47 protein-coding genes and 2 pseudogenes (1 of these 49 running past the window's edge) are annotated in these 57,671 nt (G+C 71.0%); 25 read left to right on the forward strand and 24 right to left on the reverse strand.

All coding sequences use genetic code 11. The annotated features are described in order from the left end of the window. Positions 1-691 (reverse strand): DedA family protein (locus DY245_RS25775; RefSeq protein ID WP_244943261.1); only part of this gene is annotated, 691 nt, incomplete at its 3' end. Between the two features lie 220 nt (positions 692-911). Between DY245_RS25775 and DY245_RS25780 the strand changes: the two are divergent. Continuing rightward, positions 912-1,318: pseudogene (locus tag DY245_RS25780) on the forward strand (YbjQ family protein). Between the two features lie 55 nt (positions 1,319-1,373). Here the strand turns inward: DY245_RS25780 and DY245_RS25785 are convergent. Continuing rightward, positions 1,374-2,132 (reverse strand): MerR family transcriptional regulator, encoded by a 759-nt coding sequence (locus DY245_RS25785; protein ID WP_128509611.1) that lies wholly within the window; start codon positions 2,130-2,132, stop codon positions 1,374-1,376. A gap of 114 nt (positions 2,133-2,246) precedes the next feature. Between DY245_RS25785 and leuE the strand changes: the two genes are divergently transcribed. From leuE to gad, 3 genes are all read left to right on the forward strand, one after another. Beyond that, positions 2,247-2,912: a leucine efflux protein LeuE gene (leuE, locus tag DY245_RS25790; RefSeq protein WP_128509612.1), complete on the forward strand. Its 666-nt coding sequence runs from the start codon at positions 2,247-2,249 to the stop codon at positions 2,910-2,912. Between the two features lie 174 nt (positions 2,913-3,086). After that, positions 3,087-3,710, forward strand: coding sequence for an NAD(P)H:quinone oxidoreductase (gene wrbA / locus DY245_RS25795; RefSeq protein WP_128509613.1), 624 nt, complete (start codon positions 3,087-3,089; stop codon positions 3,708-3,710). Positions 3,711-3,726: 16 nt separating this feature from the next. After that, positions 3,727-5,142: a glutamate decarboxylase gene (gad, locus tag DY245_RS25800; protein ID WP_128509614.1), complete on the forward strand. Its 1,416-nt coding sequence runs from the start codon at positions 3,727-3,729 to the stop codon at positions 5,140-5,142. Between the two features lie 121 nt (positions 5,143-5,263). On the opposite strand, the gene DY245_RS25805 is transcribed toward gad, so the two are convergent. The 4 genes from DY245_RS25805 to DY245_RS25820 all read right to left on the reverse strand — a co-directional run bounded on the left by DY245_RS25805 (position 5,264) and on the right by DY245_RS25820 (position 9,038). Continuing rightward, positions 5,264-5,908: a PadR family transcriptional regulator gene (locus DY245_RS25805; protein ID WP_128509705.1), complete on the reverse strand. Its 645-nt coding sequence runs from the start codon at positions 5,906-5,908 to the stop codon at positions 5,264-5,266. Between the two features lie 63 nt (positions 5,909-5,971). Beyond that, positions 5,972-6,520, reverse strand: a complete 549-nt coding sequence (locus DY245_RS25810; RefSeq protein ID WP_128509615.1) for a DinB family protein — start codon at positions 6,518-6,520, stop codon at positions 5,972-5,974. A 112-nt stretch (positions 6,521-6,632) separates the two neighbouring features. Further along, positions 6,633-8,090, reverse strand: coding sequence for an aldehyde dehydrogenase family protein (locus DY245_RS25815; RefSeq protein ID WP_128509616.1), 1,458 nt, complete (start codon positions 8,088-8,090; stop codon positions 6,633-6,635). A gap of 84 nt (positions 8,091-8,174) precedes the next feature. After that, entirely contained in the window at positions 8,175-9,038 is an 864-nt protein-coding gene (locus DY245_RS25820; RefSeq protein ID WP_128509617.1) for a helix-turn-helix domain-containing protein, read from the reverse strand. 313 nt (positions 9,039-9,351) lie between these two features. Between DY245_RS25820 and DY245_RS25825 the strand changes: the two genes are divergently transcribed. Continuing rightward, positions 9,352-9,834: an ATP-binding protein gene (locus DY245_RS25825; RefSeq protein ID WP_128509618.1), complete on the forward strand. Its 483-nt coding sequence runs from the start codon at positions 9,352-9,354 to the stop codon at positions 9,832-9,834. Positions 9,835-9,967: 133 nt separating this feature from the next. On the opposite strand, the gene DY245_RS25830 is transcribed toward DY245_RS25825, so the two are convergent. The 6 genes from DY245_RS25830 to rpmG form a co-directional block, all read right to left on the reverse strand. Next, complete coding sequence (locus tag DY245_RS25830; protein WP_128509619.1) at positions 9,968-10,207, reverse strand: DUF397 domain-containing protein; 240 nt, start codon at positions 10,205-10,207, stop codon at positions 9,968-9,970. 288 nt (positions 10,208-10,495) lie between these two features. Then, positions 10,496-11,683, reverse strand: a complete 1,188-nt coding sequence (locus DY245_RS25840) for a serine hydrolase domain-containing protein (protein WP_128509620.1) — start codon at positions 11,681-11,683, stop codon at positions 10,496-10,498. A 193-nt stretch (positions 11,684-11,876) separates the two neighbouring features. Further along, positions 11,877-12,113, reverse strand: a complete 237-nt coding sequence (gene rpsR, locus DY245_RS25845) for a 30S ribosomal protein S18 (RefSeq protein ID WP_128509621.1) — start codon at positions 12,111-12,113, stop codon at positions 11,877-11,879. A gap of 54 nt (positions 12,114-12,167) precedes the next feature. After that, positions 12,168-13,316 carry a CobW family GTP-binding protein gene (locus tag DY245_RS25850; RefSeq protein WP_128509622.1) on the reverse strand — a complete coding sequence of 383 codons (1,149 nt, stop codon included), beginning with the start codon at positions 13,314-13,316 and terminating at the stop codon, positions 12,168-12,170. Further along, on the reverse strand, positions 13,316-13,570 hold the full coding sequence (locus tag DY245_RS25855) for a type B 50S ribosomal protein L31 (protein WP_128509623.1): 255 nt from the start codon (positions 13,568-13,570) through the stop codon (positions 13,316-13,318). Before DY245_RS25855 ends, DY245_RS25850 begins: the two co-directional genes overlap by 1 nt. A gap of 8 nt (positions 13,571-13,578) precedes the next feature. Then, a complete protein-coding gene (rpmG, locus tag DY245_RS25860; protein WP_052861459.1) occupies positions 13,579-13,743 on the reverse strand; it encodes a 50S ribosomal protein L33 in 165 nt (54 codons plus the stop codon). A gap of 73 nt (positions 13,744-13,816) precedes the next feature. On the opposite strand from rpmG, the gene rpmB reads away from it, so the two are divergent. The 3 genes from rpmB (at position 13,817) to tatA (ending at position 14,664) form a co-directional block, all read left to right on the forward strand. Further along, on the forward strand, positions 13,817-14,053 hold the full coding sequence (gene rpmB, locus DY245_RS25865; RefSeq protein WP_128509624.1) for a 50S ribosomal protein L28: 237 nt from the start codon (positions 13,817-13,819) through the stop codon (positions 14,051-14,053). Then, positions 14,053-14,358, forward strand: coding sequence for a 30S ribosomal protein S14 (rpsN, locus tag DY245_RS25870; RefSeq protein ID WP_128509625.1), 306 nt, complete (start codon positions 14,053-14,055; stop codon positions 14,356-14,358). Before rpmB ends, rpsN begins: the two co-directional genes overlap by 1 nt. A 108-nt stretch (positions 14,359-14,466) precedes the next feature. Beyond that, positions 14,467-14,664: a Sec-independent protein translocase subunit TatA gene (tatA, locus tag DY245_RS25875; protein WP_128509626.1), complete on the forward strand. Its 198-nt coding sequence runs from the start codon at positions 14,467-14,469 to the stop codon at positions 14,662-14,664. A 21-nt stretch (positions 14,665-14,685) separates the two neighbouring features. Here tatA and DY245_RS25880 read toward each other — a convergent pair whose 3' ends face one another. From DY245_RS25880 to DY245_RS46765, 8 genes and pseudogenes are all read right to left on the reverse strand, one after another. Beyond that, a complete protein-coding gene (locus DY245_RS25880; protein WP_128509627.1) occupies positions 14,686-15,531 on the reverse strand; it encodes a nitrilase-related carbon-nitrogen hydrolase in 846 nt (281 codons plus the stop codon). A gap of 398 nt (positions 15,532-15,929) precedes the next feature. Further along, positions 15,930-16,574, reverse strand: coding sequence for a chaplin (locus DY245_RS44670; protein ID WP_181923866.1), 645 nt, complete (start codon positions 16,572-16,574; stop codon positions 15,930-15,932). A gap of 144 nt (positions 16,575-16,718) precedes the next feature. Then, the gene (locus tag DY245_RS25895; protein WP_128509628.1) at positions 16,719-17,102 is read right to left on the reverse strand and encodes a rodlin; all 384 of its coding nucleotides are present in this window, start codon (positions 17,100-17,102) and stop codon (positions 16,719-16,721) included. A 528-nt stretch (positions 17,103-17,630) separates the two neighbouring features. Further along, positions 17,631-18,017: a rodlin gene (locus tag DY245_RS25900; RefSeq protein ID WP_128509629.1), complete on the reverse strand. Its 387-nt coding sequence runs from the start codon at positions 18,015-18,017 to the stop codon at positions 17,631-17,633. Positions 18,018-18,304: 287 nt separating this feature from the next. After that, on the reverse strand, positions 18,305-18,595 hold the full coding sequence (locus DY245_RS25905; protein WP_244943262.1) for a hypothetical protein: 291 nt from the start codon (positions 18,593-18,595) through the stop codon (positions 18,305-18,307). A 274-nt stretch (positions 18,596-18,869) separates the two neighbouring features. Further along, on the reverse strand, positions 18,870-19,103 hold the full coding sequence (locus DY245_RS25910; protein WP_128509707.1) for a chaplin: 234 nt from the start codon (positions 19,101-19,103) through the stop codon (positions 18,870-18,872). A 361-nt stretch (positions 19,104-19,464) separates the two neighbouring features. After that, positions 19,465-19,851 (reverse strand): rodlin, encoded by a 387-nt coding sequence (locus DY245_RS25915; RefSeq protein WP_128509630.1) that lies wholly within the window; start codon positions 19,849-19,851, stop codon positions 19,465-19,467. A gap of 243 nt (positions 19,852-20,094) precedes the next feature. Continuing rightward, a pseudogene (locus DY245_RS46765) lies at positions 20,095-20,270 on the reverse strand (chaplin). Positions 20,271-20,361: 91 nt separating this feature from the next. On the opposite strand from DY245_RS46765, the gene DY245_RS45360 reads away from it, so the two are divergent. From DY245_RS45360 to DY245_RS25935, 4 genes are all read left to right on the forward strand, one after another. Then, the gene (locus DY245_RS45360; RefSeq protein ID WP_220377945.1) at positions 20,362-20,736 is read left to right on the forward strand and encodes a DNA glycosylase AlkZ-like family protein; all 375 of its coding nucleotides are present in this window, start codon (positions 20,362-20,364) and stop codon (positions 20,734-20,736) included. Positions 20,737-21,134: 398 nt separating this feature from the next. Beyond that, positions 21,135-21,338, forward strand: a complete 204-nt coding sequence (locus DY245_RS45365; protein WP_220377946.1) for a hypothetical protein — start codon at positions 21,135-21,137, stop codon at positions 21,336-21,338. A 74-nt stretch (positions 21,339-21,412) separates the two neighbouring features. Then, complete coding sequence (locus DY245_RS25930) at positions 21,413-23,095, forward strand: bifunctional 3'-5' exonuclease/DNA polymerase (protein ID WP_128509632.1); 1,683 nt, start codon at positions 21,413-21,415, stop codon at positions 23,093-23,095. 126 nt (positions 23,096-23,221) lie between these two features. Further along, on the forward strand, positions 23,222-24,244 hold the full coding sequence (locus DY245_RS25935) for an alpha/beta hydrolase (protein WP_128509633.1): 1,023 nt from the start codon (positions 23,222-23,224) through the stop codon (positions 24,242-24,244). Positions 24,245-24,320: 76 nt separating this feature from the next. Here the strand turns inward: DY245_RS25935 and DY245_RS25940 are convergent, their stop codons facing one another. Next, on the reverse strand, positions 24,321-24,992 hold the full coding sequence (locus tag DY245_RS25940; protein ID WP_244943263.1) for a TetR/AcrR family transcriptional regulator: 672 nt from the start codon (positions 24,990-24,992) through the stop codon (positions 24,321-24,323). Between the two features lie 103 nt (positions 24,993-25,095). Here DY245_RS25940 and DY245_RS25945 point away from each other — a divergent pair, with 103 nt between their 5' ends. The 3 genes from DY245_RS25945 (at position 25,096) to DY245_RS25955 (ending at position 26,865) form a co-directional block, all read left to right on the forward strand. Beyond that, positions 25,096-25,794, forward strand: coding sequence for a spheroidene monooxygenase (locus DY245_RS25945; protein WP_128509635.1), 699 nt, complete (start codon positions 25,096-25,098; stop codon positions 25,792-25,794). A 106-nt stretch (positions 25,795-25,900) separates the two neighbouring features. Continuing rightward, positions 25,901-26,395, forward strand: coding sequence for a DeoR/GlpR family DNA-binding transcription regulator (locus DY245_RS25950; protein WP_128509636.1), 495 nt, complete (start codon positions 25,901-25,903; stop codon positions 26,393-26,395). Continuing rightward, entirely contained in the window at positions 26,392-26,865 is a 474-nt protein-coding gene (locus tag DY245_RS25955; protein WP_244943264.1) for a RidA family protein, read from the forward strand. Before DY245_RS25950 ends, DY245_RS25955 begins: the two co-directional genes overlap by 4 nt. A 188-nt stretch (positions 26,866-27,053) precedes the next feature. Here DY245_RS25955 and DY245_RS25960 read toward each other — a convergent pair whose 3' ends face one another. The 3 genes from DY245_RS25960 to DY245_RS25970 all read right to left on the reverse strand — a co-directional run bounded on the left by DY245_RS25960 (position 27,054) and on the right by DY245_RS25970 (position 30,641). Further along, positions 27,054-27,884, reverse strand: coding sequence for an arylamine N-acetyltransferase family protein (locus DY245_RS25960; protein ID WP_128509637.1), 831 nt, complete (start codon positions 27,882-27,884; stop codon positions 27,054-27,056). A 234-nt stretch (positions 27,885-28,118) separates the two neighbouring features. Next, positions 28,119-29,393: an acyltransferase family protein gene (locus tag DY245_RS25965; RefSeq protein ID WP_128509638.1), complete on the reverse strand. Its 1,275-nt coding sequence runs from the start codon at positions 29,391-29,393 to the stop codon at positions 28,119-28,121. Between the two features lie 363 nt (positions 29,394-29,756). Further along, a complete protein-coding gene (locus tag DY245_RS25970) occupies positions 29,757-30,641 on the reverse strand; it encodes a glycerophosphodiester phosphodiesterase (protein ID WP_128509639.1) in 885 nt (294 codons plus the stop codon). A gap of 342 nt (positions 30,642-30,983) precedes the next feature. Here DY245_RS25970 and DY245_RS25975 point away from each other — a divergent pair, with 342 nt between their 5' ends. From DY245_RS25975 to DY245_RS26020, 10 genes are all read left to right on the forward strand, one after another. Further along, complete coding sequence (locus DY245_RS25975; protein ID WP_128509640.1) at positions 30,984-31,955, forward strand: GNAT family N-acetyltransferase; 972 nt, start codon at positions 30,984-30,986, stop codon at positions 31,953-31,955. Then, entirely contained in the window at positions 31,952-33,346 is a 1,395-nt protein-coding gene (locus DY245_RS25980; protein WP_128509641.1) for an extracellular solute-binding protein, read from the forward strand. The genes DY245_RS25975 and DY245_RS25980 overlap by 4 nt, the downstream gene beginning before the upstream one ends. A 34-nt stretch (positions 33,347-33,380) precedes the next feature. Next, positions 33,381-34,292 (forward strand): carbohydrate ABC transporter permease, encoded by a 912-nt coding sequence (locus tag DY245_RS25985; protein ID WP_128509642.1) that lies wholly within the window; start codon positions 33,381-33,383, stop codon positions 34,290-34,292. After that, positions 34,289-35,179 carry a carbohydrate ABC transporter permease gene (locus DY245_RS25990; protein WP_181923868.1) on the forward strand — a complete coding sequence of 297 codons (891 nt, stop codon included), beginning with the start codon at positions 34,289-34,291 and terminating at the stop codon, positions 35,177-35,179. Before DY245_RS25985 ends, DY245_RS25990 begins: the two co-directional genes overlap by 4 nt. 135 nt (positions 35,180-35,314) lie before the next feature. Then, a complete protein-coding gene (locus tag DY245_RS25995) occupies positions 35,315-36,514 on the forward strand; it encodes a glycosyltransferase (protein WP_128509643.1) in 1,200 nt (399 codons plus the stop codon). A gap of 98 nt (positions 36,515-36,612) precedes the next feature. Then, entirely contained in the window at positions 36,613-38,112 is a 1,500-nt protein-coding gene (locus DY245_RS26000; protein ID WP_128509644.1) for a glycosyltransferase family 39 protein, read from the forward strand. A 58-nt stretch (positions 38,113-38,170) separates the two neighbouring features. After that, positions 38,171-39,700 (forward strand): glycosyltransferase family 39 protein, encoded by a 1,530-nt coding sequence (locus tag DY245_RS26005; protein ID WP_244943265.1) that lies wholly within the window; start codon positions 38,171-38,173, stop codon positions 39,698-39,700. A 189-nt stretch (positions 39,701-39,889) separates the two neighbouring features. Further along, on the forward strand, positions 39,890-40,903 hold the full coding sequence (gene mppJ, locus DY245_RS26010; protein WP_128509646.1) for a phenylpyruvate C(3)-methyltransferase: 1,014 nt from the start codon (positions 39,890-39,892) through the stop codon (positions 40,901-40,903). 41 nt (positions 40,904-40,944) lie between these two features. Continuing rightward, entirely contained in the window at positions 40,945-49,197 is an 8,253-nt protein-coding gene (locus DY245_RS26015; RefSeq protein ID WP_181923869.1) for a non-ribosomal peptide synthetase, read from the forward strand. Beyond that, positions 49,194-57,671: the 5' portion of a non-ribosomal peptide synthetase gene (locus DY245_RS26020; protein ID WP_128509648.1), read on the forward strand. Its footprint extends 2,514 nt past the window's final position; the window shows 8,478 of its 10,992 coding nt (coding positions 1-8,478); it begins with the start codon at positions 49,194-49,196; its stop codon lies off the right edge, out of view. The genes DY245_RS26015 and DY245_RS26020 overlap by 4 nt, the downstream gene beginning before the upstream one ends.

Consider the following 57,671-nt stretch of genomic DNA (forward strand, 5'->3'; position numbering starts at 1 on the left):
CGCGGCGGCCGGGCTCCGCCGTCGCGCCGTGCGGTCCCGGCTGCGCGGGCGGGCCGGCCGGGGCCGCGTTCTTCGACTTGCTGCGGGCGCGGAGGAACTCGATGGCGATCGGGACCACGGAGATCAGCACGATCGCGATCAGGATCAGCTCGATGTGCTTGTGGACGAACTCGACATTGCCCAGCGAGGCGCCGAGGAGCGTGACTCCGGCGCCCCACAGGGCGCCGCCGATGACGTTGAAGGTGAGGAAGGAGCGGTAGTTCATCCGGCTCACGCCCGCGATGATCGGCGTGAACGTACGGACGATCGGCACGAAGCGGGCCAGGACCAGCGACTTGGGGCCGTACTTCTCGAAGAACACATGCGCCTTCTCCACGTTCTCCTGCTTGAAGAGCCGGGAGTCGGGGCGCTTGAAGAGCGAGGGGCCGACCTTGCGGCCGAAGAGATAGCCGGCCTGGTCGCCCAGGACGGCGGCCAGCACGACCAGCGCGCATACCGCCCACAGCGGCTTGTCCAGCTTGTTGGTCGTCACCAGCAGACCGGTGGTGAACAGGAGCGAGTCGCCCGGCAGGAAGAAGCCGATCAGCAGGCCGGACTCCGCGAAGACGATGACCAGGACACCGATCAGGCCGAATGTCGCGATCAGATAGTCCGGGTCCAGCCACTGCGGGCCGAGCGCGAGAGTATTCACGGGGTGAAGGCTCCTGGGTCGAGGGCGCCGGATCGTGCGGTGCGACGAGCGAAGCGACGGGGTGAAGGCGCGTGTGCGGCCCAAAACTATCAACGCCAGGCGACCCCCCTTGGTTCCAGGCGGGCGCAGCCGGCCCCCGCCGGTCCCCACCCGACCGCTCCCCGACCGCTGGCCGCGCCCGCCGGACCGGGTGATGCTGGCCCGTAAGGAGGTGCGCACCATGGGCATCGAGGATTACGGCGGCGGACAGCACACGCAGTCCGACGTCCTGGTGGTCACGACCAATGACGTCCCGGGGTTTCATGTGGACCGGGTGATCGGCGAGGTCTTCGGCCTGACGGTGCTTCCCCAAGCTCTCGGCTGCGCTCAAGCAGGGGAGACCCCATTCGCCACCTCGGCAGCCAGATCGGCGCGGGCCTGAAGTCGCTGGTCGGCGGCGAGCTGCGGGGCCTGACCAAGACCCTTGTCGAGACCCGTAACCAGGCGATGGAACGGCTGGTGGAGCAGGCCCGCTCGCGCGGTGCGAACGCGGTGCTGATGTTCCGCTTCGATGTCACGGAGGCCGCCGACGTGGGCACCGAGGTGTGTGCCTACGGGACGGCCGTGGTGCTCGCCCCGCTGAGCTGAGCCCCCAAGAGGACGGACCGTACGGGCCGAGTGCGCGCTCCCCGGCCCGTACGGATCACTGGTGACGGGCCGTGTTGGCCAGGATCGCGTCACGCATATAGACGGCGAGGCCGGTCCTGATCGCCTCGTAGGTGGCGGTGAACCGCTCATCGGCGACATACATCTCGCCGAGGCAGGTGTGGAACTCGTGGCTGCACTCGTAGTACGCACCGCAGATGAACTGCCGGTGCTCCTCGGCGACATCCATCGCCGCCTCCGAGTCCGCCGGCACGCCCTGCGCGAGCTGATCCGCCATCTTGCGGTGGATGGCGTCGAACTCGGCCGTCACCCGCTTCCAGTCGTCCTTGGTGTACGCGGCCGTCCTGCGCTGCGACTCCTTGTAGGCCTCGGTGTGGCCCCAGCGCTCCTCGACCTCCGCGGCGTGCTCGTCGGGGTCGAAGTCCCCGAAGACCTCGAACTTCTCCTCCGGTGTGAGCCGTACATTCATCCTGCGTGCCTCCATCGCGTGTTCGACGGCGGCGGCCATCTCCTGGAGTTTGCCGATCCGTGCGGTCAGCAGGTCGTGCTGGCGCCGCAGATGTTCCTGCGGGTCCACGTGCGGATCGTCCAGGAGGGCCGCGACCTCGTCGAGCGGAAAGCCGAGCTCCCGGTAGAACAGGATCTGCTGCAGCCGGTCCAGGTCGTCATCGCCGTAGCGCCGGTGACCTGCGTGGTTGCGCTCGCCGGGCTGCAACAGGCCGATCTCGTCGTAGTGGTGCAAGGTGCGCACCGTCACGCCGGCGAAGGCCGCGACCTGCCCTACCGAATAACTCACTTCCGCTCCCTTCTCGGTACGCACTCCACGATGTGTCCTCACGCCACGTGAGGTGCAAGTCCGCATCCTGAAAAACCGGTGAGGGGGCGGCTCGGGGGTGCGATCCTGCCGCACATGCTGGGGATAACGGATCTGTCCACATATCTGGTGGGGCTGGCGCTGATCATTCTGCTGCCGGGCCCGAATTCGCTCTACGTCGTCTCGGTGGCGGCGCGGCGCGGCCCGCGGGTGGCGTACCGGGCGGCGGCCGGTGTGCTGTGCGGTGACACGGTACTGATGACGCTGTCGGCGGGCGGGGTGGCCTCGCTGCTGCAGACCAGCCCGGTGCTCTTCGCGATCGTCAAGTTCGCCGGCGCGGGCTATCTGACGTGGCTCGCGGTCGGGATGCTGCGCGGCGCCTGGGCGCTGTGGCGCGGCCGGGAGACGCGCAAGGCGGCGCGGAGCGACGGGGCGTCCGAGGCGCCGAAGGAGGCCGTCGAGCGGCCGTTCCGCAGGGCGCTGGTGGTCAGCCTGCTCAACCCGAAGGCGATCTTGTTCTTCATCTCCTTCTTCGTGCAGTTCGTGGATCCGGCCTATGCCCATCCGGTGCTGTCGTTCCTGACGCTGGGCGCCTGGGCGCAGCTGTTCAGCTTCACCTATCTGTCGGTCCTGATCTTCAGCGGGACGTTTCTGGCGGCGACCTTCCGCCGCCGCAAGCGGCTGACGGCCGGGCTGTCCGCGGGCGCCGGCGCGGCGTTCCTGGGCTTCGCCGCGAAGCTGTCGCTGGCCAGCGCGAGCTGAGCAGGCGTTGAACGGGCCGCTGAGCGTGCACTGAGCGCTGCTCCACGGCCGTACGGGAACGGGCGGGCGGGCACCCACGACGGGTGGCCGCCCGCCCCTTGCGCTTCCACTGGCCGAACCCTGGAGGCCACCCACCCCTTATGCCCTTATTGTCGGGTTCCAGGAGGTGCGCCCATGCCCGTGCACGACGTGAAGGTCGCCGTCATCTACTACTCCTCGACCGGCACCATCGCCGAGCTCGCACAGCTGATCGCGGACGCCGCCGAGCACGCCGGGGCCGACGTACGACTGCGCCGGACGGCCGAACTCGCCCCGCAGACCGCGATCGACGCCAACCCGGCCTGGGCCGCCAACGCCAAAGCCACGGCGGACATCCTGGAGGCCACCCACGAGGACATGCTCTGGGCGGACGCGGTGATCTTCGGGACCCCCACCCGCTTCGGCAATGTGACCTCCCAGCTCAAGCAGTACCTCGACACGCTGGGCGGCCTCTGGCAGCAGGGCAGGCTGGCCGACAAGGTCTACAGCGGCTTCACCGCGAGCGCCACCCCGCACGGCGGCCAGGAATCCACCCTGCTCGCGCTCTACAACACCGTCCACCACTTCGGCGGCATCCTCATCGCACCGGGCTACACCGACCCGGCGAAGTTCACCGACGGCAATCCCTACGGCACCTCCCATGTCGGCGGCCCGGAAACTCCGCTCGACGACCCCGCCCGCACCGCCGCCCGCATCCAGGCGGTGCGCGTGGTGAAGTTCACCAAGGCCATCAAGCACGGCCTTTCACAGGCCAGTTGACGGGTAGTGGCGACAGATGACACTGCACAAAGGCGCATCAGCATCCGACCGCAAGCGCACCGGACACCCGGTCAACCCCTTCTACGGCGAGGCCGACCCCGTCGCCGGCATGGCCACCTCACCACCGCGGCACACGCTGCCCGACGGACCGGTCTCCCCGCACACCGCCTACCAGTTCGTGCACGACGAGCTGATGCTGGACGGCAACTCCCGGCTGAATCTGGCGACGTTCGTGACGACCTGGATGGAGCCGCAGGCCGGTGTCCTGATGGCGGAGTGCCGGGACAAGAACATGATCGACAAGGACGAGTATCCGCGCACCGCCGAACTGGAGAGGCGGTGCGTGGCGATGATCGCCGACCTGTGGCACGCCCCCGTGCCGTCGGCCGCCGTCGGCTGCTCCACCACCGGGTCGAGCGAGGCCTGCATGCTCGCCGGGATGGCCTTCAAGCGGCGCTGGATGCAGCGCAACCAGGACCGCTATCCGGGCCGGGCCCGGCCCAACCTCATCATGGGCGCCAACGTCCAGGTCTGCTGGGAGAAGTTCTGCAACTTCTGGGAGGTCGAGGCGCGCCAGGTCCCGATGGAGGGCGACCGCTTCCACCTCGACGCGGCCTCCGCGGCCGAGCTGTGCGACGAGAACACCATCGGCGTGGTGGCGATCCTCGGCTCGACCTTCGACGGGTCCTACGAGCCGGTGGCCGAGATCTGCGCGGCGCTCGACGAGGTCCAGGAACGAACGGGCTGGGACATCCCGGTCCATGTGGACGGCGCGTCCGGCGCCATGATCGCGCCGTTCCTCGACCCGGAGCTGGTGTGGGACTTCCGGCTGCCGCGGGTCGCCTCCATCAACACCTCCGGCCACAAATACGGCCTGGTCTACCCGGGCGTCGGCTGGGCGCTGTGGCGCGATCAGCAGGCACTGCCCGAGGAGCTGGTCTTCCGCGTCAACTACCTGGGCGGCGATATGCCGACCTTCGCGCTCAACTTCTCCCGGCCCGGCGCCCAGGTCGTCGCGCAGTACTACACCTTTCTGCGGCTCGGCCGGGACGGCTACCGCGCCGTACAGCAGGCGACCCGGGACGTGGCCCGCTCGATGGCCGAACGGATCAGCGCACTGGGCGACTTCACGCTGCTCACCCACGGCGATCAGCTGCCGGTCTTCGCCTTCACCACCGCCGACGACGTCACCGCCTTCGACGTCTTCGATGTGTCCCGGCGGATGAAGGAGCGCGGCTGGCTGATCCCCGCCTACACCTTCCCGCCGAACCGCGAGGAGCTGTCCGTCCTGCGCGTGGTCTGCCGCAACGGCTTCTCCCAGGACCTCGCCGACCTGTTCCTCTCGGACCTGGAACAGCTGCTGACCGAACTCAGGGAACAGCCGGGCCCGATGGGGCGGCCGGAGAATGTCGCCACGGCCTTCCACCACTGAGCCCGTCCGGCGGATCCCGGCGAACGGCGGGCGGAGGCGACTCTGGCCCCTTGCCCTACGGTTTTGGAACATAAATAACAGACTCTTGCGATCATGCCTGTTGACCTGCAGATACGCCCCATCAGCTACGCCCGGAGGCTCCCCGGACATCCTTCGTCGCGTACGGGTTCTCCGCCCCGTCCCCGAGCACCCCGACGAACGGCTCCCCCTCGCCGGCGAAGACGTACGCCCCGCCCTCGATCCGCTCGATCAGCCCGCGCGTCCACTCGGCACCGCTGTCCGCGGAGTGCACCCACATGTTCATGATCTCGCCGATATGGCCGAGCTGGCCGGGCCCTTCCTCGGGTGTGTAGTACTCGGTGACCGTGCTCCGCCACTCCTGCAACGCCCGCACCCGCTCCTTGAGCAGCGCCACCGCCTCGTCCCGCGGCAGATCGACGACGAAGCCGATGGCCGCGCTGAGCATGTCGACCTTCTGGTCGGGCTGGGCCAGCGCCGCGCGCAGCAGCGCGAAGAACTCCGCCTCGCCCGCCGCGGTCAGCTCGTACTCGGTACGCGGCGGACCGCCGGCGGTGCTCGGCGCGAGGTCATGGGCGCGCAGCAGCCCCTGCTTGGCCATCTGCTTGAGCGCGTGGTAGATCGAGCCGGGCTTGGCGTTGGACCACTCGTGGGCGCCCCAGTACTCCAGGTCGTTGCGCACCTGATAGCCGTGCGCCCGGCCGTGCTGCCGCACGGCGCCCAGTACCAACAGCCGGATCGCCGACATCGTCTCCTCCATCCCTCGCGCGCCCTTGCCGTCAGCCTAGAGCGCGCCGGGACGGGACCCGCGCTACGCCTCCCGCGCCCCGCGCTCCTCGTCCACCAGCTCAAAGGCGGTCTTGCCGTCCAGGGATTCCCGGATGATGTCGGCATGGCCCGCGTGCCGGGCCGTCTCCTCGATCAGATGCAGCACCAGCCAGCGCATCGACTGACGGGCCTCCGGCGGGAACCACGGGGCCTTCGGCAGCGGGAAGGTGTCGTCCAGGCTCGGCACGGTGCGGATGAACTCCTCCGTGCGCCGTGCGACGCCGTCCCAGAACGTCAGCACATCCGCCAGCGTCCGGCCGTCCTCCAGCTGGAAGCTCAGATGCCAGGTGTCCTGGTTCCGCTCGATGGAGTGCGGCCGCTCCTGCGCGGTCTCCACCCAGCCCTGCTCGGTCTCCGCGACATGCTTGACCAGTCCGGCCAGCGTCAGCTCACTGGCGCTCGGCCGCTCCGTCGCCCGGTCGTCGGTCAGCCCCAGGACCGCCCGCCGCAGCCCGCCGCGCTGGGCCTCCAGGAAGGCCAGCAGCGCGCCGCGCTCATCACCATGGGCCTCGGCAAGAACGTGAGTGGGCATGAGAATCGCCTTTCGTGACATCCCTGGGCGGCCGGCGCTTCGCCGTCCGCCCTCCGACATCACTCAAGCTACGAGCCCTTGCGGTCAGCTTCTGTCCTCAACTCGCATCCGCTCAGAACGGGAACTGCGACCGCCCGTGCTGAATGGAGATCCACTTGGTGGTGGTGAAGGCCTCCACCATCGCGTCACCGTTCAGCCGCCCGACCCCGGAGCTCTTCGCGCCGCCGAAGGGCACGATCGGCTCGTCGTGCACCGTGGCGTCGTTGACGTGGAACATGCCGGTGTCGATGCGCTTGGCGAACTGCACACCGCGCTCGATGTCGCCGGTGTGCACCGCGCCGCTGAGCCCGTACGGCGTCGCGTTGGTGAGCCGTACCGCCTCCTCGTCGCCGTCGAACGGGATCAGCAGCACGACCGGCCCGAAGATCTCCTGCGTGAGGAGCGGGGAGTCCTCCGGCAGCCCGCTCAGCACGCTCGGCCCCACGAGCGTGCCCCGGGTCTCGCCATGGAGGAGCGCCGAGGCGCCCTCGGCGACGGCGCGGTCCACCAGCGAGGTCATGGCCTCGGCCTGGCCCTCGTTGATCAGCGGGCCGATATGGGTCTGCGGGTCGGTGGGGTCGCCCACCTTGAGGGATGCGACCTTGGCGACGAACTTCTCGGTGAACTCCCGCTCGACGGCACGGTCCACCAGCACGCGGTTGGCGGCCATACAGACCTGGCCCTGATGGACGAAGCGGCTGAAGACGGCGGCGTCCACGGCGTAGTCGACATCGGCGTCGTCGAGGACGACCAGCGCGCTGTTGCCGCCCAGTTCCAGCACCGTGTGCTTGAAGTTGGCGGCGGCGACCGTCGCGACATGCCGGCCGACCTTCTCCGAGCCGGTGAAGGAGATGGTCTTGGGCACCGGGTGGTCGATCAGCGCATCACCGATCTCGGCGATATCGGTGACCACGACATTGAGCACGCCCGCCGGCAGCCCGGCCTCCTCGAAGATCTTGGCGACCAGACCGCCGCCGCAGATCGGGGTGTTCTGGTGCGGCTTGAGGACGACGGCGTTGCCGAGCGCGATGGCCGGCGCGACGGACTTGATCGACAGCAGGAAGGGGAAGTTGAAGGGGCTGATGACGCCGACCACACCGACCGGCAGCCGGTAGAGCCGGTTCTCCTTGCCGTCGATGGGCGAGGGCAGGATGCGGCCCTCGGCGCGCAGCGCCAGCTGAATCGCCTCGCGCAGGAACTCCCTGGCCAGATGGAGCTCGAAGCCCACCTTGGTGAGGGTGCCGCCGACCTCGGCGGCGATCGCCTCGGACAGCTCCGCCTCACGGTCGTCGATGATCCGCAGCACGCGCTCGAAGACCAGCCGCCGGCTGTACGGATTGGTGGCGCCCCACCCCCGCTGCGCGCGCTCGGCCGCGCGGTAGGCCTGGTCGATCTCCTCGACCGTGGCGACGGGTATGGAGGTCAGCTTCTCGCCGTTGTAAGGATTGAAGTCGACGATGTCCCATGAGCCGCTTCCTGAGCGCCACTCACCGTCGATGAACTGATAGGCCAAGTCGTCGAAGTAGGACATGCCATCCCGATCTGGAGAACAAGGCGCTCAGGGCGCCGCATTGGGGGGTGCTGACTCCTGATGGTTCGCCATCCTACCGACGCGTCACATGAGTTGGAGCAGACCGCGCAAGAGGTCTCTGGTTTCGGAGGGACTCGGCCCCTCCGCCTGGAGTCGGTCCATCACCCGCGCGTACTGCGCCACTTCCTCGGGCTTGTCCACATACAGCGCACTCGTCAGCTGCTCCGTATAGACGACGTCCGGCAGTCCCGACTCCTGGAAACCGAGCATGGTGAAGGCGCCGCTCTCGCCCGCGTGCCCGCCCAGACTGAAGGGCATCACCTGTAGGCGCACATTGGGCCGCTCGGACACCTCGATCAGATGTCTCAATTGCTCGCGCATGACCTCGCGTTCGCCGTACGGGCGACGCAGCGCGGCCTCGTCCAGCACACAGTGGAACTGCGCCGAACGCTCGGCCACCAACAGCTTCTGGCGCTCCATGCGCAGCGCGACACGGCGCTCTATGTCGGCAGGGCCCGCATCCGGCATACCGCGTTTGACGACGGCCTGCGCATAGCTCTCCGTCTGCAACAGCCCGTGCACGAACTGGACTTCGTAGACCCGGATGAGAGAGGTGGCTCCTTCCAGACCCACATACGTCTGGAACCAGCCGGGCAGCACATCGGTGTAACTGTGCCACCAGCCGGCGACGTTCGCCTCGCGCGCAAGGGAGAGCAGTGCCTCGCGCTCCTGCGCGTCACCGACCCCGTACAGCGTGAGCAGGTCCTCCACATCCCGTGCCTTGAAGCTCACCCGGCCCAACTCCATGCGGCTGATCTTCGATTCGGACGCACGGATCGAGTAGCCGGCCGCCTCGCGCGTTATCCCGCGCGATTCCCGCAGCCGGCGGAGCTGCGACCCGAGCAGGATTCGCCGCACCACCGACCCGCTCGACTCACTTCCGGACACCTCTCAGACCCTCCTGTGACCCCACCCCGTCCAACAGTGGGCCGCAGTCTGCCACGTTCAGGCTTCGTTGAGTGCTCATCCGGTTACTGATATGTGCGGCTCCCGCACGCCCTCCACAAGAAGCCGCAGGAAGAATTCCGAGCAAATCTGCCTGTGTCTACGCAATCACGTCACGTGCACGTGCATCTGCCCTTGCATCTGTCTCGCACATTGGGAACCATAGGCGTCGCACGCATGCACGCTCGTGAAAGATCCGCCAGATCCGGCTGACCGGCCAGGGTCATGACGTCCGCGAACGCCAGGAGTGCCTCGCATGGGGACCAAGGTTTTGACCATGCTCGAGCCGTTATGGCAGGGCTTTCCTCCCGCCGACCCCTTGGCCGTCTCCGGATCCGCGTCCTGCACACTGCCGCCGCGCTACGAATCGGTGCGCTGCGCACGGTCGTTCACCCGCGAGACCCTCCAGGGCTGGGAGCTGGACGAGCTGTTCGACTCGGTCGCTCTGGTGGTCTCCGAACTCGTCACCAATGCCCTGCGGCACGCGATCCTCGCCGCCCCGGAGCACGCCGACGCCACCCCGCCCGCCCGGCTCCATCTGATGCGCTGGTCGCACCGGCTGATCTGTGCGGTACGGGACCCGAGCGATGACTCACCGGTCGCCGGCGAGGCCGATTCCGCCGCGGAATCGGGGCGCGGGCTGTATCTCGTGGACTCCTTCAGCGACAGCTGGGGCTGGCACCCGCTGTCCGGCGTCACCCACGGCAAGATCGTGTGGGCGCAATTCCGGCTGCCGTAGCCGGACCGCACACCGGGCGCACCGTCACGTACGGGCGCCCGGTCGTCATGTGCGGACCCATCGCGTCATGTGCGGACCCGTCGCCGCACACCGGCGGGCGCTCGCGTACGGCGGTCCGGCCGCCCGGCCCGGCTCAGTCGCGTACGAGGTGGTCGAACTCCCCGTCCTTGACACCCAGCAGCATGGCCTGGACCTCGGCCGGCGTATAGACGAGCGCGGGGCCGTCCGGGAAGCGGGAGTTGCGTACCGCGATCTCGCCCCCGGGCAGTTTGGCGAACTCCACGCACGAGCCCTGGGAGTTGCTGTGCCTGCTCTTCTGCCATGCCACATCACGGAGATCCGTTGCGGCCATGCCGTTGTATGCGTGGGGCACAAGGCTCTCCCGGTGATAAATGGTGTCAACTGCCCGGGATCATAGCTGCGTTCACATGCGGATGCATGCGCAGATGCACGTGCACGACAGGCGGTGCCGATGCGGTCACAGCTCGTCGAGCACCTTCCCCACACCCTCCCTCACCATCGACCGCCGGCCGCCGCCCCTGATGGGGTGCGGCTACACCTGGTACGGATCGTCGGGGCCGAAACCCTCATGGACGAGGAAGGGACGAGTGCCGCGCCTTTCGGGTTCCGAGGTCCGGCGGTACGCACGGAGCTCCGGCCCTCACTTCTTGCACAGGGCGGTGTCGAGGAGAGCCTTGACATCGGCGGGGCCCTGCTTGGTGGGCGCTTGGTTGGCGGTGACGGCGATCGTGACGGCGCGGCCGTCATCGGTGACACCGGGGCGGGTCTTGTAGCCCGGGATGTCACCGCCGTGGCCCCACATCAGGCCGCCACAGCTCAGCGGGGTGCTGGTCACACCGAGTCCGTACCGGGCGCCGGGCCCCAGCCCCTCGGCGGGGACGGTGGTGCGCATCTGGACGAGCTGTGCGGGCTTGAGGAGCTTGCCGCCGAACAGGGCGGCGAAGAAGCGGTTCAGTTCGCTCGGGGTGGAGATCACCTGCCCGGCGGCCCATCCCCAGGAGGGGTCCATCTCCGTGATGTTCTCCAGCGGTGCCCCGGGCTTCGCCGCGAAGTAGCTCTGGGGGTGAGCTTCCCGGATGCGCTCGTCGCCCGCGCCGGGGAAGTAGGTGTGGCGCAGCCCGATGCGCTGGATGATGCGGTGGGTGATCTGCTCGGCCAGCGGGCGGCCGGTGACCTTCTCGACGAGCAGGCCGGCCAGGAGGTAGTTGGTGTTGCTGTACGACCAGCTGGTCCCGGGAGCGAACAGCGCCTTGTGGGCCAGCGCCGCGTGGAGCAGGGTGCGGGGCTGGAGGTAGGTGTGGCGGGCCTTGCCGGTGAGGTCGCCGATGGCGTCGCTGTACTCGGGCAGTCCGCTGGTGTGCTGGAGCAGCTGGCGTACCGTGATGCGGCGGCCGTCGATGCCCTCGCCGCGCACCAGATTCGGCAGGTATTTCTCGATGAGGGCGTCGAGAGCGACCTCGCCCTCGCCGACCAGTTGCAGGACGACCGCGGCGGTGAACGTCTTGGTGTTGCTCCCCGCCCGCACCTGCCCGTCGACCGGCACCTTCGCCCCGGTCTTCAAGTCCGCGACGCCGGAAGTGTAGTTACGGGCGCGCCCGTCACGGCCGACGGTGGCGGCCAGAGCGGCGGGGTACTTGTCCTTGTGCACCAGGCGGTCCATACCCTGCTGTACGGCATCATCGGAGCCACGGGCCGGCACCCCGGACGCGGGCAGCGAGCAGCCCACGGCCAACGCGGCGGCCATCACCGCCACCATCGCCGCCCCCCGCCGCCGCTTGGACAGCGACGTTGCGCGAACACGACGGGGCCGGCGAGAACGATCGGCCATGGAGAGGCTCCCTGTGCACCCTGCCGGGTGCCTCGGACATCCGGACCCGTTCAGCCTGCGCGTTCACGCTTCACTGATCCATCCGGGCAGCGGGCCCAAGCACAGTAGGGGTAACCCCCGGCCCTCGGGCGGGCCTGGACCCGTCACGCCTCGGCAGTGGCCACCTGGTCGTAGCCATACGAGACCAGGGTCGTCACCGTGACGCGTACGGAAGCAGCGCCATCTCCCGGGCGTTCTTGATCGCACGGGCCAGCCGGCGCTGCTGCTGCGCGGTGACCCGGGTGACCCGGCGGCTGCGGATCTTGCCGCGGTCCGAGATGAACTTCCGCAGCAGATCGGTGTCCTTGTAGTCGATATGGGTGATGCCCGCCGCGTCCAGCGGATTGGGGCGGGGCGTGGAATTCCGGCGCGGGTCGGACCGACGGGGCATGAGAGCTTCCTTGTGCGTGCTGGGGGCCGTGCGGACAAAGCGGCACGGCCTGCGTTACGAAACGGGGTCGAGGAGTTCGTCGAAGGCGGGCGGCAGGCTCTTCCAGGCCGGCGGGCCGCCCGCGTACTCGGCGTCGGTGAGCAGACACGACTCCAGGAGCGAGGTGAGGCCCTCGCGGTCCAGGCCCGGCGAGGTGAAGACCAGATGCTGGGCGCGGTCACCGTGCTCGGGATGCCAGTCCAGGGCGGCGGCGGCCCGGCGCATCGGCGGCACCATCTCCCAGGCGGCGTCCGGGAGCGAGGCCAGCCACGGCCCGGCGTTCTCCACACACAGCGCACCGCCGGCCGCGTCCCAGGACAGCAGCGTGTCCGGGCGGTCGGCCAGCCAGAACCGGCCCCGGCTGCGCGCGGCCGCACAGGTCAGGTCCTCCAGCGCGGTGTAGAGCCGCTCGGGGTGGAAGGGCCGGGTGTGCTGCCATACGAGCGTGCCGACGCCCTCCGCGTCGGCCTCCTGCGGCAGCAGCGCACAGGCCGGGTGCTGGCGGGCCGCGGCCGCCTCCACATCGAAGCCGGCCATCGCGGCGGCCGCCAACTCCCCGGATTCGACCGGGACCTGGTGTGCCATCGGGTGCAACTGGGCGAGCAGCGCGAGGTCGGCGGGCTCGGCCTCCTCCTCCCCCGTCGCGATCGCCAGCACCGGCGCGTACTCCAGCTGCCGCGCCCAGGTGTCGGCGACCGTGCGCCGGTCGGAGGCCGCGGCGGCGAGGCCCGCCTCGGCGAGGTCGTCGCCACAGCCGAGGTAGGGCAGCAGCAGCGCCGGGTCGACGGCGGTGAGCACGCCGGTCAGCGCGAGGTTCCGGCTGCCGCAGCCGCTGATCACCTCGGCCATCGCCTTGGGCTCGACCGAGTCCCACAGTTCGACGATCGCCAGCCGGCAGGTCCGGCCGGCGGCCAGCCGCTCCAGCTCGGGCACCAGGTCCTCGCGCAGCGCACAGCAGGCGCAGTCGTTGACCAGCGGCGCCTCGCCGGTGTCGAGCGTGCCGCCGGCGTCGCGGACCGTGCGCGTCACGGTGCCTTCGGCGGCCGAGGCGAGGTCGTGATGGAGGGCGACGCTGCCGGGTACGGAGCGCAGCAGCCGCTCGACGGCGGCCTGCCGCGCATCCGCGTGCAGGCCGCCCACCAGCACGACGTTGAGCCGCTCCATCAGAGTGCCCCACGGTTGCCGTAACGGCGCTCGAACCGCTCGACGCGGCCCGCGGTGTCCAGCACCCGGGCGGTGCCCGTGTAGAAGGGGTGGCTCGCCGAGGAGATCTCGACGTCGATGACGGGATAGGTGTTCCCGTCCTCCCACTCGACGGTCTTCTCGCTGGTCGCGGTCGAGCGGGTCAGGAAGGCGTAGTCGGCGGCCCGGTCACGGAAGACGACGGGCCCGTAGGCGGGGTGGATTCCAGGCTGCATCGCTGTCCTCAGCGCTCCTCTCGGAAGGTGACGTGACGGCCGGCGACCGGGTCGTACTTGCGCAGTTCCAGGCGGTCGGGGTCGTTACGGCGGTTCTTGCGGGTCACGTAGGTGTAGCCGGTGCCGGCGGTGGACCGGAGCTTGACGACCGGGCGTAGTTCGTTGCGGGCCATGTGGGTAGTATACGGAAATGGTTTCCATTTTCAATAGCTCCTCATCGGGGGCCCCGACCGGAGGGATCGCACCTTGTCCGCCCACTGCCAGCTGACCGGCCGCAAGCCGGGCTTCGGCAACTCCATCTCCCACTCGCACCGCCGCACCTCGCGCCGCTTCGACCCCAACATCCAGCGCAAGCGCTACTGGCTGGAGAGCGAGGGCCGGCACATCCGGCTCACGCTGAGCGCCAAGGGCATCAAGACCGTGGACACGATCGGCGTCGAAGCGGCCGTCGCCCGCATCCGCGCACGAGGGGAGAAGGTCTGATGGCCAAGCAGAGCAAGATCGCCAAGAACGAGAAGCGCCTCGCGACCGTCGCCCGCTACGCGGCCCGGCGGGCCGTCCTCAAGGCCGTCATCCGCAGTCCCCACGCGCCGGAGGAGGAGCGCACCGCCGCCCGGCGCGAACTCTCCCGCCAGCCGCGGGACGCCAGCGCCACCCGCGTACGCAACCGCGACAGCGTCGACGGCCGCCCGCGCGGCTACTTCCGCGCCTTCGGCCTGTCCCGCGTACGACTGCGCGAGCAGGCACACGCGGGCTATCTGCCGGGGGTCCGCAAGTCCAGCTGGTAGCCGCACCACCGGCCGCCCGGAGCCGGGGTACCCCTGGACCGGTCGGCCGAACCGTCGGGGTAATACTGGACAGAACGTCCACCACCCCCCGACGAAAGGAGCGCTCCCATGCTCCGCAACGCCTTCGAGCCCTGGCACCTGATCCTGATCATCGCGGTTCTCGTGCTGCTCTTCGGTTCGAAGAAGCTGCCCGACATGGCGCGCGGTCTCGGCCGCTCGATGCGCATCCTCAAGTCCGAGGCCAAGGCCCTCAAGGGCGAAGGGACGACCGAGGCGCCCCGCCCGGAGTCCGCCACCGGCCACTGACCCCCGGCCCCGGTTACGGGGTCAGTGGTCGCCGCCCTCGTCGATCAGCCGCCGCACCTCGCGGTCGATCAGCCCCAGCCGGGCCTCGGCGACCAGCGGTACCGTACGGCGCTGCCGGCGCGCCTCGGCGAGATCGATCTCCACGGTGACCAGCGAGGGCTCCCACTTGGGCGCCTGCGCCACCACCGCCCCGCGCGGGTCCACCACCCGCGAGCCGCCCCAGAACGTCGCACCGTGCTCATTGCCGACCCGGTTGACGAAGACCACCCAGCACTGCAGCATCCGCGCCGTATAGGACAGCAGGGTGTCCCAGTACAGCCCGGTGTCCATGCCCTCCGGGTCCAGGCTCGCCGCGCTGTTGGTCGGCACGAACAGCACCTCGGCGCCGTCCTGCACCGCCAGCCACGGCACCACCGGCTGCCAGGCGTCATTGCACACCAGCGTCGCGCCCCGGCCGCCGCTCTTGGACCGCTTCAGGTCGTACGCGCGCATCGACTGCCCCGGGCTGACGTGCTTGCGCTCCTCCCAGGCCAGGTAGTTGGGGAGGTACAGCTTGCGGTGCGCATGCAACAGCGCACCGGCCGCGTAGTACACCGAGGTGTTGTACGCGCGCAGGCTGGTGTGCTCATGGAAACCGACCAGCACATCGGGGCCGAGGGTGCTCAGCTCCAGCAGCCGCGGATCGTTCGCCTGGATGGACTCATCGCGCTTGAGCGCGCCCAAGTGATAGCCGTGCAGGCTCAGTTCGGGGAAGATCACGAGATCGGCGGCCTGCGCCGCCGCCTGCTCGATCTGCTCGCGGGCCACGGCAAGGTTCTCCGCGATGTCTCCCAGCACGCAATCGGTCTGCGCCAGCGCAATGAGCATGACCCCACCTCATCGACTCATCACCTTTGCGGCTTCTATCGTAATTTTGCCAGAGGCCGCAGCGAGCGGCACGGCCCCACGGCGCATCCGGCCCCGCCCCGCTTCAAACGCCCGGAAGACGGGTCCCCACCAATGAGGGAAACGGCGATCCTTCCCGTGCCGGACCCTGCCATGACGCGTTGATCTGCACGATCCGTCGTACGGCCCGCAGGGTGGCTTCCAGCCGCAGCGCCGCCCCTCGGCCGCGGTACGACGGCCCGCGGTCGAGTCGTCCGGCGATGCCGACGGCCGGCTCGACCGGGCGGCCCAGGCCGAGCGGCCCGCCGGACCCGCTCGGCCGGCCGTCGAGCCTCCGTACGCCCCGGGAACCGCCCCGCGCGCCGTACGCGGCCTCCCCGTCATCTGCGCCGCGTACGGGCCCTGCGCAGCAGCAGCGCCCCGCCCAGCACCAGCCCGCCGCCCATACCGGCCACCATGCCCAGCTGCTCCGCCCCGGTGGACGCCAGCAGCGCGGAGCCGGCCGACGCCCCGGCCCGCGCCACCGCATCCACCCGCGGCTCCTGCACGGGGTGCGGGGCGGGCTTGTGGGCATGCTTCGCCGGCGACCCGGCCGGGCGCCTGACGGGCTCCTGATCCGGGCGCTGCACCGTCCGGGGCGCGGCCTGGCGCTGCACCGGCTCCGCGCGCTTCGCCGGCCCTGTGGTCGTCCAGTGCACCCCCGGGGCTTGCATTGCCTCCGGTGGCCGCTGGGCCGGCGGAGGCCGGTGCGCCGGCGGCGGTTGCTGAACGGCCGGCGCGGGCGGCGCACCGTTTCCGCACGACGCCCCCATCGCCGGGTTGAGCGCCGCGCCCGCGTCCACCGAGTTGCCACACGCGTTGACCGGGGCGTCCACGGTCACCTGGATGCTGTTGCCGGACAGCACACCGGGAGAGTTCGTCGCGCTCCCCCCGGCGCCGGCATCCGCGTACGCCGCGCTGCCGCTCGCACCGAGCACGCCCGACGCCGCCGCCACGAACACGCACGTCTTCAGGCTCTGTCGCATCTCTCGTCCCTCCTCTGCAGTCATTGCGTACGGGCCGCCGCCCGCACCCCCTGTTCCGCTCGCACGACCGGGCGGCCGGCAGCGCATACGCGGCGCCGACCGCCCGGAGACGCAAGCGGTGGAACGGCCGAGGCCGTGGGCCCGTCAGCGGTTGGCGACGCCGTTGCCGGACAGCACCGCGATGTCGTCCAGGATGTGCGACAGCGCCTCGTCGCCCTTGGCCTGGCTGGAGTTCTCGACGCACTGCTGGTTCTGCGGCGACGACAGCACGTTGATGTCCTGGGCAACCGCCGCGCCGTTGATCTTGGGCAGGGCCAGGCAGAGGTCGTTCAGGGAGCCCTGCACGAGCCCGAGCTGGGTGCTCAGATTGCCGCGCGTGGTGGAGTTGCCGTAAATCGACTTGGAACCATTGCCGTTGACCGTGGACGTGCCGTGATCGTTGCCGATCGCCATGGCCTGCGGCGCGGCCGCCGCGGTCATTCCCACGAGCGACGCCGCAATCGCCGCGCCCGCCATCATCTTCTTCATCGCGCAAACCCTTCAGGAGAAGGAACTCCCGGCACGGGAGCCCTGTTTGAATAACCCGTCACACCCGCACGAGTTCCGCATCATCACCCGAACAGATGGCGATGGGTTTCTCGAATAAGACGTCGCGTGCATTACCGGGTCGTCGGCGACGCGATCCCCGCAACTGGCCAGACTTCCCTGGCCTGTCACCGTTGGCGATGGCTCCCCGAGGAGCTCTCCATGCGGACGGTATGGAAAAAGGGCCTACGCCACCGGTTAACGGGTTCGCAGGCCCTGCCTTGTGTTTCCGGCCGGCATGCCAATGCCCTGGCGACCCCATCAATCTCGCAAGGGCACTGGCATGCTTCCCTCCACACATCATTCTTAACGATCCGGTGCACCGCATATCGGTAACGGGCAAATAACAATTCCGCGCACCGGTGCCCACCGTTTCCCGCTCCGAAGGCCCGGCTTCACGCGACGATGGCAGCAAAAACCCGGGCCGCCCAGAAGAAGGAGGGCTGGGCGGCCCGGGCCTTACTCAGCCGCTCACTGGTTGTGGACGCCGTTGGCGGAGAGCACCGCGATGTCGTCCAGAATGTGCGACAGCGGTTCGTCGCCCTTGGCCTGGGTCGAGTTCTCGACGCACTGCTGGTTCTGCGGCGACGACAGGATATTGAGGTCCTGCAGCCCGGCGAGGAGGTTCAGCTTGCCCAGGGCGATGCACGGCTTGTTGAGAGAGCCCTGGATCAAGCCGATCTGCGGGCTCATGTAGCCGTACGTGGTGGAGTTGCCGAAAATCTCCCGGGAACCGTTGCCGTTGACGGTGGAGGTGCCGTGGTCGTTACCGGTGGCCATCGCCTGTGGGGCGGCAGCGGCGGCAATGCCGACAAGGGACACAGCCACAGCTGCGGTCGCCAGTGTCTTCTTCATCATTGCTAGTCCTTCGTGTTTCGGGTTGCCCTTGGGACGGACAAGATGCCCAACTCGAAAGAATTGAGTTGGGTTGTGCTGATTCACTCCAATGAGCTTGCCCCTGGTCAGTCGTACTGAGCAGGGGAAGCGCCCGGGAGATACGGGCAGGATTCATTCGGTGGGCCACCGCACCCCGCCCGGTGATTTCGGCCGGGCCCGTGAAGCATTCGGCAGCTGCGGTATCGCCGGAAACGATGAACTGCCAATATCCACGCCGCGGCCGGCGGGCGAGCCCGCGTGCCCGGGAATTACTTACCGAGCGGCAGACCACCGAGCAGCGGAGCGTTCTTGGTGGCCCCGGCGACGCTCCCGAGAAGTTTCTTCGCGCTGGTCGACCTGACCTTGTCCTTCGTGGTCTTGACCATCTTGACCAGCGGCGCGATCTGGTGGCCGTCCAGCTGCTTGCTGTTCAGCGCGTCCGTCAGACCGCCGTTGAGGCTCATGGTCGGAGCGCCGGGCTGGGCGGCGAAAGCGGGCACGGCCGCACCCAGCGCCATGACGGAACCAACAGCAACTGCGGCAGACTTCGCGTACTTCACTTTCAACTGTCCCTTCTCGGGCGGTGCTTGAAGGTCCCACGACACTGGCGCCGCGTGAGCATTCGCTTCGCTGCTCGGATCACCGCATTCACCCTGACTAACGAGTGCGGCCGCACGGAGAAACTCTGAAGTTCCCCCTCCTTGACAACGCCACTCGAAAGGCGTGACCCCTATACGCCTGCCCCTGCCGGAAGACGAATGCCGACCGGCCCCGATGCGCAGGGGACCGCGCACCGGGGCCGGGTCACATGGACACGGCTCGAATTCCTTCGAGTCAGTGGTTCAGGCAGTTGTTGCCGAACGCCGGGTTCAGCAGAGCGACGATGTTGATGGTGTTGCCGCACAGGTTGATCGGAATGTGGATCGGCACCTGGATGGCGTTTCCGGAGATGACACCGGGGGAGTTCTTGGCGCCGCCTGCGGCACCCGCGTCGGCGAACGCCGGCGCAGCCGAGCCCACCGCCATGAGCGTTCCGGCAGTGACTGCTGCGACCTTTGCGTACTTCACTTTCAGCCCTTCCTGCAGCGGGTCCGTAGCGAACACGACCGTCGTGTCGCTCGGGCGGTGAGCTGCTCGCCCGTAACGCCGCTGCCGATATTGGTAACGATTTCTCCTCGTGGACGAAACTCTTGCCCGGAGGTTTTCGGAGGAATCGCCCGAAGGGTGCACGACCGTTTCAGGAGATTGCCACCGCGCATATGACGCGGAAAAAACACCGGAGTTCGAACGTACGAGGCACCCGCCGAATACGAATTCCTACCGAAAGGGACGCGAAAATTTTCGGCCCTACGGTTCGTAAGAGGGTGTCGCGGGCCCGGACCGCTCAGGAAGAGAGAGCCGGCAGCCGGGCCTGCGAACGACGGCCGGTTCAGCGATTGCCGACACCGTTGGCGGAGAGAACCGCGATGTCGTCCAGGATGTGCGACAGCGCCTCGTCTCCCTTGGCCTGGCTGGAGTTCTCGGCGCACTGCTGGTTCTGCGGCGACGACAGGATGTTGATGTCCTGGGCAACCGCCGCGCCGTTGATCTTGGGCAGGGCGAGGCACAGCTTGTTCAGCGAGCCCTGGATGAGCTCCAGCTGCGGGCTCATGCTGCCCCGGGTGGTGGAGTTACCGAACGCGGACACGGCACCGTTGCCGTTGACCGTGGAGGTGCCGTTGTCGTTGCCAACAGCCATCGCCTGGGGGGCGGCCATCGCCGAGATGCCGACGACGGACGCGGCTACAGCCGTCGTGGCCAGGACCTTCTTGATCACGATTTACCCTTCTCGAAGCGGAGTGCCCGTATCCGGAGCGACCTGGTCAACTCGCTTCTGGGGGTGCGGTTTCGCCGTTTCACCCGAATGCCGCGAAACCATAGATACATATCACTGCATGCGTGCGGCACCGCATTGCGGGATACGTTTCGGCATACCAAAGGCCGGTACGAAGATTCGCACCGGCCTTTGCCGTAGAGAGGTCCTCCGAATGCGGGCAGGGCCTCAAAAGCTGTACGGCGCTCAGCGGTTGAGGCAGTTGTTGCCGAACGCCGGGTTCAGCAGAGTGACGATGTTGACGGTGCTGCCGCAGATGTTGACGGGCACGTCGACCGGGACCTGAATGAGGTTGCCGGAGACAACACCCGGGAGTTCTGCGTGACACCCGCCGCGCCGGCGCCACCGTGCGCACCGGCCACACCGGCCGCTTTGCCCTCGCCGCACGGCGTCTCAACTCTTCGCCGTTTCCGGTCGATTGTCAGTGGGGTCGTGTGCAAGGGCGTGATGAAGGTGACACAAGCACAAGTGCTGGCCTGGCGATTGCGGCAGCAGGGTCTGGCGCCGCGGACGACCGCCTCGGTCGAGGAGCTCGTCGCGAGGCCGGCCGGTGTACAGGCGCAGGTGCTCTCGGCCGCCGAACTCGCCCCTTCCGTCGGGCAGAAGAAGCCGCGCCCCGACGCCGCAGCGCAGGCACTCGCCGCCCGTTTCCTGATCAGGACCTGCGCAAGGCGCGGCACGCTGCATCTGTTGCCGGCCGAGGAAATGCCGGCATATCTGGCGCTGTTGGCGGCCGCGCGGACCTGGGAAAAGCCTTCCTGGCAGCGGGGCTTCGGCGTGGCTCCGCGGCAGATGGCGGCCCTGGGCGAGGCCGTCGACGCGATCTGAAAGGCCGTCCCGGGGACAGAACGTGACCTTCACCTCGCCGCGGTCGTGGGTGCCCGGGTGGCGCGGGGTGCCGGACCCGGCGGAGGCCGCGCCGGCGGTGATTTCCGCGTATCTGGGGGCGCACGGTCCGGCGACACCCGCCGCGTTCGATGCCTGGCTGCTGCGTGGCGCGACCCGTAAGGCCGTTCTTCGCGGCTGGTTCGAGGCGCTGGGCGACCGGCTGACGGAGGTCGAGGTGGACGGCGCGGGCGGGGCGTTCGTGCTGAGCGAGGACGCCGAGGCGCTGGCGCGTACCAAGCCGTCGCGGGAGGTCCGGCTGCCGGGCCGGCTTCGATCCGTACGTCCTCGGGCCCGGCACCGCCGATACGGGGCTGATCGCGGCCGGCCGACGCAAGGCGGTGAGCCGGACCGGGGGCTGGATCTCGCCAGTGGTGGTGCACGAGGGCCGGGTGGCCGGGGTGTGGGAGTTCACCGAGGAGTCGGTGGCGGTGACGCTCTTCGCGGAGCGCGGCGAGGTACCGCGGGCGGGGCTGGAGGCGGAGGCCGCCCATCCGGCGCGCCGCACGGGGCGCGAGCGCCCGCTCATGGTGCGTACGAGCTAGCGGCCAGGCCGCGGGAATCGTGTCGTATGGGCTGGTCAGGGGCGTTGTCAGACCCAGGTGCAAGACTTTGGAGCATGAGATGGGCGGTGGCGGAGACGGGCGACGGGGGTGCTCGTCTCTGCCCGCTCGCCCAGGACGGCCGGCCCGCGGGCCCGGTGGTGCGGGAGCCCTCGCTGGCCGAGGCCGTGCGCTCGCGCCCCGAGGTCGAGCGGTGGGTGTGGCGGTCCACCGCGGAGATCTACCGGCGGCTGCTGGCGGCGGGGGTGCGGGTCGAGCGGTGCTACGACGTGGAGGCCGCGGAGACGCTGCTGATCGGCCATGAGGAGGGCCAGTCGGGCCAGCCGCGGTCGCTGGCCGCCGCCTGGGCGCGGCTGCACGGGCTGCCCGTCCCCCAGGACGCGCCCGCGCGCACGGCACAGACACAGCCGTCGCTGTTCGAGCCGGGCCCGGTGCCGCTGCCGCCCGGCACGGACGAGCTGGCGGCGCTGCTGGAGGTCTATGCCGGCCAGGTGGCGCGTACGGAGAAGACCGAGCATCCCGACCGGATGCGGCTGCTGCTCGCCTCCGAGTCCGCGGGCATGCTGGTCGCCACGGAAATGGGGCGGGCCGGGGTGCCCTGGCGGGCGGATGTGCACCGCAAGCTGCTCGACGGGCTGCTGGGCGAGCGCTATCCGGGCGGGCTGGAGCCGCGCCGGATGGCGGAGCTGGCGGACGAGGTGTCCCGGGCCTTCGGGGACGGCGCGCGGGTGCGCCCGGATCTGCCGAACGACATCATCAAGGCCTTTGCCCGCGCCGGGATTTCCCTCACCTCGACCCGCAAATGGGAGCTGCAGCAGATCGATCACCCGGCGGTGGCACCGCTGTTGGAGTACAAGACGCTCTACCGTCTGCACACCGCCCATGGGTGGGCCTGGCTGCAACAGTGGGTGCACGACGGCCGCTTCCGCCCCGAGTATCTGCCGGGCGGCACGGTCTCCGGCCGCTGGACCACCAACGGCGGCGGCGCACTGCAGATCCCCAAGGTGATCCGGCAGGCCGTGCTCGCCGACCCGGGGTGGCGCCTGGTGGTCGCCGACGCCGACCAGATGGAGCCGCGGGTGCTGGCGGCGGTCTCCCGCGACCGTGGCCTCATGGAGGTGGCCGGCAGCGGCAAGGATCTGTACGCGGATCTGGCGGCCCGCGCGTTCGGCGGCGACCGCGCCCAGGCCAAGCTCGGTCTGCTGGGGGCCATTTACGGCCAGACGTCCGGCGACGCCCTCAAGCACATGGCCGATCTGCGCCGCCGCTATCCGGCCGCGGTGGCGTATGTGGACGATGCGGCCCGCGCCGGCGAGGAGGGCCGGCTGGTGCGCACATGGATGGGCCGCACCTGCCCGCCCGCGTCCGTGGCCCCGCCCGACGAGGCCGGCCTGCCCCAGGAGGAGGAGCAGCCCTCGGGTTACGGCAGCGGCTCGGCGGCCGCCCGCGCCCGCGGCCGGTTCACCCGTAACTTCGTCGTCCAGGGCAGCGCCGCCGACTGGGCGTTGCTGGTGCTGGCCGCGCTGCGCCACTCGCTGTCGGCGGGCGGACTCCGCGCCGAGCTGGTCTTCTTCCAGCACGACGAGGTGATCGTGCACTGCCCGGCGGAGGAGGCCGCGACGGTGTCCGAGGCGATCTCGGCGGCGGCCGCGGCGGCGGGCCGGATCGCGTTCGGCGAGACCCCGGTCCGCTTCCCGTTCACCACGGCGGTGGTGGAGTGCTATGCGGAGGCGAAATGAGGGGTGGGCGTGGGGGCGCTTCGAGGGCTGGGCGGGAGCACCGGCGGGAGGGTGTCGGTGATGGTGTGAGGGCCGCGGCGTGAGCCATATTCGATTTCCGCGCGATCAGATCAGAGGAGTGTCCAGATGACCGTCCCTCCGGGGCTGCGTGTCCATCCCGAACTCGCCCCGTTTCTGGCTTCGTTGCCGCCGTTCGCCGATCCGTACGAGGACATCGAGGCCACCCGCGAAAGCTTCCGCGCACTGTTGGCCTCGAACCCGGCCGACCGCTCGGGGATACGCAGCGAGCGGTTCGACATCCCGCGGGCGGACGGCAGCGCGCTGACGGTCGAGGTCTACCGTCCGGAGGACGCCGAGGGCGCCGCCCAAGGGGGCGTGTTGCCCGCTGTGTTGCACTTCCACGGGGGCGGGTACGCCCTCGGACGGTCGTTGCCGGGGCAGGACCGGGCGGCCATCGCGCTCTGCCGTGAGCTGCCCGCCGTCACCGTCACCGTCGAATACCGGCTCGCCCCCGAGCACCGCTATCCGGCCGGTGTGGAGGACTGCTATCTCGCCCTGGAGTGGACGGCACGGCGGGCGGCCGAGCTCGGCATCGATCCCGAACGGATCGCGGTCACCGGCAAGTCGGCGGGCGGTGGGCTCAGCGCGGCCGTCGCCTTGATGGCCCGCGACCGCGGCGGCCCGCGCCTCGCCTATCAGTCGATGTGCGTACCGGACCTGGACGACCGCGTTGCCGAGGAGCCGATTCCGGCGGACGCGGCCCCGGGCGCCGGTGCGGCGGATGCCGCTCCGGATCCGCGGCTGAACAGCCTTCGGACGATCCGGCTGGCGTGGCAGCACTACCTGCCGGAGGGGGCGGCGGCGGATGCCTACGCCGCGGCGGCCCGCGCCTCCGATCTGTCGGGGCTGCCGCCGGCCTATGTCCTGGTCTGCGATCTCGATCCGCTGCGGGACGGCGGCCTGGCGTATGCGCGGCGGCTGATGGATGCGGGGGTCCCGGTCACCGTGCGCAATGTGCGCGGTGCCTGGCACGGCTTCGAGCTCTATGCGCCGGAAACCCGGATCGCGAAGGAGATGACGGCGCATTGGAGGGGGCACTTGAAGGCGGCGTTGTATCCGGAGGCGGCGGTGGGGCCGGGGGTGGAGTAGCGGGGTAGCCGGGGCGGGGCGGCCGAGGCGGCGGGCCGCGGGCCGGTGCCGTCGGTGCCGTCGGTGCCGTCGGTGCTCAGGACGTCCCGGCCGGGCCCTTGGCGCGCGGGCTCTGGGCGCCCGGGCCCTCGACGGTGGAGATCAGGCCACGGGTGATCCGCACCATTGCCGCGACCAGCAGTTCGCGAGGCCGGTCGGGCCGGTCCAGCCACCACAGGGCGAGACCGTAGAGCGAGCTGCGGATCGCCTCGCCGAGCGGTTCCAGCTCGGCCTCGGGGATGCCGGGCACGAACTCGCGGAGCAGGGCGATATCCGTCTCCCGCTGTCTGCACTGCAGTTCACGGTGGAAGGCCTGCACCTCCGCGTCCCCGGTGGTGTCCCGGAACATCATCCGCCAGGTGTACGGATGGCTCTGCACATACCCGAACCAGGCGTCGTACATCGCCTTCATCCGGGTGTCCAGATCGCCCTCGCCGTGGAGGAGTTCACGGATCGGGGCCGCGGCCAGCTCATCGCGGTGCCGCTCCAGCAGGGCGAGGTGCAGCTCCTGCTTGGAGTCGAAGTGGCGGTAGAGCATCGGCTTGCTCAGGCCGGCTTCGGCGGCGATCTCCCCGATGGTCGTGCCCGCGAAGCCGCGCTCGGCGAACAGCCGGGCGGCGGCGTCCTCGATACGCGTCCTGGCCTCGGCGCGCGCGGCGCGGCTCCGGTCGATCTCGCTCATGTGGACCCACTCATCGATCTGGCTCATTTCGGCTGGTGATTCCGGCTCGCAATTGTCCTTGCGGTGAAGGATACTAGGTCGTGTACCGCTTGGTATACGCATCAGTAACCTTGGGATACGGGGGCTCATCGTGATCGTTTCCGTGCACTTCGCCGACATCGGCGTCCGCTCCGTGCGTGCCGCCCTGCGCGAGCGCCCCCGGCCGGACGACGTCCCCGGACTCCGCTACGCACAGACCACCTTCACCGGCGCCATCGCCTCCGGTCCGCCCAAGCTGCACCCGGGCCGGGCCGGGCTGATGGCCGCGTGGGACGACGATGCCGCGCTCGACCGTTTCCTTGCCGAGGGTCCGCTGGCCCGGCGGCTGGCCGGGGGCTGGCATGTGCGGCTGGAGCCGGTACGGGTCGCCGGCTCGTGGAGTCCGATGCCGGTCGAGACCGCCCCCGATGCGGCGAGGGACGACGAGGACGGGCCGGTCGTCGTCCTCACCCTGGGGCAGCTGCGGCTGCGTCGCGCGCTGCCGTTCCTGCGCGCCAATTCCCGGGCCGCCGGCCGGGCCGCGGCCGATCCTTCGCTGGTCGCGTCCGTCGCCCTTGCCGGACCGCCCCGCTTCGTCGGCACCTTCTCCCTGTGGCAGAGCGTGTCGGCGATGCGTCGCTACGCATACGGCGCCGAGCGGCCCGAGCACAAGGACGTGGTCAGGGAGCATCAGACGAAGCCGTTCCACCACGAGGCGGCGTTCATACGTTGCCGCCCCTACGGCGCCCAGGGCACGCTGGACGGCCGGGAGCCGGTGGCGGCGGCCGCCATGGCCCAACGCACGCCCTAGGAGGGACCGCGGACCCGCGTAGTTCCTGTGGGTACGCCCTAAACTCGCCGGGTAGGGGGCCGACCGCGGGCGAGCGGCCGATATGCGATCCGGGAAGGGACCCGCGTTGACCGACACCGAAGGGGTTGCCGACGTCTCGGTCGCGGCTGATGCGTCGGTCACCAAGCTGAGCCCCAGGGACCGCCGTAAGCGGATCGCCGACCGGGTGCCGGCCGAGGAGCCCGTTATCCGGGTGATCGCGCTGGGCGGCGAGTACCACGCGGCGTTCAACGTCTTCCTCGGCATGTCCACCGCCGATATCGCCGGCAGCTTTCGCGCGGATGTCGCCTTTCTGTCCACCTCCGCGGTCGACAACGGCCACTGCTACCACCAGGCGCAGGAGAACGTCCTGGTCAAGCGTGCGCTGATGGCCGCGGCCCGGCGCAAGGTGCTGCTGGTGGACCACTCCACGTTCGGCCGCCAGGTGCTCTATGAGCCGGCGCCGCCGGCCGACTTCGACCTCGTCATCTCCGATGAACAGCTTCCCCAGGAGGAGCAGGACGCGCTTCAATCCCTGAGTGTGCGATACGAGTTGGCGACGGAGGGGAGCTGGCGGGGATGAGTGCGGAGACGGCGATGAGCGGTGCGGGCGGCGCGGACGCGGGTACCGGCGAGGGCGCGGCCGCGCGCGGCGGTGAGCTGGAGCGGATCAATCCGCCACATCTGGCGCCGCCGACCGGGTTCAGTCATGCCGTGCGCGCCGCCGCGGGCACCATGGTCTTCCTCGCCGGGCAGACCGCTCTCGACGGATCGGGCCGGATCGTCGGGGACGGCATCGTCGAGCAGTTCGAGCGGGCGCTGACGAATCTCCTGGAGGTCGCGGCGGCCGCCGGCGCCGGCCCGTCCGATATCGCCAAGCTCACCGTCTTCGCGGTCGATGTCGCCGACTACCGCCGGCATGCCCGGGACCTCGGCCGGGTGTGGAAGCGCCTGGTCGGCGGCGACTTCCCGGCGATGGCCGTGATCGGCGCGACCCGCCTGTGGGACGAGACGGCCCTGGTCGAGATCGAGGGCATCGCCGTCGTCCGGTAGGCGCGTTCTCTGGCGTCCGGTAGGCGTTCTCGGTCGTCCGGTCGGCGCGTCCCCCATCGTCCGGTAGGCGTTCTCGGTCGTCCGGTCGGCGCGTCCCCCATCGTCCGGTAGGCGTTCTCGGTCGTCCGGTAGGCGCGTCCCCCATCGCCCGGTGGTGGGCGACACCCCCGTCGCCGCCCACCACCCGCTCACTTCTGGTGGACGGCCACCAGCGACTCGGCGTCCGCAGCGGACAGGGGGATGCCGAACTCCGTGTCCAGCAGGCCCGGGATCTCCTCCGGCGCGACCTCGCGCACCTCGCGTGACCAGTCCGGACGGGTCCGGGTGAACTCCCGGCCGACCAGCGTGCTGCGCAGCTCGGGGAGCGGGCGCTGCACCACCATCCGGCTGGTGAACGGCGAACGCGGATGGGTCGAGATGTAGTGGTTGAAGACGGTGAAGTCGACGGGGAAGCGCCGGTCCGTGCCGAAGGCGTAGAGGTCGAACCAGCCGTCCTCGTGGCGCGTCCGCAGCACCCAGGCCCCGGCCTCCTCCTCGTGCACCAGGCCGAACGTCCAGCTCCCCTGGCGGGCTTCCACACCGTCCCGCAGGGGCAGCGGTTCGAGCAGCGCCTCGCCGCCGAAGCCGACATCGGTGATCCAGTCCGCACCGTCCAGCTCGACCTTGAGCAGTGCGTGGGTGGCCGGGCGGATGCGGTTCTCACCCATCCGGGTCCGGGCGCAGAGGCCGGTGACGCGGAAGCCGAGGCGGTCCAGGGCGGCGGCGTAGAGCAGATTCTGTTCGTAGCAGTAGCCGCCGCGCCGCTGCTCGACCAGCTTGGTCTGCAACGACTCCAGGTCGAGCAGGATAGGGCGGCCCAACAGGATGTCGAGGTTCTCGAAGCCGATCGACGCGGAGTGCGCGGCGTGCAGCCCGCGCAGGGTCTCCAGGGTGGGCCGGCGGTCGCCTTCGTAGCCGATGCGGGCGAGATAGGCGTCCAGCTCCAGCTGGTCTCCGCCCCACTCGGAATCGCTCTTCACGCGGTGTCCTCCCCTGGGCCTGCATTCCTCAGGAGGAGCCTAGGAGGCCCGGCACGGCGCCCGCGATCGGTATTTGGGCCGAGGGCCGGTCCCCGGGGACCTAGGTCCACGGGGTGGATGAGGCGTACGAGTCCTACGACCCGCGGCCTCCGCATGCGGCAGGGGCGCCCGCCCCACCGGTCTTCCGGTGGAACGGGCGCCCCTGGCGCCACGCTCGGTGTGCGGGCCCGCCGGTCAGTTGCGGCCGCGGGCCATCCCCACCGGGTCCTTCTTGAACGCCCAGGTCATCTTGGGCTCCATCGCGAACCGGAAGGCCCGTTGCACAGGGGGTGTGCACAGCAGGGTGACGACGGTGCCCGCGATGAGGGTCAGCAGCACCGCGCCCCAGGGCGTGTGCACCCACGGGTGGTCGTACCAGTTCCAAAAGCGCGAGCCCTTGGCGAGGAAGCCGTGCAGCAGATAGCCGTAGAGGGTGCCCGCGCCCAGCGCCGTGCACCACATCGTGCGGCCCGGGATCCAGGCGAAGAAGCAGGCGACCAGCACCAGCGAGCAGCCGAACATCGCCAGCGTCATCACCGCGCCGCTCCACCACGGGGCGGCGAGTTCCTGTGCGGCGTCGCGGTGGTAGAACCACGCGGCGTTCATCCGCGGCGCTGCCCAGTACGCGAAGACCAGCGCGGCCGCGAAGACCGGTACGGCCAGGATCCGCGCCTGCTTGCGGCGTACGAGCTTGAAGTGCTCCGGCCGCAGCGACAGCCCGATCACGAAGAACGGCAGGAACTGCAGCACCCGCTGGAGGTCCAGATCGTCGCCGATGTTCGGTGAGACGGATGCCAGCACGGCGATGGTCAGCGCCAGCGGGACCGGCCAGCGCACGATCTTCCACAGCGGGGTGGTCAGCCGCCAGATGAACAGGGCGGCCAGGAACCAGGTCAGATACCAGGGGTCCGTCAGGCTGATCGGATATCCCGGATCGTCGTCCGTCCACCTCTTGAAGAACGTATAGGCGACTTCGAAGAGGATGTAGGGGACCGCGACTCCGGTGATCAGCCGCTGCAGCCGGTCCTTGCGCATATCGAAACTGCGCGAGAAATAGCCGGAGATGATGATGAACGCCGGCATATGGAAGGCGTAAACGGTGATGTAGAGCGCAGCCGCCGACCGGCTGCCGTGGCGCAGCGGCTCCCAGGAGTGCCCCATGGCCACCAGCACGATGGCCAGATACTTCGCATTGTCGAAAAATGCGTCGCGCGGCTTCGCTTGGGCATCGGCCGTGCCGGCATTCTTCGCCCGGGCTCTGCCCCGGCCCTTGGCACGGCCTCCGGTCCTGGCGTGCGAACCGGCGCCCGGGGTGTCCGAGGCCGGCTGCGCCGCCGGGTGGCCGACCGCGGTGTGACGGGCCGTCGCCGATCCGGTGGCGGTGGCCGGTGCCATCGTTGACGTGGCCGTCGCACCGCCGGAGTGTGCCGGCATCGATGCGCCCGCCCGGTTCAGCGTGTCATTCGGCATCTGCCGCGGCGGAGGAAGCGGCACCCGCCGTTCGCCGTACGCCGGAAAATCGTTGTTCAAGGACCCTCCCGGAACGAACCCAGGGGAGGAGCTGGACGCTGGCCCGCACCGGGCCGCAAATCGGAACCCAAAAGCCAAATCCTGCGTGTTAGTTCTTTTACGGGGAGGGTGGCGGCGTCGAACATCTCAGGCACCTTAGCCCCGCGGCGGGAATCACGTAAATCCCTGCCTGACGCGGCCACCGGCCGCGCGTCCGCCCTCCACAGCTCCTTCACCCGGCGCGGGCCGGAACCGGTGCCCCGCCGCCGTCCGAAGCCCCGCGAGATCTGGGACATTGCCCCCCTAACCCCCGGCCCCTGCCCGCTATTCAATAATCCCGGCGATCCCCCGCGCCCGCACCGACCGCACGTTCGTGTTCTTCGCCACGTCCCACGCATAGACCTCCAACGGGCGGCCGTGCGGGCCGCGCAGCCGGTGCACGGCCGCGAGCCAGCGTGAACTGACGGCGGACATACGGGGGTTGATCTGGTCGGCGAATCGCGCATAGCGCGGCAGTTTGTCCACATCGGGCGCGCCCAGAATTCCCGTACGCACCTGTGGCACCCGTTCATGCACGGTCTTTACGCAGGTCACGGAGAAGCTCTGGACCACCAGCCGGCTGCGGACATGGTCGCGATCCAGCCAACCTTGCGCCCGTAGTTCCCGGACGATCTGCGCCTCGATTCCGGGATAGCGCTCAGGGGCCTTGATCTCCAGCAAGAGGCGCTGCCCGTTGTGGTCCAGCCGGCGCACATAGTCGGCGAGCGTCGGCACCCGCTCCCCCGCGAACCGCTTGCCGAACCAGCTTCCGGCGTCCAGCCGGGCGATCTCGGCGGCGGTGAAGTCCCCCAGCCGCCACGGCGCCCGCCCGGGAAACACCTTCGCGGCATCGGTCGTCCGCTTCAGCGTGGTGTCGTGCATCACCACCAGCCGGCCGTCCTTGGTGCGCTGCACATCGTTCTCGACCCATATGAGCCCGCGGCGGTGTGCGGCGTCGACGGCGGCGAGCGTGTTCTCCGGCGCATAGCGGGAGGCGCCGCGGTGTGCGATCACCAGCGTCGCCGCGGTGCCGGGACCGGCCCGGGCCCCCTTGCTCACGGCGACATCCGCGTACTCCTCCGGCCCGGACGCCATGGCGGACGACGACACCGCCGCGGTCACCAGATACGCGACTCCGGCGGCGGGGATCCTCAGCGATCTCCGAAGCATGCGGAAGCCTCCTGGTGCCCCGTCCGCGGGCCGGCCGGGCTGTCTCCTCAAAAACATGCCCGCACCGGCTCCGGCCCGCTATGCGAAGAGCCCGCCGGCGGCCCCGTACCGACCGTCGCATCGTTTACCTTTTCGCAGGTCAGAGGGGGAAGGCAGCGGACCGGCGCGGGGCGTCGGCGGGTTCCGGGGCGGCCCTCCATCCGTGCGTATGCCGTTGTCGAGATCGTGCGTATGCCGTCGTCGAGATCGTGCGTGCGACGTTGTCGGGATCGCGTGTACGCCGTCGCCGGGATCGTGCGCGCGCCGTCGCCAAGGTGCCGGATTTGCGGTAAGTAGTGGGCGATGTCCGCCACGCCGCGCCCGCGACCCGTTTTACGGCCGTTCCGCCCCGGAGACGGCCGCTCGCTGCTGGCGGCCTGGTGCCGCAGCGCCCCGGACGATCCGATCACCGCCGCCCGCTTCCGGACGCTGATCCTGCTCGACCCCAATTTCGACCCCGAGGGGTTACGGGTGGCCGATCTCGACGGGCAGGTGGTGGGCGCCGCCTACGCCGTGCGCCGCCGTACCCCGCTGGCCGGCACCGACCTGGAGCCGGACGTCGGCTGGATCCTGTTCTTCTTCGTCGATCCGCCGCACCGCCGTACGGGCCTCGGCCGCCGGCTGCTCACCGACGCCCTCGACTGGCTGCGCGGACACGGCCGCACCCGGGTCGACTTCGCCCCGTACGCCCCCCACTACGTGCTCCCCGGCCTGGACCGGGCCGCGTACCCGGAGGCCGCCCGGCTGCTGGCGGGCCTCGGCTTCCGGCCCCGCTACGAGGCCGCGGCGATGGACCGCGGCCTGGTCGGCTACCGCATGCCGGACGAGGTACGGCGGCACGAGGCGGCCCTGACGGCGCGCGGCTACCGATTCGGCACGCCGTCCGACGACGATCTGGTGGACCTGCTCGGGCTGGCCGAGGAGTTCACCCCCGACTGGGCGCGGGCGATCCGGCAGTGCCTGACCGGCGGCGCCCCTCTGGACCGCATCGTCAGCGCCCGCGCACCCGACGGGCGGATGGCGGGCTGGGCCATGCACGGCGCGTACGACGGTACGGCCGAGCGGTTCGGCCCCTTCGGCGTACGGAAGGAGCTGCGCGGCGCCGGTCTGGGCAAGGTGCTGCTGCATCGGACGCTGGAGCGGATGCGGGCGCTCGGCGTGCACGGGGCCTGGTTCCTGTGGACGGGCGAGCAGAGCCCGGCGGGGCATCTCTACCGCGGCAGCGGATTCACCACGACCCGGAGGTTCACGGTGCTGCGGTGGGAGGCGGGATGAGGCGCCGTACGTTCACGGCCGGGGCCGCGGCGGGGGCCGCCCTGTTGGCCGGTGCCGGATGCGACGCGCCCGGTGGCGAGGGGTACGGAGACGGCGGTGACGGCCGGGGCAGCGGCGGCCGTCGCGGCGCCCCCGTCACCCTGACCGTCCTCACGCACTACGCGAGCGAACCGCTCGCCTCGGCGCTGCAAACCGTCGTCGACGCCTGGAACGCGACGCACCGGCGCATCACGGTGCGCACGGCCGCGGTCAAGTTCGCCGATCTGCTGACGACTTACATGGTGCGGCAGGCCGCGGGCCAGGGCGCCGACATCATCCATCCGTACTGCCTGTGGACCGGCCAGCTGGTGCGGGCCGGGGTACTGCGCCCGGTGCCGCCCGCCGCCGCGCGGCAGATCCGCCGGGACTTCACCCCGGCGGCCGTGGCGGCGTCGTCCGTGCACGGCACGCTCTACGGCTACCCCACGGAGGTGCAGACCTACGCGCTCTACTACAACAGGCGGCTGCTGCGGCAGGCCGGTATCGACGGGCCGCCGGGTACCTGGCAGGAGCTGGAGGACGCGGCGTACCGCACCGCCCGCCGCGACCGCCACGGCAACATGCTGGTGCAGGGCTTCGGGCTGTCGCGGGCCGACGATGCGAGCGTCGTGGGGCAGACGCTGGCTCTGCTGGCCGCGCGCGGCGGCGCATTCCTCACCCCCGACGGACGGCGCACCGCCATCGGCTCGGCCGCCGGGCGCGATGTGCTCGACCTGGAGCGCCGGCTCATCGACCGCGGCGCCGCCGACTCCGGTATCTCGCTCCTCAGGGCCTTTCCGTCCGGCCAGGTCGCGATGGCGATCAACGCCGGCTGGTGGACGGCGAGTCTGCGTGGCGCGATGGGGGCGGACTACCGCGAGGTCGGGGTGGCGCCGGTGCCGGGCCCCGCACCGGACGACCGCGGCACGCTCGCCACGGGCTTCCTGCTCGGTGTGAACGCGAAGAGCAGATATCCGGGGGAGGCCTGGGAGTTCCTGCACTGGCTCAACGGTGTGCGGGCGCCGGCCGCCCGGCCGGGGCGCGGCGCGGGAGGAGGCGTCCCGGTGTCCAGGATGAGCGCGCTCCAGGTGTCGGTCGGTTCGATGACCGGGCGGGCGGACGATATGCGGGCGCTGCTGGGAGGCGGCGGCGAGGGGGACGCCGACGGCCGAGGTGGCGGCGACCCGAACCTCGGCCCCTTCCTGGACGCGCTGCGCTACGCCGTCCCGGAACCGAACGGTCCGCGCGCGCAGCAGGCCAAATCGCTGCTGCGCAAGAACATCGAGGACGTCTGGACGGGCCGGGCCTCGGTCGATGCCGCGCTGCGCACCGCCGGCCGGCAGATCGACCAGGAACTGTCCCGGCCCTACTGAGCCACTCCCCCATGTCATCGAGAGGTGGTGCCGAATGGCTTCAGCCGGCGGTGGTCCCGTCAGGGCGGCCCGGCGGCGGCAGACCGCCGTCGCCTATCTGTTCCTGACCCCGGCCCTGCTGTTCTTCGCGGTCTTCCTCGCCCTGCCGCTGCTGTTCGCCGTGCTGCTCGCGCAGTCGCGCTGGGCCGGCTTCGACCTCGCCGATATCGAGCCGGTCGGGATGGCCAACTTCACCGACCTCTTCGCCCGCGGCTCGACCTTCCTGACGCCCGTCCTCACCAATACGCTGCTGTACGCCGTCGGCACCGTCGCGATCGCCCTCCTCGGCGCGCTCACCCTCGCGACCTGCATCAACAACCTTCGTTTCCAGGGTCTTTGGCGGACCCTCTCTTTCCTCCCGATTGTGACGACCGTGGTCGCCGTGGGCAACGTATGGAAGTACCTGTACGCACCGGGCGGGCTGATCAACGGAGCCCTCAACGGTCTGGGTCTGCATTCCGTGGCCTTTCTCCAGGACCCCGGCACGGCGCTGCCGTCCGTCGTCGTGGTGCAGGCATGGGCCTCCATGGGAACCGCGATCCTCATTCTCACCGCGGGCCTGAAGTCGATCCCCGAGGCCTATTACGAGGCCGCCGAGCTGGACGGTGCCGGCGCCGGCACCATTTTCCGGCGCATCACCCTGCCGCTGCTCCGGCCGTCCCTGCTCTTCGTCTGCATCACCCAATTCATCACCGGATTGCAGTCGTTCGCCCTGATCAATGTCATGACGGACGACGGCGGACCGGGCGATGCGACGAATGTCGCGGCTCTGGAGATGTATCAGCAGGCGTTCAAGTACGGCGACTGGGGAATCGCCAGTGCGGCCGCCTTTGTGCTGTTCCTGGTGATTGTCGCGATCACGGTGGGGCAGCTCTGGCTGTTCCGCCGGAAAGGCGGGGAATCGTGAGCCGGTCCGCCCGTCGGCGCCCCCGTCATCGCCGCCCCTGGGGCTCGTACGCCGTGGTCGTCGCCGGGGCCGTCCTCACCCTCGTCCCGTTCCTCGACATGCTGCTGACCTCGTTCAAGGGGCCCGGCGAATACGGAAAACTCCCCTACCGCTTCCTCCCCCAGGCCTTCGACCTTTCCAACTACCGCGCCGCGATGGAGCAGCTGAATCTGCCCCTGCTTTTCCGCAACAGCGTCATCGCCACCGCCGTGATCACCGGATCCATTCTGGTGACCTCCGCGCTCGCCGGATACGCGCTGGCCAAGCTGCACTTCCCCGGCCGGGAGGTGATCTTTCGCCTGGTCCTTTCCACGATGATGTTCCCGCCGTTTCTTTTCTTCATCCCGCACTTTCTGATCCTGGTGCACTGGCCCGGCGCCGGCGGCAACGACCTGCTCGGCCGCGGCGGGGCGGGCCTCACCGTGAGCCTTGCCGCGCTGGTCATGCCGTTCCTCGTCTCCGGTTTCGGGATCTTTCTGATGCGGCAATTCATGATCTCCATCCCGGACGAACTGCTGGAGGCGGCCCGTATCGACGGCGCCGGCGAATTCGCCCTCTGGTGGCGCATCGTGCTGCCCCAGACCAAACCGGTGGCGGTCACCCTCGCGCTGCTCACCTTCGTCAACGCCTGGAACGAATACATCTGGGCGCTGCTGATCTCCACCGCCAATCCGCGGCTCATGACGCTGCCGGTGGGCATCCAGATGCTGCAGAGCTATCTCGACCCCGACCGTATGGTCCCGGTCATGATGGCCGGCCTGGTGCTGAGCATCCTGCCGGTCCTGCTGCTCTTCCTGCTGCTGCAGAAGCACTACCTGCGCGGGGTGATGCTCAGCGGCCTCAAGTGACGGGCGCCCTGGGGGCGGTGTGGCCCCCCGGCGCACCCGTCGAGGTTGACTTCTCCGTAAAACATGATGAGTTCCGGTTTCTCCTGGGCTGTTGTGGCAGCTGTGGTGAGAGTTTCTGACCCCTCAGGAGGAACCATGGCTTCCGACTCGTCGTCCCCGACGCCGATGCCGGCCGTGTCGTTGATCGTGCCGACGTTCAACGAGGCAGCGAACATTGATGAGTTGCTCGACGGCGTGTGTGCGGCGATCCCGGCGGGTCTGGAGGTCGAGGTGCTGTTCGTCGACGACTCGACGGATGACACACCGGAGGTCATCGAGAAGGCGGCCGCGCGCTGTCCGATGCCGGTGTCGGTGCTGCACCGGGAGGTTCCCGAAGGGGGGCTCGGCGGAGCGGTGGTGGCCGGGATCGCCCGTACGAGTGCGCCGTGGATCATGGTGATGGACGCCGATCTGCAGCATCCCCCGCAGCTGCTGCCGCAGTTGATCGAGGCCGGTGAGCGCGCGTCGGCCGAGTTGGTGGTGGCCAGCAGATACGCGGAGGGCGGGAGCCGTGGCGGGCTGGCCGGCGGGTACCGGGTGGCCGTGTCGGGGGCGTCGACCGCGCTGACCAAGTCGCTGTTCCCCCGGCTGCTGCGCGGGGTCTCCGACCCGATGAGCGGGTGCTTCGCCATCCGGCGGGAGGCGGTCGACCGCGCCGTACAGGAGGGCGAGACCCGGCAGGAAGGGGGGCTGCGGCCGCTCGGCTACAAGATTCTGCTGGAGCTCGCGGTGCGCTGCCGGCCGCGCGGGGTGGTGGAGGTGCCGTACGAGTTCGGGGAGCGGTTCGCCGGCGAGTCGAAGTCGACGGTGCGCGAGGGGCTGCGGTTCCTGCGGCATCTGGCGGAGCTGCGGACCAGCGACAAACGGGCCCGGATGGTGGCCTTCGGGCTGATCGGGGTGTCGGGCTTCGTACCGAATCTGCTGGCGCTGTGGGCGCTGACCGGTGCCACGACCCTGCATTACGCGGTGGCGGAGGTGCTGGCCAATCAGCTCGGGGTGCTGTGGAACTTCGCGCTGCTGGACTTCCTGGTCTACCGGAGCGGGAAACCGGGGCGCGGGGCCGGCCGGCTGCTGGGGTTCGCGGCGCTCAGCAACGCGGATCTGCTGGCGCGGATCCCGTTGATGATGCTGTTCGTGGAGCAGGCCGGGATGGGGCCGGTGCCGGCGACCGTGATCAGTCTCGTGGTGGTGTTCGCGCTGCGGTTCCTGCTGGTCGACACGTTGATCTACCGGCGCAAGGGGGCGGCCGCAAAGCGCGCGGCGGACGCGGCGGTCAGGTCCGAGGGCGCTGCTTAGCTGACAAGGCAAACTCGTGGCGGCCCGCCCCTGCCGGACAGCAGACTCCGAGCGATGATCTCGCCGGATTCCACCTGGACGGACAGAGGCGGAGAAACGTGCTGACAGCTCCCGTTGATGTGGGAACGGATCCGCGTTCGGCGGTACGGCCGGCCCGATGGCCGGCGGCCGTCGTCGCGGGCGCCGTGACCGTCGTGCTGCTCGCCCTGTCCGGCAGGTATGGCTACAACGTCGACGAGCTGTATTTCCGGCTGCTCGGCGAACACGGCTGGGCCTGGGGCTACACCGACCAGCCGCCGCTGGTGCCGGCGCTGGTGCACGCCACCGCCCAGGTCCTCGGCGACTCGGTGTGGGCGATCCGGGTGCCGGCGGCGCTGTGCGCGGGGGCCGTGGTGCTGCTCGGGGCGCTGATCACCGCCGAACTCGGCGGCACCCGCCGGGCACAGACTCTTTCCGCCCTGGGCCTGGGCAGCTCGTTCCTGGTGCTCAGCGTCGGCCACATCATGGTGACCACCACCCTGGACATGCTCGCCTGGGCCGCAGTGCTGCTCTTCGTCCTGCGGGCGCTGCTGCGCTCGGAGGGCAAGTGGTGGCTGTGGGCGGGGGTGGTGCTGGGCCTGGCGCTGTACGCCAAGTACATCGTGGCGCTGCTGCCGGTGGCCCTGCTGGCCGGGCTCGCGCTGGTCGGACCGCGCAAGGTGTTCCGTGACCGGTGGCTGTACGCGGGGATCGCGCTGGCGCTGGCCATCGGCTCGCCGAACCTGATCTACCAGGCCACCCATGACTTCCCGCAGCTGCAGATGGCCGATGCGCTGGGCGCCACCGACGGCCCGATGAACCGGGTCATCTTCGTGCCGAGCCTGGTGATCCTGCTCGGTCCGGTGCTGACCGTGGTGTGGGTGGCGGGGCTGGTGAAGCTGCTGCGTGAGCCGGCATGGCGGCCGGTGCGGGCGCTGGCACCGGCGTTCGTGGTCGGGGTGGCGCTGACCCTCTACGGCGGTGGCCGGCCCGACTACGTCGGCGGGTTCCTGATCGGGCTGTTCGCGGCCGGGGCGGTGGCCGCCGACCGGTGGATGGGGCGGCGTACGTCCCGGCGGGTGCTGCTGTGCGCCGGACTGGCCGCCAGTGCGGTGCTACAGGTGCTGATGGCGCTGCCGGTGCTGCCGCAGAACTCCCCGTTCGTGCCGCTGAACAACATCTCCCTGGAGAGCGTCGGCTGGCCGCGGCTGGCCGAGCAGGTGCGCACGGCGTACGAGGCGCTGCCGCGGCAGCAGCGGGAGCGGGCCGTGGTGCTCGCCGACAACCTCGGGGAGAGCGGCGCGCTGGACCGCTACGGGCACGGGCTGCCCGCGGTGTTCAGCGGCCACAACGAACTGCACAAGTGGGGCCCGCCGCCGGAGCGCGCCGAGGTGGTGGTCGCGGTGGGCGTGCCCCGGTCCCGGCTGGCCGCGGGGTTCACCTCGTGCACCGTCGTGGGACGGGTCGACAACGGCGTCGGCGTCGAGAACGCCGAGCAGGGCAGGCCGATCACGGTGTGCCACGGCCGCAAGGCTTCCTGGGCCCGACTGTGGCCCTCCTACCACTACTTGAGCGGCTGATGTGCCCCTGCACCCCGGGCCGTGTGCGAATCGACAATTCAGCGGGAAGTGAGGCGTGATGACGACATCCCTCGACAGGGATTCCAGGGCGGCCGCGGCCGAACCGGGGGTGTTCCGCCCGGCGCCGATGGCGTGGCGGCCGGTCGCCGTGGTGGTGGCCGCGCTGGCCGTGCTGCTGTTCGCCTTCGCCGGCGAATACGGCTACCACGCCGATGAGTTGTACTTCCGGCTGCTCGGGGTGCACGGCTTCGCCTGGGGCTATGTGGACCAGCCGCCGCTGCTGCCGCTGGCCGTACGGACCTCGATGGAGATCTTCGGCGACAGCATGTGGGCGATCCGGGTGCCCGCGGTGCTGTGCGCGGCGGCCGTGACCGCGCTCGGCGCGATGATCGCCGCCGAGCTGGGCGGTTCCCGGCGGGCCCAGACGCTGACCGCGTTCGGGGTGGCCACCTCGACGATGGTGCTCAGCTTCGGCCACTGGATCCTCACCACCAGCTTCGACACCGTGGCGTGGGCCGCGGTGCTGCTGTTCGTGATGCGGGTGCTGCTGCGCGGCGAGAGCAAGTGGTGGCTGTGGGCCGGGGTGGTGGTCGGTGTCGCGCTGTACGCCAAGTACATCGTGCTGCTGCTGCCGGTGGCCCTGCTCGTGGGGCTGGCGCTGGTCGGCCCGCGGAAGGTCTTCCGCGACGGGAAGCTGTACGCGGGCACGGCGCTGGCGCTGGTCATCGGCTCGCCGAACCTGATCTACCAGGCCACCCATGACTTCCCGCAGCTCCAGATGGCGGAGGGGCTGGCGGGCACCGACGGCGAGGCGAACCGCGCCATGTTCGCCACGAACCTGATCCTGCTGTTCGGCCCCGCGCTGTTCGTGCTGTGCATGATCGGGCTGGTCAAGCTGTTCCGGGTGCCGGAGTGGAAGCCCGTACGGACACTGGCCGTCGGCTATCTCGCGGCCACCGCGGCGTCGTACCTCATCGAGGGCGGCCGGCCGGACTACACCGGCGGACTGCTGATCGCGCTGCTGGCCGCCGGGTGTGTGACGGCCGACCGGTGGGCGGGCGCCCGCAAGCTGCGGCTCTCGGTGCTCGCGGTCTCGCTGACGCTCAGCACCGCGGTGCAGATGCTGCTGTCTCTGCCGGTGATTCCCAAGACCTCGCTGCGCGACTTCCAGATCGCCAGCATGGCGCTGGAGACGGTGGGCTGGCCCCGTCTGGTCCAGCAGACCGAGGCGGCCTACCGCGCACTGCCGGCGGCGGACCGCGACCGCGCGATCGTGCTCACCGAGAACTTCGGCGAGGCGGGCGCCCTGGACCACTACGGCCACGGGCTGCCGGCGGTGTACAGCGGCCACAACGAGCTGTACCACTGGGGCCCGCCGCCGCAGCGCGCCGAGGTGGTGGTCGCGGTGGGCATCGACCGGAAACGGCTGTCCGCCGACTTCACCAGCTGCAAGGTCGTCGACCACATCGACAACCGCCTGGGCATCGACAACCCGGAACAGGGCGTGCCGATCACGGTGTGCCACGGCCCCAAGAAGCCCTGGTCCGCGCTGTGGCCGGCCTACCGGCACTACAACGCCTATCTGTAGCGCGCCTCTCGTCCCCCACCCCGCGGCCCGGTCCGAAGCACCTTCGGACCGGGCCGTCTGCCGACCTGCTTCGCTGCACGGTAAAAGTCGTGGATCAGCCGCGGAGTTCACCCGAGACTGGAAATCGCTGGACTGCGTACGCCCATCCAATCAACTTCCGGACGACCCCTTTCGGGGTGGAGGCGTGATATGAGTACCGAGGTTTCCGAGGCGCAGGCGCGACGCGCCGTGGCAGACATCTTCAACTCGACGCTGGCTTCTTCGGCCATCGGCGCCGCGTGGGAGCTCGGAGCTCTTGACGAGCTGCGGGAGAACGGCAAGTTGGACGTCTCCGATTTCGCCGTACGCCATGATCTGCACGAGCCGGCGGTGGTCGGCATGTTCACCGCGCTGGCGAGTGTGGACATCGTGCGGCGCGAGGGCGCCACCGTCGTCGTCGGCCCGTACTTCGACGAGGCCAATCACCACCGTTCACTGTTCCACTGGCTCAATCAGGGCAGCGGCGAACTCTTCCGCCGCATGCCGCAGGTGCTGCCGAACGAGAACCGCGTAGGAAAGTTCTACCAGCGGGACGCGGGGGCGATCAGCTACGCGTGCCGCGAGATCAGCGAGCGCTATTTCGACCCGGCGTTCTGGGCCGCGGTCGACGGTCTGGGCTACACCCCCACCACCGTCGCCGACCTGGGGTCCGGCAGCGGTGAGCGGCTGATCCAGATCGCCCGGCGGTTCCCCGGCGTCCGCGGCCTCGGCGTGGACATCGCCGACGGCGCGATCGCCATGGCGGAGAAGGAGGTGGCCGCCAAGGGATTCGGCGACCAGATCTCCTTCGTGCGTGGCGACGCGCGCACCATCGACCAGGTCTCGGCGCGCGAGGAATTCGCCGAGGTCGATCTGCTCACCTGCTTCATGATGGGGCACGACTTCTGGCCCCGCGAGAACTGTGTGCAGACGCTGCGAAAGCTGCGCGAGGCATTCCCGAATGTGCGCCGGTTCCTGCTCGGCGACGCCACCCGCACCGTCGGTATCCCCGACCGCGAACTCCCCATATTCACCCTGGGATTCGAGTTCGGGCACGACATGATGGACGTTTACCTGCCGACCCTCGATGAATGGGACGGGGTATTCGAAGAGGGCGGCTGGCGCTGTGTGAAGAAGCACGCCATCGACTCGCTGTCGGTCTCCGTGGTCTTCGAACTCGAGTAACCGCACACGCATATCGATCACGTCGGCTGAGGGGGTTTTCCATGGGTGAGTGGCGCGATCGCCGCCTGGACGAATTGTTCGCCGAGCAGGCCGCGAGGACACCGGAGCGTACCGCGGTGGTCTTCGAGGGCCGGGCGGTGAGTTATCGGGAACTCGACGCCCGCGCCGAGCGGCTGGCCGCTGTGCTGGCCGGCCGCGGCGCGGGACCCGAGCGGTTCATCGCGCTGCTGCTGCCCCGCTCCGCCGAACTGATCGTGGCCATCCTCGCCGTACTGAAGTCCGGCGCCGGATACATCCCGATCGACCCGGAGTACCCGGCCGACCGCATCGCCTACATCCTCGGCGACGCACGCCCGGTGGCGACGATCACCACCGCCGGGGTGCGGGACGGCCTGCCGGATCCGGACACCGGCTCCGGGACCGACTGGCTGATCCTGGACGAGTCCGGGGACGTGCAGGAGCCGGCCGGGGCGCGCCCGCAGCCCGCCCCGGCCGCCGCGCCCGTCCCGCGGTCCGCGGAGAACCCCGCCTACGTCATCTACACCTCCGGCTCGACCGGCCGGCCCAAGGGCGTGGTGATCCCGCACAGCAATGTGGGGCGGCTGCTGTCGTCCACCGCCCACTGGTACGGCTTCGACGAGCAGGACGTCTGGCCGCTGTTCCACTCCTTCGCCTTCGATGTGTCGGTCTGGGAGATCTGGGGCGCGCTGCTGCACGGCGGCAAGCTGGTCGTCGTCCCGCATGCCGTCACCCGCGCCCCCGCCGACTTCCTGCGGCTGCTGGTCGAGGAACGGGTCACCGTCCTCAACCAGACGCCGTCGGCGTTCTACCAGCTGATGGCCGCCGACCGGGAGAACCCCGCGCTCGGCGCCCAACTCGCCCTGCGTTATGTGGTGTTCGCGGGTGAGGCGCTGGACCTGGGCAAGCTCGCCGACTGGTACGAGCGGCACGATGACCGTGCGCCGACGCTGGTCAACATGTACGGCATCACCGAGACCACCGTGCACTCCTCGTTCCTCGCACTGGACAAGGAGGGCGCGGCCGGTGCCACGGGCAGCGCCGTCGGCGTCGCCATCCCCGACCTGACCTTCCACGTCCTCGACGAGGACCTGCGGCCCGTCCCGGTCGGCGCGGAGGGTGAGCTGTATGTGGCCGGGCCCGGGCTGGCGCGGAACTATGCGGGCCGGCCGGGGCTGACCGCGGAGCGCTTCGTGGCCTGCCCGTTCGGCCCGCCCGGGGCCCGTATGTACCGCTCGGGCGACCTGGTGCGGCCGCTGCCGGACGGCGGCCTGGAATATCTGCGGCGCAGCGACGACCAGGTCAAGATCCGCGGGTTCCGGATCGAACTGGGCGAGATCTCGCACGCGCTGGCCCAGGACCCCTCGGTCGACCAGGCCACGGTGCTGGTCCGCGACGAGGCCTCGGGCGAGCGCAGGCTGGTGGCGTACGTCGTTCCGGCCGGCTCCGCCCGCCCCACCCCGTCCCGGCTGCGTGCCGCGCTGGCCACCCGTCTGCCCGGCTATATGATCCCCACCGCCTTCCACGTCATGCCGGCCTTCCCGCTGACCGCCAACGGCAAGCTGGACCGCAGGGCGCTGCCCGCGCCCACCCGCCAGGACAGCGTCGACGCCGACTACGCCGCGCCCGAGGGCGCCGTCGAGGAGGCGCTGGCCGCCATCTGGCGGGAGGTGCTCGGCGTCGAACAGATCGGTGCCGACGACGACTTCTTCGAGCTCGGCGGTGACTCGCTGTCCGTGGTGCGGGTGCTGTCGCGGATGCGGACCGGCCTGGGGCTGCGGCTGACGGCCGCAGAGTTCTTCGCCGCCCCCACCGTCCGGGCGCTGGCCGCGCGCCGCGAGCGGGGCACGATCGGCGCGCCGGAGCGGATACCGGCCGCGCCGCGCACCGGAGCGCTGCCGCTGTCCTTCACCCAGCAGCGGTTCTGGCTCTTCCACGAACTCGACCCCGGCGAGGTCGAGTACAACGTCCACTCCGCGCTGCGGCTGCGCGGCCCCCTCGACCTCCCCGCGCTGCGCACCGCGCTCGGCGGGCTGATCGCCCGCCATGAGCCGCTGCGGACGACCGTGCTCTCCGACGACGGCCGCCCCACCGCGGTCATCGCCCCGCCCGAGGGCTTCCCGGTCCCGCTCACCGTCGAGGATCTCTCCGCGCTGACCGGCGACGACCAGGAGACCGCCCAGCGGCGGCTGCTGGCCGAGGAGGTCGCCCGGCCCTTCGACCTGGCCGCCGGCCCGGTGCTGCGGGTGCTGGTGATCCGCCGCGGCGAGCGTGATCACATCCTGGTGATCGGCGTGCATCACCTCGCCACCGACGGCTGGTCGATGGGGCTGCTCACCGACGAGCTGAGCGCGCGCTACGACGCCGCGCGCCGCGGGGTGCCCGCCGCGCTGGAGCCGCTGCCGGTCCACTACAGCGACTACGCCGCCTGGCAGCGCGCCACCGTGGACGACGGCCGGCTGGTGCCCCAGATCGACTACTGGCGCGACCGGCTGGCGGGTGTGGCACCGCTGCAACTGCCCACCGACCGGCCCCGGCCCGCGCTGAAGACCTCGGCCGGTGCGGCGCACCGCTTCACCCTCGATCGCCGGCTGGTCGCCGCCCTCAAGGAGCTGAGCGCCGCCCATGGCGCCACGCTCTTCATGACCCTGACCGCCGCGCTGCAGGTGCTGCTCGCCCGCTACTCCGGACAGCAGGACATCGCGCTGGGCACCGCCGTCTCCGGCCGCGACCACCCGCAGGTGGAGCGGCTGGTCGGCGCGTTCATCAACACCGTGGTGCTCCGCTCCGACGTGCGCGGCGAGCTGCCCTTCCACGAGTTCCTCGGGGAGGTACGGGAGACGGTGCTGGGCGCCTTCGCGCACCAGGACCTCCCGTTCGACCGCCTCGTGGACGCGCTGGGCGCCGAGCGCGACCCGAGCCGTACCCCGCTGGTCCAGGCGATGCTGCTGCTGCAGAACGCCCCGGCCGGTGCGGAGGAGTTCGCCGGGCTGCGCACCGAGACCGTCGCGCTGCCGCGCCCGGCCGCGATCTTCGACCTGACGGTGGACTGCACCGAGCGGGCCGGGGCGCTGGAGGTGATGGTCGAGTACAACACCGATCTGTTCGACGCCACGACCATCGAGCGGCTGTCGGGCCATCTGCGGGTGCTGCTGGACGCCGTGTGCACGGCACCGCGGCGCCAGGTGCGCGATCTGCCGCTGCTGCCGCCGGCCGAACGCGACACGCTGCTGACCGGCTGGAACGACACCGCCGCCGCACTGCCGACGACGCTCGGGGTGCACCGCCAGTTCGCCGAGCGGGCCCGCACCACGCCGGACGCGCTCGCCGTCACACACTGCGGACAGACCCTCACCTACGCCCAACTCGACGCCCGCGCCAACCAGTTGGCGCACTACCTGGGCGCTCTCGGCGTCGGCCGGGGCACCCCCGTGGTGCTGAACCTGGCGCGCACGCCGCAGCTGATCGTGGCGATGCTCGCGGTGCTCAAGGCCGGCGGCGCGTACGTACCGACCGCGCTGGACACCCCGGCGGCACGGCTCGGGCATCTCCTGGAGGAGGCCGGCACCCCCGTGCTGCTGACCACCGCCCAGCAGGCCGGAGCGCTGCCCCCGACCGAGGCGAGCGTCATCGACCTCGACGCGGCCGGGCCGGACATCGCCCGGCATCCGGAGCACGACCCCCAGGTGGCGACCCGGCCCGAGGACCTCGCGTACATCGTCTACACCTCCGGGTCCACCGGCCGCCCCAAGGGCGTCGCGGTGCCGCACAGCGCGCTGACCGACTACTGCGCCTGGCACAACGACGCGCTGGACGTCGGCCCCGAGGACCGCGGGTCGTCCGTGGTCGGCCTGGCCTTCGACGTCGCGGTCGCCGAGGTGTGGCCGTATCTGTGCGCGGGCGCCCGCGTGGACCAGCCCGACCAGGAGACGCTGGACGATCCGACGGCGCTGGTGGAGTGGTTCGCCGAGAACGGCACCACGGTCGCCTATCTGCCGACCCCGCGCATCGAATCCCTGCTGGACGTACCGGCGATCACCTCCACCCGGCTGCGCACCGTCCTGGTCATCGGCGACTCGCTGCGCCGCAGGCCGCAGCCCGGGCTGCCGTTCACCCTGCTCAACGCCTACGGGCCCGCGGAGGCGACGGTGGCCGCCACCCAGGCGGTGGTCGAGCCCCTGGGGCCCGACGCGCCCGCCGGGCTGCCGTCCATCGGCGCCCCGCTGTACAACACCGCCGCCTATGTCCTCGACGACCGGCTGTGCCCGGTCCCCGTCGGGGTGCCCGGCGAGCTGTACCTCGCCGGCGCGGGTCTGGCGCAGGGCTATCAGGGCCGCCCCGACCTGACCGCGGAGCGCTTCGTCGGCTGCCCCTTCGGGCCGCCGGGAACCCGGATGTACCGCACGGGTGACATCGTGCGATGGCTGCCGGACGGCACCCTGGACTTCCTCGGCCGGATCGACAACCAGGTCAAACTGCGCGGCTACCGCATCGAACTCGGCGAGATCGAGAGCGTGCTGGCCCGCCGCGAGGAGCTCTCGCAGGTGTTCGTCACGGTCCGCGAGCCGTCCCCCGGCCGCCGGTCGCTGGTCGCCTACCTCGTCGCCGACCGGGGCACCGCGCCCGACCCGGAGGAGCTCGCCGGATACATCGCCTCCGTACTCCCGGAGTACATGGTTCCGTCCTCCTTCGTGCTGCTCGACGCGCTGCCGCTGACCGCGAACGGCAAGATCGACCGGCGGGCGCTGCCCGAGCCGGTGCCGGCCGGCGGCGAGGGCGCCGCGTATGTCGCGCCCGGCAACGAGGTCGAGGAGACCCTGGCCGCCATCTGGGCCGAGGTGCTCGGCGTCGAACGGGTCGGCGTGCAGGACAACTTCTTCGCCCTCGGCGGCGACTCGATCAGCGGTCTGCAGACCGCCGTACGGGCCCGCCGGGCCGGGCTGCGACTGGCCTCCAAGGACCTCTTCCAGCGGCAGACCATCGCGGCGCTGAGCCCCGTGGTGACGGTGGAGCGGACCACGGCGGACGCCGGCCCCGCACCGTCCGGCCGGCCGGCCGCGCCGTTCGCGCTCAGCGGTCTGGACCGGGCCGGTGTGGAGCGGCTGACCGCGGACGGCGGCCCGGCCGAGGACGCCTACCCGCTGACCCCGATGCAGAGCGGACTGCTCTTCCACACCCTGATGCACGCCGAACGCGGCATGTATGTCGAGCAGTTCCACTTCGCCCTGCACAGCATCCGCGAACCGGAGCTGCTGGCCACCGCCTGGCAGCGGGTCGTCGACCGCACCCCTGTGCTCCGTACGTCACTGGCCTGGGACGGCCTCGCCGAACCCCTCCAGGTCGTGCGCACCGGCGTCCGGATACCGGTGGCCCAGCTCGACTGGACGGCGCTGGACGAGGCCGGACAGCGGCAGGCCCTGGAGCGGTATCTGGCCGAGGACCGCGCGCGCGGGCTCGATCTGCACACCGCGCCGCTCGCCCGGATCGCCGTCGCCCGCCTGGGCGGCGACCAGGTCCGGCTGGTGTGGACGTTCCACCATCTGCTGCTGGACGGCTGGAGCGTCGTACAGGTGCTGTCCGAGGTGCTCGGCGAGTACGCCGCGCTCGCCGACGGCGTCCCGTACACCCCGCAACAGCGGCACACCTACGCCGAGTTCGTCGGCCAGCTGGCGGGGCAGGACCACACCGCCGCCGAGAAGTACTGGCGTGGTGCGCTCACCGGCCGTGAGTCGCCCACCCCGCTGCCCTACGACCGGCCGCGCCCCGACGCCCATCAGGCCGCCCCCGACGCCGAGCTGAAGCTGCGGCTGCCGGCCGCGGTGACCGGCCGGCTGGGCACCGCGGCGAAGCGGGCCGGGGTGACGATGAACACCGTGGTGCAGGGCCTGTGGGCGCTGCTGCTGGCCCGCCACAGCGGTGAGCGGGACGTCCTGTTCGGCGCCACGGTCGCCGGCCGGCCCGACGATCTGGCGGGCGCGGAATCGGTGATCGGCCTGTTCATCAACACCCTTCCGGTGCGGGTCGACGTCGATCCGGACGCCGGTCTGCTGAGCTGGCTGCGCCGGGTGCAGGACGAGCAGGCCGAGGCGCGCGCCCATGAGCAGGTCTCGCTCGCCCAGGTGCAGGGCTGGGCGCCGGAGCGGGCGCACGGCGGACTGTTCGACAGCGTGCTGGCCTTCGAGAACTTCCCGGCCGACCTCGGTCCCGCCGGGAACTACGGGCTGCGGCTCGACGCCATCGAGGCCAGCAACACCTCCAACTACCCGCTCAACGCCATCGTTCAGCTCAACGAAGAGCTGACCGTGCTGCTGCGCTACGACACCGCGCTGTTCGACGCGGACACCGTGGCGCGGCTGGCCGGCCATCTGCACACGCTGCTGGAGGAGACCGCCGAGAACCCCGACCGCCGGGTCGGCGAGCTGCCGCTACTCACCGCCGCCGATTGGCACACCATCGTGCACACCTGGACCGACACCGCCTCGGACTACTCGGTCGACCGCCGGCTGGACGCGGTCATTGCCGAACAGGCCGCGGCCCGGCCGGCCGCGATCGCCGTCGTCGACGGTGAACGGCAGCTGACGTACGGCGAGTTGGACCGCCGCGCCAACCAGCTGGCACACCATCTGCGCGCCGCGGGCGTGGGCCGCGACGCCCTGGTCGGGATCGCCGTCGAGCGCAGCGCGGAGGTCGTCGTGGCCATCCTCGGCACGCTCAAGGCGGGCGCCGCGTATGTGCCGCTCGACCCCGAATTCCCCGCGCAGCGGCTCGCCACCATGCTGGCCGAGTCCCGGCCCGCGGTCCTGCTCACCCAGGAACACCTGCTGGCGGGGCTGCCGCCGACGGACGCCCGGGTGGTGTGCGTGGACCGGGACCTGGCGGCCATCGAGGCGCACCCCACCACCGCGCCGGTCTCCGGCGGCGACGCCGGTGACCTGGCCTATGTCACCTACACCTCGGGCTCCACCGGCCGCCCCAAGGGCGTGATGGTCGAGCACCGCTCGCTGTTCAACATCATCACCGAGGCCGGACGGCTCTACGGCCTGGGCCCCGACAGCCGGATGCTGCAGTTCTACACAATGAGCTTCGACGGCGGCGTCTGGGAGGTCTTCCTGACGCTGACCGCCGGCTCCACCCTCGTCATCGCGGACCCCGAGGCCCGCCAGAGCCCGGCCCACCTCGCCGAGCAGCTGCGCGCGGAGTCGATCACCGCGCTGACGCTGCCGCCCGCCGTGGCCTCGGTGCTGGATGCGGCCTCGCTGCCCGGTGTACGCAGCCTGGGACTCGCCGGGGATGTGCTCGCGCCCGAACTCGCCCAGGAGTGGGCGCGAGGGCGCCGGCTGTTCAACATCTACGGGCCCAGCGAGGCGACCCTGTCCGTCGCCCTGCACCGGGTCGACCCCGGGGCCGCCGGGCGCCAGGTGCCGCTCGGCCCGCCGGTGCCCAACACCCGGTTCTATGTGCTCGACGAGCGGCTGGCCGTGGTCCCGGTCGGGGTGACCGGCGAGCTCTACATCGGCGGTGCGGGCCTGGCCCGCGGCTACCTGGGCCGCCCCGACCTGACCGCGCAGCGCTTCGTCGCCGACCCGTTCGGACCGCCGGGGTCCCGTCTCTACCGCACCGGTGACCTGATCCGCTGGACCCCGCAGGGGCGGCTGGAGTTCGCCGGGCGGGTGGACAACCAGGTCAAGATCCGCGGCTACCGTGTCGAGCCCGCCGAGGTGGAGAGCGCACTGCTGCGGCAGCCCGGCGTCGCGGAGGCCGTCGTGATCGCCCGGGACGACGAGACCGGCCACAAGCGGCTGGTCGCCTATGTCGTACCGGACGGGAGCGGCACCGCCCCGGAACGCGCCGCCCTGCTGCGCGCCCTGGGCGGCCAACTCCCCGGCTACATGGTGCCGTCGGCCCTCGTCACCCTGCCCGAGCTGCCGCTCGGCCCGACCGGCAAGGTCGATGTACGAGCGCTGCCGGCACCGGATCCGGCCGCCGGCGGCACCGCCGACCGCATCCCGCCCCGCACCCCCACGGAAGAGGCACTGGCCCTCATCTGGGTGGAGCTGCTCGGGCTCGAACACGTCGGCGTCGAGGACAACTTCTTCGACCTCGGCGGCGACTCCATCACCAGCCTGCGGCTGATGTCGCGGATGGGCGGCGCGTTCGGTGTGGACGTCTCACCCCGCGACTTCTTCGACGCCCCCACCATCGCCGCCCTTGCCGAGCGCCTAGAGGAAAAGATCCTGGCGCAGTTGGAAGAAGCCGTCGGAGGCGGCGCCCTATGACCAGCTCTGCAGCGGACCAGCCCGACAACCCGAACACCACCCCGGCGTCACGTGCCGAGCGCACCGCCGCACTGCCGGCCCATGTGCAGGAGCTGCTGCGCGCCCGGCTCGCCGGCCGGGCCGCCGCGACGGGCGGCGCGGACACCATCCCGCGCATCGGGCACGACGGCCCCGTCGCGCTCTCGCCCGCCCAGGAACGCCTCTGGTACCTGCATGAGCTCGAACCGGAGAGCAACGAGTACAACACCCTGCGCGTCCTGCGGCTGCGCGGCGACCTCGACCCCGGCGCGCTGTCCGCGGCGCTGACCGAGATCGTCGCCCGGCACGGCGCGCTCCGCACCACCTTCGGCTCCCGCGAGGGGCATGCCGAGCAGACCGTGCATCCGCCCGTACCGACACCGCTGCCGCTCGTCGACCTGTCGGCGGCGGACGACGACGAGCGGGACGACGCGCTGCGGACCCTGCTGCAGTACGAGGCCCGGCGCCCCTTCGACCTGCGCCGCGGCCCGGTGCTGCGGGCGCAGCTGATCCGGCTGGCGGCCGACGACCATGTCCTCGCGCTGGCCCTGCATCACATCGTCACCGACGGCTGGTCGATGGGCGTGCTCACCGGCGAGCTGACCGCCCACTACGCCGCGACGCTGCGCGGTGCGCCCGCCGTACTCCCCGAACTCCCGGTGAGCTACCTCGATGTCGCCGTCTGGCAGCGCGAGCAGCTGAGCTCCGCGCGGCTGCGCGAGGGGCTCGACCACTGGCGCCGGGAGCTGGCCGGGCTGGTCCCGCTCGATCTGCCGACGACCTGGCAGCGGCCGCCGGTCCGCACCAGCGCCGGAGCGCTGCACTCCTTCGAGATCCCCCCGGCCGTCGCCGCACGCCTTCGGGAGCTGGGCCGGGAACAGGGCGCCACGCTGTTCATGGCGCTGGTCGCCGCGGTCCAGCTGCTGCTGTCGCGCTGGTCGGGGCAGCGGGACATCGCGGTGGGCACTGCCGCGGCCGGGCGCGGCCGGACCGAGACCGAGAATCTGATCGGCTTCTTCGTCAACAATCTGGTCCTGCGGTCCCGGATCGACGAGGAGCGGTCGTTCGCCGAGCTGCTGCGGGCGGTGCGCGCGACGGTCCTGGATGCCTTCGCCCACGAGGACGTGCCGTTCCAGCGGGTCGTCGAGGCGCTGCATCCGGAGCGCGACCTCAGCCGGCCGCCGCTGGCCGAGGTCGCGGTGAATCTGCACAACACCCCGCGGACCGACACGGAGCTGCCCGGGCTGCGGATCGAGGAGATGCCGCCGCCGGTGTTCGCCTCCAGCATGGACCTCTCGTTCGACTTCACCGAGCGCGACGACCGGCTCGAAGGGCACCTCACCTACAACACCGATCTGTTCGCCGCGGACGCCGCCGCGCGGATGGCCGCGCAGCTGGTCACCCTGCTTGAGGACCTGACCCGCAGGCCCGCGGTCCCGGTGGCCTCGCTGGCCGTGCTGCCGGCCGCCGAGCACCGTCGGGTGACCGAGGAGTGGCCGCACTCCGGGCCCGGCCAGGAGCCGCGTACCGCACCGGAGTTGTTCGCCGCGCAGGTTGCCCGGACCCCTGAGGCGGATGCGCTGGTCTCCGACGAGGAGACGCTCAGCTACGCCGAGCTGGACGGCCGTACCAACCAGTGGGCGCGGCTGCTGCTGGCCCGGGGTGCCGGGCCGGAGACGCTGGTGGCGGTGGCGCTGCCCCGCTCCGCGCAGATGGTCACGGCGATCCTGGCGATCCAGAAGACCGGTGCGGCCTATCTGCCGCTGGACCCCAAGAGCCCCGCGGAACGCAACCGGCTGATGATCGAGGACGCCCGCCCGCTGCTGGTGCTGACCTCGGCCGGGTTCGGCGACGGCGCGGAACTCGGCGCGCCCGCACTGTTCCTGGACGACCCGGACACCCGCGCCGCCGCAGGCCATCTGTCCTCCGCCCCGCTGGAGGCCGCCGAGCTGCCCGCCCCGCTGCTGCCCGGCCACCCGGCCTACGTCATCTACACCTCCGGTTCCACCGGCCGCCCCAAGGGCGTGGTGGTCACCCACACCGGTGTGCACGGCCTCGTGGCGGCGCAGTCGGCGCACTTCCGTACCGGGCCCGGCGCGCGGGTGCTGTCGTTCGCCTCGCTCGGCTTCGACGCGGCCTTCTCCGAGCTGGGCATGGCGCTGCTGTCCGGTGGTGCGCTGGTCGTCGTCGGCCAGGAGCGGATCCTGCCCGGACAGCCGCTGGCCGATGTGCTGGCCGAGCACCGGGTCACCCATGTGACGCTGCCGCCCAGCGCGCTGTCCGCGCTGACCCCGGGGGCGCTGCCGAAGGACCTCACGCTGGTCGTGGCCGGCGAGGCCTGCCCGCCCGCGGTGGCCCGCACCTGGTCCGCCCATCACCGCATGATCAACGCCTATGGCCCCACCGAGTCCTCGGTCTGCGCCAGCATGAGCGCCGCGCTGACCCCGGACACCGTCAGCGGCGACTCGGTCCCCATCGGCCGCCCGCTCTCCGGCGTCCGGGTCAGCGTTCTGGACGACCGGCTGCGCCCGGTGCCGGCCGGCGTCCCCGGCGAGGTGTATCTCTCCGGCGCCGCGCTGGCCCGCGGCTACCTCGGGCGGCTCGCGCTGACCGCGGAGCGGTTCGTCGCCGACCCGTACGGTCCGCCGGGAAGCCGGATGTACCGCACCGGCGACCGCGCCCGCTGGCTGGCCGGCGGCGACCTGGACTATCTGGGCCGCACCGACGACCAGGTCAAACTGCGCGGCTTCCGGATCGAGCTCGGCGAGGTCGAGGCCGTGCTGTCGCGCCACGACGGGGTCGGCGCGGTGGCCGCCACGGTGCACAAGGACGAGCGGGGCACCCGCCGCCTGGTGGCCTACGTCGTCCCGGCGCGCAAGGACGCGGCCGACCCGGCGCGGCTGCGCGAGTTCGCCCGCGAGGTGCTGCCCGAGCACATGGTGCCCTCGGTCTTCGTGCCGCTGGACCGGCTGCCGCTGAACGCCAACGGCAAGGTCGACCGGCGGGCGCTGCCCGCACCCGACATCCGGCGCGACGAGGGCAGCGCCCGTATCGCGCCGCGCACCCCGGCGGAGGAGACGCTGGCGCGCATCTGGTCGGAGGTACTGGGCGTCACGGACATCGGCGTCGAGGACAACTTCTTCGACCTCGGCGGCGACTCCATCCTCAGCCTTCAGGTGGTGGCGCGGGCCCGGGCCGCCGGACTGCGGCTGACCGCCAAGCAGACCTTCCTGCGGCAGACCATCGCCGATCTCGCCGCCGACGCCGTCGCCGAGACCGACCCCGCCGCGCACGGTGCGGCAAGCGACGGCCCGGTCACCGGCGAGCTGCCGCTCACCCCCATCCAGCACTGGTTCTTCACCACCCTCGGCGACAGCCTGGAGCAGTTCAACCAGTCGCTGTATCTGGAGCTGGCCGAGGACCCCGACCTCCCGGCGCTGCGCGCCGCACTGGCCGCGCTGACCGAACAGCACGACGCGTTGCGGCTGCGCGCCGTATCCGAGGACGGGCAGTGGCGGCTGCACCACGCCCCCGCCGAGACCGGTCAACTCCTCGAACACCTCGATCTGTCCGGCGCCTCGCCCGACGAGCAGGACGCCGCGATGGCGGCCGCCATCGACGCGGCGCAGCGGGGCTTCGGGCTGTCCGAGGGGCCGCTGCTGCGGGCCCGGCTGTTCACCCTCGGCAACGCCCGGCCGCCCCGGCTGTACCTCGTCGCGCACCACCTCGTCATCGACGGCATGTCCTGGCGCATCCTGCTGGCGGACCTGGAGACCGGCTACCGCCTGGCGGCGGACGGCCGGCCGATCGACCTGGGGCCCCGGACCACCTCGTTCCGCGACTGGTCGCGCCGGCTGTCGCGCCATGTCGCGGACGGCGGCCTGGACGCCGAACTGCCGTACTGGAAGGGCGTACAGGACGCGGCGCGCGAGGCCGCCCCGCTCCCCGTCGACACCGGCCGGCTCGCCGACCGCCAGGGTGCGCAGGAGGAGCCCGGCGAGAACACCGCCGGATCGGCCCGCACCGTCTCCGCAGCGCTGTCCGCCGCGGGCACCGAGGCGCTGCTGCGGCAGGTGCCCGAGGCCTACCGCACCCAGATCAACGACGTCCTGCTCAGCGCGCTGGGCCGGGTGCTGACCGACTGGGCAGGCGGCGAGCGGGTGCTGATCGCCCTGGAGGGGCACGGCCGCGAGGAGCTCTTCGACGAGGTGGACCTCACCCGCACCGTCGGCTGGTTCACCACCCTCTTCCCGGTCGCCCTGCGGGTGCCGGCCGACCGGGACTGGGGAACGGTCCTCAAGAGCGTCAAGGAGCAGCTGCGGGCGGTACCCCACAACGGACTCGGCCATGGCGCGCTGCGTCATCTGGCAGGGCCGGACTCCCCGCTGGAGGACGGCCCGGAGCCCGAGGTCAGCTTCAACTACCTCGGCCAGCTGGACGTGTCCGCCGACCGCACCGGCCTTGCCCGCGCCATGCTCACCAGCGAGGGCGCCGAGCGGGCCGCCGGCCAGCGCCGTGCGCAGCTGCTGGAGATCAACGGCGTGGTCACCGGCGGCCGGCTGGAGTTCCACTGGACGTACTCGGTGAACCGGCACCGCGCAGAGACCGTCGAACGGCTCGCCGCGGGCTTCATGGCCGCGCTGGAAGCGATCGTGGCGCACTGCGCCGCCCCCGGTTCCGGCGGCGCCACCCCGTCCGACTTCCCGCTGGCCGCCCTCGACCAGGCCACCGTCGACAAGATCGCCGGCGACGGCCGCACGGTCGAGGACATCTACCCGCTCACCGCGATGCAGAGCGGCATGCTCTTCCATGCGCTGAGCGAGTCCGGACGCGACCCGTACACCGGGCACTTCGGCGTCCGGGTGGACGGCATCACCGACCCGGGGGCGCTGGCCGCGGCCTGGCAGCAGGTCGTCGACCGGACCCCCGCCCTGCGCACCGCCATCGTCTGGCAGGACGTCGCGGAACCCCTTCAGGTGGTGCACGCGGCCGCCCGTGTGCCGGTCACCCATCACGACCTGCGCTCCCTGACCGAGCAGGACCGGCAGGCCGCCCTGGACCGGCTGTGGGAGCGGCGCGAGGAGACCGTCATCGATCTCGCCGTCGCGCCCGCGCTGCGGCTGACCCTCGCCCGGCTCACCGACAGCGCCGTCCAGATGTTCTGGACCTCGCACCACATCCTGATGGACGGCTGGAGCTTCGCCGGGCTGCTGTCGGAGGTGTGCGCCCAGTACACCGCGCTGACCGGCGGCCCCCGTGCGGCGGTCCCTGCCCGCCGCCCGTACCGCGACTATGTCGGCTGGCTGGCCGAACAGGACCGGCCGGCCGCCGAGGCGCACTGGCGCTCGGTGGTCGACGGGTTCACGGTGCCGACGCCGCTGCCCTACGACCGGCAGCCGGTGAAGGCACACGGCACCCGGTCCTCGCGTGAGGTGCGGCTGCAACTGTCCGCCGAGCGCTCCGAACGGCTGTCCGAGGCCGCCCGGTCGGCGCGGCTGACCGTCAACACGCTGGTCCAGGGCGCCTGGGCGATCCTGCTGGCGCGCTACGGCGGGGTGCGCGACGTCTGCTTCGGCACCACCGTCTCCGGCCGTCCCGCCACCCTGCCCGGCGCCGAGTCGATGGCCGGGCTGTTCATCAACACCGTTCCGGTACGGGCAACCATCGACGGCGCCGGTGCCGGCACCGCCACCGTCGAGTGGCTGCGGCAGCTGCAGAGCGAGCAGCTCGACTCCCGGCAGCACGAGCATGTCTCACTGGCGCAGATCCAGCGCTGGAGCGGTATACCGGCCGGCACCAACCTCTTCGACAGCATCGTCGTCTTCGAGAACTACCCCTACGACAGCGATGCGGCCGCCAAGTACGGGCTGACCCTCGGCACGTTCCAGGGCGACGAGGTCACCAACTACGCCCTAACCCTGACCGCGTACGTGGCCGACGAGCTCCATCTCAACCTCGGCTACGACCCGGATCTGTTCGACGAGGCGACCGTCGAGCGGATGGCCGGGCATCTGGCGACGCTGCTCGACGCCGTCGCCGCCGCCCCGCACACCCCGGTGGACGACCTCCCGCTGATCGATGCGGCCGAACACCACCGGCTCCTCACCGAGTGGAACGACACCGCCGCCGGTTTCCCGCCGCCGCGGCCGGTCCATGAGCTCTTCGCCGAGCGGGCCGCCCGTACCCCGGACGCGGTGGCGGTCAGCGACGCCACCCGGCAGCTGACCTTCGCCGAGCTGGAGACCCGCGCCAACCAACTCGCGCACCACCTGGCCGGTCTGGGCGTGGCGCCCGGCACGCTGGTCGGGGTGTGCGCCGACCGCGGGGTGGACGCCGTGGTGGCGCTGCTGGGCGTGCTGCGGGCCGGCGGTGCCTTCGTACCGCTGGACCCCGCCTATCCGGCGGAGCGGCTCCAGGTCATGCTGGAGGACGCCGCGGTACCGGTCGTGGTGACCGAGGAGCGGCTGCTGGACCGGACCGCCGGGCACGACGCGACGACGGTGTGCCTGGACCGCGATCTGCCGCTGCTGGAGGAGCTCCCGGCCCGCCCGCCGTACACCGCCGTGACGCCGGACGACCTGGCGTATGTCGTCTATACGTCGGGCACCACCGGGCGCCCCAAGGGCGTGATGGTCGAGCACCGGCACGTCCACCACATGGTGCACGCCTGGGACCGGCGCTACGGGCTCGCCGCACTGCAACCGCGCGCGCTGTCCGTCTCCAGCATCTCCGTCGACCTGTTCTTCAGCGACTTCCTGCTCTCCGCCCTCTTCGGCGGCACGATGGTGATCTGTCCGCAGGACGCCGTCGCCGACCAGGTGGCGCTGACCGATCTGCTGCTCAAGAGCCGGGCCCAGCTGATGGTGACGGTGCCGACGCTGGCCCGCGCGGTGGTCGCCGAGCTCGCCTGGCGCGGTGTGACGCCGGAGGCGCTGCGGGTGCTGATGGTGGGCTCCGAGGGCTGGCCGGCCGATGCCGCGGCCGAGATCCTGGCCGGTCTCGCGCCGGGCACGGTGCTGGTCAACGCGTACGGATCGACCGAGACCACGGTCGACTCCACGGTCTTCCAGCTCGGCCGCGACCCGCTGGGCGACGCCGCTTTCGTACCGGTCGGCAGGCCGCTCGCCAACACCCGGATCTATGTGCTGGACGAGCGGATGCGCCCGGTGCCCACCGGCGTCGTCGGCGAGTGCTACATCGGCGGCGACGGGGTGTCGCGCGGCTATCTGGGCCGCCCGGAGCTGACCGCCGAGCGTTTCCTCGACGACCCGTTCGCGCCGGAGCCGGGCGCCCGGATGTACCGGACCGGTGACCTCGCGCGCTGGCGGGCCGACGGCAACCTCGAATGCCTCGGCCGGGTCGACGACCAGGTCAAGATCCGCGGCTTCCGGGTGGAACTCGGCGAGGTGGAGGCGGCGTTGGCCCGCCACCCGGCGATCGACTCGGCGGCCGCCGCGATCCGCAAGGACGACGGCGGGCCGGCCCGTCTGGTGGGCTATGTCGTGCCCGCCGCCGGCCACACCCCCGACCTGGCCGAGCTACGGGCCTTCGCCGCCGAACGGCTGCCGGCGCCCGCCGTCCCCACCGCGTACATGGTGCTGGACGCGCTGCCGATGACGCCGAGCGGCACCGTCTCCCGGCGTGCGCTGCCGGCCCCGGCCGGAACGCAGGACGCCGCCCGGCCCTACACCGCACCGGGTAACGCCACCGAGCTGCTGCTCTGCGGTATCTGGCAGGAGGTCCTGGGCGTCGAACGGGTCGGCGTGCACGACAACTTCTTCGACCTGGGCGGCGACTCCATCCTCAGCATCCGGGTCAGCTCCCGGATCCGGGCCACGCTGGGCGTCGCTCCGTCGCCCCGACAGCTCTTCGACACCCCGACGGTGGCCGGTCTCGCCGCCACCCTCGGCCGGGACGACCCCTCGGCGGCCGCCGACGTCCCCCTGGAGCCGGCCGACCGCGGCGCACCGCTGCCGCTCTCCTCCGCCCAGCAACGCCAGTGGTTCCTGCACAACTTCGACCCGGACAGCAGCGAGTACCACATCGTCACCGGGCTCCGGCTCGACGGTGATCTGGACGTCGCGGCGCTGCGAGGGGCCCTGAACGGGCTCGTCGCCCGGCACGAGGCGCTGCGTACCACCTACGCGGCCACCGGCGAGGGCGCCGAGCAGATCGTGCACCCCGCGGGCGAGGTGGTCTGCGCGCGTACGGATCTGTCCGAGGTGCCCGAGGACCAGCGCGAGGACACCTTGCGCGGGCACATCGAACGCGCCGCCGCCCGGCCGTTCAGCCTCACCGAGGGCCCGGTCCTGCGCGCCGAACTTTTCCGGCTCGGCGCCCGCGACCATCTGCTGCTGCTCGTCATCCACCACATCGCCACCGACGGTGTCTCGATGCAGGTGCTCACCGAGGAGCTCGGCGTCCACTACGCCGCGGCGCTCGACGGCACACCGCCC

Origin of the sequence: Streptomyces inhibens, assembly GCF_003389455.1 — a bacterium.
GTDB lineage: Bacteria > Actinomycetota > Actinomycetes > Streptomycetales > Streptomycetaceae > Streptomyces > Streptomyces inhibens.

Bases quoted from the DNA above. Each gene is read 5' to 3' on its own strand.
- DY245_RS25855 (WP_128509623.1), bottom strand. From the start codon at position 13,570: ATGCAGCCTGGAATCCACCCCGCCTACGGGCCCGTCGTCTTCCGTGAC.
- mppJ (WP_128509646.1), top strand. From the start codon at position 39,890: ATGAGTACCGAGGTTTCCGAGGCGCAGGCGCGACGCGCCGTGGCAGAC.
- DY245_RS25980 (WP_128509641.1), top strand. From the start codon at position 31,952: ATGAGGCGCCGTACGTTCACGGCCGGGGCCGCGGCGGGGGCCGCCCTG.
- gad (WP_128509614.1), top strand. From the start codon at position 3,727: ATGACACTGCACAAAGGCGCATCAGCATCCGACCGCAAGCGCACCGGA.
- rpsR (WP_128509621.1), bottom strand. From the start codon at position 12,113: ATGCCCCGTCGGTCCGACCCGCGCCGGAATTCCACGCCCCGCCCCAAT.
- DY245_RS25975 (WP_128509640.1), top strand. From the start codon at position 30,984: ATGTCCGCCACGCCGCGCCCGCGACCCGTTTTACGGCCGTTCCGCCCC.
- DY245_RS26015 (WP_181923869.1), top strand. From the start codon at position 40,945: ATGGGTGAGTGGCGCGATCGCCGCCTGGACGAATTGTTCGCCGAGCAG.
- DY245_RS25850 (WP_128509622.1), bottom strand. From the start codon at position 13,316: ATGGAGCGGCTCAACGTCGTGCTGGTGGGCGGCCTGCACGCGGATGCG.
- DY245_RS26005 (WP_244943265.1), top strand. From the start codon at position 38,171: ATGACGACATCCCTCGACAGGGATTCCAGGGCGGCCGCGGCCGAACCG.
- DY245_RS25970 (WP_128509639.1), bottom strand. From the start codon at position 30,641: ATGCTTCGGAGATCGCTGAGGATCCCCGCCGCCGGAGTCGCGTATCTG.
- DY245_RS25985 (WP_128509642.1), top strand. From the start codon at position 33,381: ATGGCTTCAGCCGGCGGTGGTCCCGTCAGGGCGGCCCGGCGGCGGCAG.
- rpsN (WP_128509625.1), top strand. From the start codon at position 14,053: ATGGCCAAGCAGAGCAAGATCGCCAAGAACGAGAAGCGCCTCGCGACC.
- DY245_RS25900 (WP_128509629.1), bottom strand. From the start codon at position 18,017: ATGATGAAGAAGACACTGGCGACCGCAGCTGTGGCTGTGTCCCTTGTC.
- DY245_RS25880 (WP_128509627.1), bottom strand. From the start codon at position 15,531: ATGCTCATTGCGCTGGCGCAGACCGATTGCGTGCTGGGAGACATCGCG.
- DY245_RS25815 (WP_128509616.1), bottom strand. From the start codon at position 8,090: ATGTCCTACTTCGACGACTTGGCCTATCAGTTCATCGACGGTGAGTGG.
- DY245_RS25825 (WP_128509618.1), top strand. From the start codon at position 9,352: ATGGGGACCAAGGTTTTGACCATGCTCGAGCCGTTATGGCAGGGCTTT.
- leuE (WP_128509612.1), top strand. From the start codon at position 2,247: ATGCTGGGGATAACGGATCTGTCCACATATCTGGTGGGGCTGGCGCTG.
- DY245_RS25955 (WP_244943264.1), top strand. From the start codon at position 26,392: ATGAGTGCGGAGACGGCGATGAGCGGTGCGGGCGGCGCGGACGCGGGT.
- DY245_RS25840 (WP_128509620.1), bottom strand. From the start codon at position 11,683: ATGGCCGATCGTTCTCGCCGGCCCCGTCGTGTTCGCGCAACGTCGCTG.
- DY245_RS25810 (WP_128509615.1), bottom strand. From the start codon at position 6,520: ATGCCCACTCACGTTCTTGCCGAGGCCCATGGTGATGAGCGCGGCGCG.
- tatA (WP_128509626.1), top strand. From the start codon at position 14,467: ATGCTCCGCAACGCCTTCGAGCCCTGGCACCTGATCCTGATCATCGCG.
- DY245_RS44670 (WP_181923866.1), bottom strand. From the start codon at position 16,574: ATGCGACAGAGCCTGAAGACGTGCGTGTTCGTGGCGGCGGCGTCGGGC.
- rpmG (WP_052861459.1), bottom strand. From the start codon at position 13,743: ATGGCCCGCAACGAACTACGCCCGGTCGTCAAGCTCCGGTCCACCGCC.
- DY245_RS25805 (WP_128509705.1), bottom strand. From the start codon at position 5,908: ATGTCGGCGATCCGGCTGTTGGTACTGGGCGCCGTGCGGCAGCACGGC.
- DY245_RS25965 (WP_128509638.1), bottom strand. From the start codon at position 29,393: ATGCCGAATGACACGCTGAACCGGGCGGGCGCATCGATGCCGGCACAC.
- DY245_RS25995 (WP_128509643.1), top strand. From the start codon at position 35,315: ATGGCTTCCGACTCGTCGTCCCCGACGCCGATGCCGGCCGTGTCGTTG.
- DY245_RS25940 (WP_244943263.1), bottom strand. From the start codon at position 24,992: ATGAGCCAGATCGATGAGTGGGTCCACATGAGCGAGATCGACCGGAGC.
- DY245_RS25935 (WP_128509633.1), top strand. From the start codon at position 23,222: ATGACCGTCCCTCCGGGGCTGCGTGTCCATCCCGAACTCGCCCCGTTT.
- DY245_RS25895 (WP_128509628.1), bottom strand. From the start codon at position 17,102: ATGAAGAAGATGATGGCGGGCGCGGCGATTGCGGCGTCGCTCGTGGGA.
- DY245_RS25930 (WP_128509632.1), top strand. From the start codon at position 21,413: ATGAGATGGGCGGTGGCGGAGACGGGCGACGGGGGTGCTCGTCTCTGC.
- wrbA (WP_128509613.1), top strand. From the start codon at position 3,087: ATGCCCGTGCACGACGTGAAGGTCGCCGTCATCTACTACTCCTCGACC.